Source organism: Flavobacterium sp., assembly GCF_044357305.1.
Taxonomy (GTDB): Bacteria; Bacteroidota; Bacteroidia; order Flavobacteriales; family Flavobacteriaceae; genus Flavobacterium.
In genome coordinates this window covers 1-57,671 of sequence record NZ_JBIKPS010000002.1, presented here as the reverse complement: position 1 = coordinate 57,671, position 57,671 = coordinate 1, and the positions used below count along the sequence as shown (strand labels likewise).

The 57,671-nt window shown below is 33.1% G+C and carries 51 protein-coding genes and 4 tRNA genes (1 of these 55 running past the window's edge); 18 read left to right on the top strand and 37 right to left on the bottom strand.

What is annotated here, in order from left to right; genetic code table 11:
- From rpoB to ACIQ2J_RS02090, 19 genes are all read right to left on the bottom strand, one after another.
- A protein-coding gene (rpoB, locus tag ACIQ2J_RS02180) for a DNA-directed RNA polymerase subunit beta (protein ID WP_396166142.1) crosses the window boundary here: on the bottom strand, positions 1-1,911 show its 5' portion. 1,902 nt of this gene lie to the left of the window's left edge; the window shows 1,911 of its 3,813 coding nt (coding positions 1-1,911); it begins with the start codon at positions 1,909-1,911; its stop codon lies beyond the left edge, outside the window.
- Between the two features lie 265 nt (positions 1,912-2,176).
- On the bottom strand, positions 2,177-2,545 hold the full coding sequence (gene rplL / locus ACIQ2J_RS02175; protein WP_396166140.1) for a 50S ribosomal protein L7/L12: 369 nt from the start codon (positions 2,543-2,545) through the stop codon (positions 2,177-2,179).
- A gap of 54 nt (positions 2,546-2,599) precedes the next feature.
- Positions 2,600-3,103, bottom strand: coding sequence for a 50S ribosomal protein L10 (gene rplJ, locus ACIQ2J_RS02170; RefSeq protein ID WP_396166138.1), 504 nt, complete (start codon positions 3,101-3,103; stop codon positions 2,600-2,602).
- 23 nt (positions 3,104-3,126) lie between these two features.
- Positions 3,127-3,816 carry a 50S ribosomal protein L1 gene (rplA, locus tag ACIQ2J_RS02165; RefSeq protein WP_396166136.1) on the bottom strand — a complete coding sequence of 230 codons (690 nt, stop codon included), beginning with the start codon at positions 3,814-3,816 and terminating at the stop codon, positions 3,127-3,129.
- A gap of 8 nt (positions 3,817-3,824) precedes the next feature.
- Positions 3,825-4,265, bottom strand: a complete 441-nt coding sequence (gene rplK / locus ACIQ2J_RS02160) for a 50S ribosomal protein L11 (protein WP_396166134.1) — start codon at positions 4,263-4,265, stop codon at positions 3,825-3,827.
- Between the two features lie 66 nt (positions 4,266-4,331).
- Positions 4,332-4,883: a transcription termination/antitermination protein NusG gene (gene nusG, locus ACIQ2J_RS02155; RefSeq protein ID WP_396166131.1), complete on the bottom strand. Its 552-nt coding sequence runs from the start codon at positions 4,881-4,883 to the stop codon at positions 4,332-4,334.
- Between the two features lie 10 nt (positions 4,884-4,893).
- Positions 4,894-5,091, bottom strand: coding sequence for a preprotein translocase subunit SecE (secE, locus tag ACIQ2J_RS02150; protein ID WP_396166129.1), 198 nt, complete (start codon positions 5,089-5,091; stop codon positions 4,894-4,896).
- A gap of 17 nt (positions 5,092-5,108) precedes the next feature.
- A tRNA-Trp gene (locus ACIQ2J_RS02145) sits at positions 5,109-5,179 on the bottom strand.
- A gap of 64 nt (positions 5,180-5,243) precedes the next feature.
- Entirely contained in the window at positions 5,244-6,431 is a 1,188-nt protein-coding gene (tuf, locus tag ACIQ2J_RS02140; protein ID WP_396166127.1) for an elongation factor Tu, read from the bottom strand.
- 60 nt (positions 6,432-6,491) lie between these two features.
- A tRNA-Thr gene (locus tag ACIQ2J_RS02135) sits at positions 6,492-6,563 on the bottom strand.
- Positions 6,564-6,643: 80 nt separating this feature from the next.
- Positions 6,644-6,725 (bottom strand) — tRNA-Tyr (locus ACIQ2J_RS02130).
- Positions 6,726-6,757: 32 nt separating this feature from the next.
- Positions 6,758-6,831, bottom strand: a tRNA-Thr gene (locus ACIQ2J_RS02125).
- A 95-nt stretch (positions 6,832-6,926) separates the two neighbouring features.
- Positions 6,927-7,223: a ribosome hibernation-promoting factor, HPF/YfiA family gene (hpf, locus tag ACIQ2J_RS02120; RefSeq protein WP_396166124.1), complete on the bottom strand. Its 297-nt coding sequence runs from the start codon at positions 7,221-7,223 to the stop codon at positions 6,927-6,929.
- A gap of 23 nt (positions 7,224-7,246) precedes the next feature.
- Positions 7,247-8,140 (bottom strand): tyrosine-type recombinase/integrase, encoded by an 894-nt coding sequence (locus ACIQ2J_RS02115; protein ID WP_396166120.1) that lies wholly within the window; start codon positions 8,138-8,140, stop codon positions 7,247-7,249.
- A 117-nt stretch (positions 8,141-8,257) separates the two neighbouring features.
- Positions 8,258-8,452, bottom strand: coding sequence for a 30S ribosomal protein S21 (gene rpsU, locus ACIQ2J_RS02110; RefSeq protein ID WP_396166118.1), 195 nt, complete (start codon positions 8,450-8,452; stop codon positions 8,258-8,260).
- Between the two features lie 254 nt (positions 8,453-8,706).
- A complete protein-coding gene (locus ACIQ2J_RS02105; RefSeq protein WP_396166115.1) occupies positions 8,707-9,876 on the bottom strand; it encodes an acyl-CoA dehydrogenase family protein in 1,170 nt (389 codons plus the stop codon).
- Positions 9,877-9,902: 26 nt separating this feature from the next.
- Positions 9,903-10,715 (bottom strand): ComEA family DNA-binding protein, encoded by an 813-nt coding sequence (locus ACIQ2J_RS02100; protein WP_396166113.1) that lies wholly within the window; start codon positions 10,713-10,715, stop codon positions 9,903-9,905.
- Between the two features lie 72 nt (positions 10,716-10,787).
- The gene (locus tag ACIQ2J_RS02095) at positions 10,788-11,009 is read right to left on the bottom strand and encodes a PspC domain-containing protein (RefSeq protein ID WP_396166111.1); all 222 of its coding nucleotides are present in this window, start codon (positions 11,007-11,009) and stop codon (positions 10,788-10,790) included.
- Entirely contained in the window at positions 11,009-12,280 is a 1,272-nt protein-coding gene (locus ACIQ2J_RS02090) for a DUF2851 family protein (protein WP_396166655.1), read from the bottom strand. Before ACIQ2J_RS02090 ends, ACIQ2J_RS02095 begins: the two co-directional genes overlap by 1 nt.
- Positions 12,281-12,383: 103 nt before the next feature.
- On the opposite strand from ACIQ2J_RS02090, the gene ACIQ2J_RS02085 reads away from it, so the two are divergent.
- The gene (locus ACIQ2J_RS02085; RefSeq protein ID WP_396166109.1) at positions 12,384-14,042 is read left to right on the top strand and encodes a GLPGLI family protein; all 1,659 of its coding nucleotides are present in this window, start codon (positions 12,384-12,386) and stop codon (positions 14,040-14,042) included.
- 40 nt (positions 14,043-14,082) lie between these two features.
- Here ACIQ2J_RS02085 and ACIQ2J_RS02080 read toward each other — a convergent pair whose 3' ends face one another.
- The 7 genes from ACIQ2J_RS02080 to ACIQ2J_RS02050 all read right to left on the bottom strand — a co-directional run bounded on the left by ACIQ2J_RS02080 (position 14,083) and on the right by ACIQ2J_RS02050 (position 26,448).
- Positions 14,083-14,256 (bottom strand): hypothetical protein, encoded by a 174-nt coding sequence (locus ACIQ2J_RS02080; protein ID WP_396166107.1) that lies wholly within the window; start codon positions 14,254-14,256, stop codon positions 14,083-14,085.
- Between the two features lie 9 nt (positions 14,257-14,265).
- Entirely contained in the window at positions 14,266-14,835 is a 570-nt protein-coding gene (locus ACIQ2J_RS02075; protein WP_396166104.1) for a zeta toxin, read from the bottom strand.
- A gap of 65 nt (positions 14,836-14,900) precedes the next feature.
- The gene (locus ACIQ2J_RS02070; RefSeq protein ID WP_396166102.1) at positions 14,901-16,262 is read right to left on the bottom strand and encodes a pyridoxal-phosphate dependent enzyme; all 1,362 of its coding nucleotides are present in this window, start codon (positions 16,260-16,262) and stop codon (positions 14,901-14,903) included.
- A 189-nt stretch (positions 16,263-16,451) separates the two neighbouring features.
- On the bottom strand, positions 16,452-18,398 hold the full coding sequence (locus ACIQ2J_RS02065; RefSeq protein ID WP_396166100.1) for a putative porin: 1,947 nt from the start codon (positions 18,396-18,398) through the stop codon (positions 16,452-16,454).
- A 189-nt stretch (positions 18,399-18,587) separates the two neighbouring features.
- Positions 18,588-21,527, bottom strand: coding sequence for a M4 family metallopeptidase (locus ACIQ2J_RS02060; protein WP_396166098.1), 2,940 nt, complete (start codon positions 21,525-21,527; stop codon positions 18,588-18,590).
- 305 nt (positions 21,528-21,832) lie between these two features.
- Entirely contained in the window at positions 21,833-23,314 is a 1,482-nt protein-coding gene (locus tag ACIQ2J_RS02055; protein ID WP_396166096.1) for a RagB/SusD family nutrient uptake outer membrane protein, read from the bottom strand.
- Between the two features lie 80 nt (positions 23,315-23,394).
- A complete protein-coding gene (locus ACIQ2J_RS02050; RefSeq protein ID WP_396166094.1) occupies positions 23,395-26,448 on the bottom strand; it encodes a SusC/RagA family TonB-linked outer membrane protein in 3,054 nt (1,017 codons plus the stop codon).
- Positions 26,449-26,645: 197 nt separating this feature from the next.
- Between ACIQ2J_RS02050 and ACIQ2J_RS02045 the strand changes: the two genes are divergently transcribed.
- Complete coding sequence (locus ACIQ2J_RS02045; RefSeq protein WP_396166091.1) at positions 26,646-27,230, top strand: ribonuclease HII; 585 nt, start codon at positions 26,646-26,648, stop codon at positions 27,228-27,230.
- A 46-nt stretch (positions 27,231-27,276) separates the two neighbouring features.
- Here ACIQ2J_RS02045 and lipB read toward each other — a convergent pair whose 3' ends face one another.
- The 3 genes from lipB to ACIQ2J_RS02030 form a co-directional block, all read right to left on the bottom strand.
- The gene (gene lipB, locus ACIQ2J_RS02040) at positions 27,277-27,975 is read right to left on the bottom strand and encodes a lipoyl(octanoyl) transferase LipB (protein ID WP_396166088.1); all 699 of its coding nucleotides are present in this window, start codon (positions 27,973-27,975) and stop codon (positions 27,277-27,279) included.
- A gap of 209 nt (positions 27,976-28,184) precedes the next feature.
- Positions 28,185-28,799 carry a deoxynucleoside kinase gene (locus ACIQ2J_RS02035; protein WP_396166085.1) on the bottom strand — a complete coding sequence of 205 codons (615 nt, stop codon included), beginning with the start codon at positions 28,797-28,799 and terminating at the stop codon, positions 28,185-28,187.
- The gene (locus ACIQ2J_RS02030; protein ID WP_396166083.1) at positions 28,799-29,590 is read right to left on the bottom strand and encodes a hypothetical protein; all 792 of its coding nucleotides are present in this window, start codon (positions 29,588-29,590) and stop codon (positions 28,799-28,801) included. Before ACIQ2J_RS02030 ends, ACIQ2J_RS02035 begins: the two co-directional genes overlap by 1 nt.
- A gap of 132 nt (positions 29,591-29,722) precedes the next feature.
- On the opposite strand from ACIQ2J_RS02030, the gene ACIQ2J_RS02025 reads away from it, so the two are divergent.
- Together ACIQ2J_RS02025 and ACIQ2J_RS02020 are read left to right on the top strand one after the other, a co-directional pair.
- Positions 29,723-30,655 (top strand): GLPGLI family protein, encoded by a 933-nt coding sequence (locus tag ACIQ2J_RS02025; RefSeq protein ID WP_396166081.1) that lies wholly within the window; start codon positions 29,723-29,725, stop codon positions 30,653-30,655.
- A gap of 83 nt (positions 30,656-30,738) precedes the next feature.
- A complete protein-coding gene (locus ACIQ2J_RS02020; protein ID WP_396166079.1) occupies positions 30,739-33,444 on the top strand; it encodes a carboxypeptidase-like regulatory domain-containing protein in 2,706 nt (901 codons plus the stop codon).
- 93 nt (positions 33,445-33,537) lie between these two features.
- Here ACIQ2J_RS02020 and ACIQ2J_RS02015 read toward each other — a convergent pair whose 3' ends face one another.
- The gene (locus tag ACIQ2J_RS02015) at positions 33,538-33,963 is read right to left on the bottom strand and encodes a Spy/CpxP family protein refolding chaperone (protein ID WP_396166077.1); all 426 of its coding nucleotides are present in this window, start codon (positions 33,961-33,963) and stop codon (positions 33,538-33,540) included.
- A 243-nt stretch (positions 33,964-34,206) separates the two neighbouring features.
- On the opposite strand from ACIQ2J_RS02015, the gene ACIQ2J_RS02010 reads away from it, so the two are divergent.
- The 4 genes from ACIQ2J_RS02010 (at position 34,207) to ACIQ2J_RS01995 (ending at position 37,549) form a co-directional block, all read left to right on the top strand.
- Entirely contained in the window at positions 34,207-34,584 is a 378-nt protein-coding gene (locus ACIQ2J_RS02010; protein ID WP_396166075.1) for a hypothetical protein, read from the top strand.
- A 117-nt stretch (positions 34,585-34,701) separates the two neighbouring features.
- A complete protein-coding gene (locus tag ACIQ2J_RS02005; RefSeq protein WP_396166071.1) occupies positions 34,702-35,487 on the top strand; it encodes an MbnP family protein in 786 nt (261 codons plus the stop codon).
- A gap of 57 nt (positions 35,488-35,544) precedes the next feature.
- Positions 35,545-36,585, top strand: a complete 1,041-nt coding sequence (locus ACIQ2J_RS02000) for a cytochrome-c peroxidase (protein ID WP_396166069.1) — start codon at positions 35,545-35,547, stop codon at positions 36,583-36,585.
- A gap of 1 nt (position 36,586) precedes the next feature.
- Positions 36,587-37,549 (top strand): transporter, encoded by a 963-nt coding sequence (locus ACIQ2J_RS01995; protein ID WP_396166067.1) that lies wholly within the window; start codon positions 36,587-36,589, stop codon positions 37,547-37,549.
- A 47-nt stretch (positions 37,550-37,596) separates the two neighbouring features.
- On the opposite strand, the gene ACIQ2J_RS01990 is transcribed toward ACIQ2J_RS01995, so the two are convergent.
- From ACIQ2J_RS01990 to ACIQ2J_RS01965, 6 genes are all read right to left on the bottom strand, one after another.
- Positions 37,597-37,947, bottom strand: coding sequence for a hypothetical protein (locus tag ACIQ2J_RS01990; protein ID WP_396166065.1), 351 nt, complete (start codon positions 37,945-37,947; stop codon positions 37,597-37,599).
- A gap of 74 nt (positions 37,948-38,021) precedes the next feature.
- Positions 38,022-39,716 (bottom strand): lysine--tRNA ligase, encoded by a 1,695-nt coding sequence (gene lysS / locus ACIQ2J_RS01985; RefSeq protein ID WP_396166063.1) that lies wholly within the window; start codon positions 39,714-39,716, stop codon positions 38,022-38,024.
- A 159-nt stretch (positions 39,717-39,875) separates the two neighbouring features.
- Positions 39,876-42,434 carry a sodium-translocating pyrophosphatase gene (locus ACIQ2J_RS01980; protein WP_396166061.1) on the bottom strand — a complete coding sequence of 853 codons (2,559 nt, stop codon included), beginning with the start codon at positions 42,432-42,434 and terminating at the stop codon, positions 39,876-39,878.
- 113 nt (positions 42,435-42,547) lie between these two features.
- Positions 42,548-43,078 carry an inorganic diphosphatase gene (locus tag ACIQ2J_RS01975; RefSeq protein WP_396166058.1) on the bottom strand — a complete coding sequence of 177 codons (531 nt, stop codon included), beginning with the start codon at positions 43,076-43,078 and terminating at the stop codon, positions 42,548-42,550.
- A 366-nt stretch (positions 43,079-43,444) separates the two neighbouring features.
- Complete coding sequence (locus ACIQ2J_RS01970; protein WP_396166056.1) at positions 43,445-45,931, bottom strand: DUF5686 family protein; 2,487 nt, start codon at positions 45,929-45,931, stop codon at positions 43,445-43,447.
- Positions 45,932-46,008: 77 nt separating this feature from the next.
- The gene (locus tag ACIQ2J_RS01965) at positions 46,009-47,022 is read right to left on the bottom strand and encodes a pyruvate dehydrogenase complex E1 component subunit beta (RefSeq protein WP_396166054.1); all 1,014 of its coding nucleotides are present in this window, start codon (positions 47,020-47,022) and stop codon (positions 46,009-46,011) included.
- 228 nt (positions 47,023-47,250) lie between these two features.
- Here ACIQ2J_RS01965 and ACIQ2J_RS01960 point away from each other — a divergent pair, with 228 nt between their 5' ends.
- From ACIQ2J_RS01960 to ACIQ2J_RS01920, 9 genes are all read left to right on the top strand, one after another.
- Entirely contained in the window at positions 47,251-47,997 is a 747-nt protein-coding gene (locus ACIQ2J_RS01960; RefSeq protein WP_396166052.1) for an electron transfer flavoprotein subunit beta/FixA family protein, read from the top strand.
- Positions 47,998-48,141: 144 nt separating this feature from the next.
- Positions 48,142-49,110 carry an electron transfer flavoprotein subunit alpha/FixB family protein gene (locus tag ACIQ2J_RS01955; RefSeq protein ID WP_396166050.1) on the top strand — a complete coding sequence of 323 codons (969 nt, stop codon included), beginning with the start codon at positions 48,142-48,144 and terminating at the stop codon, positions 49,108-49,110.
- A gap of 503 nt (positions 49,111-49,613) precedes the next feature.
- A complete protein-coding gene (locus ACIQ2J_RS01950; protein WP_396166048.1) occupies positions 49,614-50,237 on the top strand; it encodes a bifunctional nuclease domain-containing protein in 624 nt (207 codons plus the stop codon).
- Between the two features lie 73 nt (positions 50,238-50,310).
- Positions 50,311-51,135, top strand: coding sequence for a thymidylate synthase (locus ACIQ2J_RS01945; RefSeq protein WP_396166046.1), 825 nt, complete (start codon positions 50,311-50,313; stop codon positions 51,133-51,135).
- Between the two features lie 12 nt (positions 51,136-51,147).
- A complete protein-coding gene (locus tag ACIQ2J_RS01940; RefSeq protein WP_396166044.1) occupies positions 51,148-52,089 on the top strand; it encodes a TonB family protein in 942 nt (313 codons plus the stop codon).
- Positions 52,090-52,466: 377 nt separating this feature from the next.
- Positions 52,467-52,802 (top strand): 2TM domain-containing protein, encoded by a 336-nt coding sequence (locus tag ACIQ2J_RS01935; protein WP_396166042.1) that lies wholly within the window; start codon positions 52,467-52,469, stop codon positions 52,800-52,802.
- A complete protein-coding gene (locus ACIQ2J_RS01930) occupies positions 52,799-53,281 on the top strand; it encodes a dihydrofolate reductase (RefSeq protein ID WP_396166040.1) in 483 nt (160 codons plus the stop codon). The genes ACIQ2J_RS01935 and ACIQ2J_RS01930 overlap by 4 nt, the downstream gene beginning before the upstream one ends.
- A 222-nt stretch (positions 53,282-53,503) precedes the next feature.
- On the top strand, positions 53,504-54,235 hold the full coding sequence (gene ubiE, locus ACIQ2J_RS01925; protein ID WP_396166038.1) for a bifunctional demethylmenaquinone methyltransferase/2-methoxy-6-polyprenyl-1,4-benzoquinol methylase UbiE: 732 nt from the start codon (positions 53,504-53,506) through the stop codon (positions 54,233-54,235).
- 36 nt (positions 54,236-54,271) lie between these two features.
- Positions 54,272-54,976 (top strand): porin family protein, encoded by a 705-nt coding sequence (locus tag ACIQ2J_RS01920; protein ID WP_396166036.1) that lies wholly within the window; start codon positions 54,272-54,274, stop codon positions 54,974-54,976.
- On the opposite strand, the gene ACIQ2J_RS01915 is transcribed toward ACIQ2J_RS01920, so the two are convergent.
- A complete protein-coding gene (locus ACIQ2J_RS01915) occupies positions 54,973-55,704 on the bottom strand; it encodes a TrmH family RNA methyltransferase (RefSeq protein ID WP_396166035.1) in 732 nt (243 codons plus the stop codon). The two genes, ACIQ2J_RS01920 and ACIQ2J_RS01915, sit on opposite strands and share 4 nt — an antisense overlap.
- A 34-nt stretch (positions 55,705-55,738) precedes the next feature.
- Here ACIQ2J_RS01915 and ACIQ2J_RS01910 point away from each other — a divergent pair.
- A partial coding sequence (locus ACIQ2J_RS01910) for an outer membrane protein assembly factor (protein ID WP_396166033.1) occupies positions 55,739-57,671 on the top strand: 1,933 nt, incomplete at its 3' end.

Here is a 57,671-nt window from a genome sequence, read left to right as displayed (position 1 = left end):
ATCATCATGTTCCAAGAAAGGAATTAACGAAGCAGAGATAGAAGCAATTTGATTTGGTGCAACATCGGTATAATGAACCGCAGATGGAGCTACTACTGGGAAATCACCTTCTTCACGGGCAATAACTTTATCGGCAGTAATTTTACCATTAGCATCCATTTCAATATTTGCTTGCGCAATCATTTTACCTTCTTCTTCTTCTGCACTTAAATATACAGGAGTAGAAACTAAATCAACCACACCATTGTTTACTTTACGGTAAGGAGTTTCGATGAAACCCATTCCATTCACTTTAGCATAAACACCAAGTGAGGAAATCAATCCAATATTTGGTCCCTCAGGAGTTTCAATTGGACAAAGTCTTCCATAGTGCGTATAGTGAACGTCACGTACTTCAAACCCGGCTCTTTCACGAGAAAGTCCACCTGGTCCTAGGGCTGATAATCTTCTTTTGTGGGTAATCTCCGCTAATGGATTGGTTTGATCCATAAATTGAGACAACTGGTTAGTTCCAAAGAAAGAGTTGATAACCGATGATAATGTTTTGGCATTAATCAAATCAATTGGTGTAAACACCTCGTTATCTCTAACGTTCATTCTCTCACGAATAGTTCTAGCCATACGAGCTAAACCAACACCAAATTGTTGTGAAAGTTGTTCTCCAACAGTTCTTACACGACGGTTTGACAAGTGGTCAATATCATCAATATCTGCTTTCGCATTAATTAATTCAATTAAATATTTTATAATCGTAATGATATCTTCTTTAGTTAAAACTTGTTTTTCCATTGGAATATCCAAGTTTAACTTTTTGTTCATTCTATAACGACCTACTTCACCTAAGTTGTAACGTTGGTCAGAAAAGAATAATTTATCTATAATACCACGAGCAGTTTCTTCATCAGGCGGTTCTGCATTACGCAATTGTCTGTAGATATGCTCAACAGCTTCTTTTTCAGAGTTTGTTGGATCTTTTTGTAAAGTGTTGTGGATAATTGTATAATCTACTTGATTATTATCCTCTTTGTGTAATAAGATTACTTTTACATCAGCATTAAGAATTTCTTCTACATTATCTTTATCTAATATAGTATCTCTATCTAATATAATTTCGTTACGTTCAATAGAAACTACTTCGCCAGTATCCTCATCCACGAAATCTTCGTGCCAAGTATTCAATACTCTTGCAGCTAATTTTCTACCTACATATTTTTTAAGACCCGTTTTAGAAACTTTAATTTCTTCTGCAAGGTCAAATATTTCAAGTATGTCTTTATCTCTTTCAAAACCAATTGCACGTAAAAGTGTAGTAACTGGTAATTTTTTCTTTCTATCAATATACGCATACATTACGTTATTGATATCGGTAGCAAATTCTATCCAAGAACCTTTAAAAGGAATTACTCTTGCAGAATACAATTTAGTACCATTAGCATGGAAGGATTGACCAAAGAATACCCCTGGAGAACGGTGTAATTGCGAAACCACAACACGCTCAGCTCCATTTATAACAAATGTTCCGCTTGGAGTCATGTAAGGAATCGTACCTAAATAAACGTCTTGAACTATAGTCTCAAAATCCTCATGTTCGGGATCGGTACAATATAATTTAAGGCGTGCTTTTAGAGGAACACTATACGTTAGACCTCTTTCGATACACTCTTGAATAGTGTAACGAGGTGGATCAACAAAGTAATCTAGGAATTCTAATACAAATTGGTTTCTTGTATCGGTAATTGGAAAATTTTCCATGAAGGTATTGTAAAGCCCTTCGTTGCCTCTTTCGTCCGATTTAGTTTCCAATTGGAAAAAATCTTTAAACGATTTAACCTGAACATCTAGAAAATCTGGATATTGAGGAATGTTTTTAGTTGAGGCAAAATTCAATCTTTCAGTCTGATTTGTTATCATCAATGGACAAAATTTTGATTAAAAAAAAGTAGTTTTTTGTGTAAACACACTGTTTAATCTATACTTTTCCTTTTTTAATCAGCACATCTTTAAAAATAAACCAGGAAAATGTAGTTCATTTTTTTCATCGTATTGATTAAATTTTTTTCGTATCTTAAACTGTTATCATAATAAAACGTGTTATAATTTTATTATACGAAAAATGGTTTAGGTCATTAAGTGGTTAAACTTAAGACCTAAACCTAGTTCTAAAACTATGTTAGAATTATTTTAATTCAACAACAGCTCCAGCTTCTTCTAAAGATTTTTTCAAACCTTCAGCTTCAGCTTTAGTAACTCCTTCTTTAATATTAGTTGGAGCACCATCTACCATATCTTTAGCTTCTTTCAATCCTAAACCAGTTAATTCTTTAACCGCTTTAACAACTGCTAATTTAGAAGCACCTGCTTCTTTAAGTACTACAGTGAATTCTGTTTGCTCTTCAGCAGCAGCTTCACCACCACCAGCAGCAACTACTACAGCTGCAGCAGCTGGTTCGATACCATACTCATCTTTTAATATTGTAGCTAAATCGTTAACTTCTTTTACTGTTAAGTTAACTAATTGTTCTGCGAATTGTTTCAAATCTGCCATTTTTTCTATCGTTTAAAATGTTTTGTAATTTATTTTTGTTTACTCGTGCGCTAATTATTCTGCTGCAACTTCACCTTTTTGCTCTGCATTGTGTAACAAAGCTGCGATGATGCGTTTAGCAGGAGATTGAAGTAATCCGATGATTTCTCCAATAACTTCTTCTTTTGATTTAAGAGCCACTAAGCTATCTAAAAGATTATCACCAATATATATTTCACTATTGATATAAGCTCCTTTAAATAAAGGCTTATCGGATTTCTTACGGAAATCTTTAATTATTTTAGCAGGTGCGTTAGCAGTATCTGAAATAAATATAGAAGAGTTTCCTTTTAATACTGATGGTAAATCACCATATTCATTTGCTGAAGCTTCCATTGCTTTTTCAAGCAATGTATTTTTAACTACTTCTAATTTAATTCCAGCTTTAAAGCAAGCTCTTCTTAAATTAGATGTTGTTTCTGCATTTAATCCAGAAGTGTCTGCAATATAAAATATATTACTTTCGGCCAACTTTGCAGTTAAATCTTCTATCGCGATTGATTTTTCTTCTCTAGTCATAATAAAATTTGTTTAACTACCAATTATACTCCTTTAGGATCTAAAGGAATAGCAGGACTCATGGTGCTTGATAAGTGAATAGACTTAATATAAGTACCTTTAGCTGCAGTTGGTTTTAATTTAATTAATGTTTGAATAATTTCGTGAGCGTTATCTACAAGTTTGTCAGCATCAAAAGAGATTCTTCCAATTCCTGCATGAACGATACCAGTTTTATCAACTTTAAAGTCAATTTTACCAGCTTTTACTTCTGCAACTGCTTTACCAATTTCCATGGTTACAGTTCCAGTTTTAGGGTTTGGCATTAAACCTCTAGGGCCTAATATACGTCCTAAAGGACCTAATTTACCCATGATAGCTGGCATGGTGATGATTACATCAACATCTGTCCAACCATCTTTAATTTTTTGAAGGTAGTCATCTAAACCTACATAGTCAGCACCAGCAGCTTTCGCTTCTGCTTCTTTATCTGGAGTAACCAAAGCCAAAACTTTAGTATCTTTACCAGTACCATGAGGAAGGGTTACAACACCTCTTACCATTTGATTTGCTTTTCTTGGATCAACTCCTAGACGAACAGCAATATCTACAGACTCATCAAATTTTGCTGAAGCAACAACTTTAAGTAAAGATGAAGCATCTTTTAAGTTATAAAGTTTGTTTTTTTCAATTTTTGAAGCAGCCTCTTTTTGTTTTTTTGTCAATTTTGCCATTTCTTACCTTAATTTAGAGGAGAATCTCCTGTTACAGTTATACCCATAGATCTAGCTGTTCCAGCAATCATGCTCATCGCTTTTTCAATTGTGAAAGCATTTAAATCAACCATCTTGTCTTCAGCAATAGCCTTAATTTGATCCCAAGTTACGTTTGCAACTTTTTTTCTATTAGGCTGGCCTGAACCGGATTTCAATTTAGCAGCATCCAATAATTGAATAGCAGCAGGTGGAGTTTTTACAACAAAATCAAACGATTTGTCTTTATACACAGTAATTTGTACTGGTAAAATTTTGCCGGGTTGATCTTGAGTTCTAGCATTAAATTGCTTACAGAACTCCATGATGTTAACTCCAGCAGCTCCCAAAGCAGGTCCAACCGGTGGCGACGGGTTCGCAGCACCTCCCTTAACTTGTAGTTTAACTACTTTACTAATTTCTTTAGCCATTTCTTAAAAATTTTACATCTCTCAATTGGAAGCGATTGATGCGGTTTATTATATATGTAACAAAAATTATACTTTTTCAACTTGCATAAAGCTCAATTCTAACGGTGTTTTTCTTCCGAAAATTTTAACCATTACTTCAAGTTTACGCTTTTCTTCATTGATTTTTTCAATAGTTCCATTGAATCCATTGAAAGGTCCATCAATAACCTTAATTGTTTCGTTAAGTTTGAAAGGAATAGATTGTGTGTCTACGTTAACCGCTAACTCATCTACTTTACCTAGCATTCTATTCACTTCAGATAATCGTAACGGAACAGGATCTCCTCCTTTAACTTCTCCTAAGAAACCAATAACACCTGTTATCGATTTAATAATATGAGGGATTTCTCCAATTAGATTAGCTTCAATCATGACATATCCAGGAAAATACACTTTATCCTTAGATATTTTTTTTCCATCTTTTACTTGGACTACTTTTTCAGTAGGGACTAATACTTGCGATATATAATCACTCATTCCTAAACGGCTAATTTCAGTTTCAATATAAGCTTTCACTTTATTTTCCTGTCCACTAACAGCTCTTACAACATACCATTTCTTCACATTATTATCAGCCATATCGAAAAAATTATCCTTTAATCAATTTGAAAAAACCAGATATGGCTCTAGAACAAAGCTCATCAACTCCCCATGTAGCCAAAGCAAATATCACTGAGAAAAGAGCAACAACAATAGTTAATCTTTGAACTTCAGCCCATTCTGGCCATGTTACATTTGATTTTAATTCTTCAAATGCTTCCGAAAAATAATTAAACACTTTTGACATAATGATATATTTTTTTGCACGGGCGGAGGGATTCGAACCCCCATCAACGGTTTTGGAGACCGCTATTCTACCCTTGAACTACGCCCGTAATTTATAAAAACCAGCAGAGAAGTCTAAAAAGACTCTCTGCTGCATTTTTATTTAATTTAAATTTATTCTACAATTTCAGTTACTTGACCAGCACCTACTGTTCTACCACCTTCACGGATAGCAAAACGTAATCCTACGTTCATAGCGATTGGGCTTAATAAAGCAACATCAATAGTTAAGTTATCTCCTGGCATAACCATCTCTACCCCTGTAGGTAAAGTAATAACTCCTGTTACGTCAGTTGTACGTACGTAAAACTGTGGACGGTAGTTATTATGGAATGGCGTATGACGACCACCTTCTTCTTTTTTCAAGATATAAACCTCAGCTTTAAATTTAGCGTGTGGTTTAACAGAACCTGGCTTAACAATAACCATTCCTCTTTTAATATCTTCTTTAGCAACACCTCTTAACAAGATACCTGCATTATCTCCAGCCTCACCTCTATCCAAGATTTGACGGAACATTTCGATACCTGTAATAGTTGAAGTTAATTTTTCAGCTCCCATACCAATAATTTCTACTGGATCACCTGTATTACAAACTCCTGTTTCGATACGACCTGTAGCAACAGTTCCACGACCAGTAATTGTAAATACATCCTCAACTGGCATTAAGAATGGTTTTTCAGTATCACGAATTGGCTCTTCAATCCAACTATCAACAGCTTCCATTAATTCAATAATTTTAGGAACCCAAGCAGGATCATTATTTAATCCTCCTAAAGCTGAACCTTGAACTACAGGACCATTATCTCCATCATATTCGTAGAAAGATAATAAATCTCTAATTTCCATTTCAACTAATTCTAACAATTCCGCATCATCAACCATATCCACTTTATTCATGAATACAACCATACGAGGAATACCAACTTGACGTCCTAAAAGGATGTGCTCACGTGTTTGTGGCATTGGTCCGTCTGTTGCAGCTACTACTAAAATAGCACCGTCCATTTGAGCAGCACCTGTAACCATGTTCTTTACGTAATCCGCGTGACCTGGACAGTCTACGTGAGCGTAGTGACGATTAGCAGTTTCATACTCAACGTGCGATGTATTAATAGTAATACCTCTTTCTTTTTCTTCTGGAGCATTATCAATTTGATCAAATGATTTTGCTTGACAGTAACCAGCATCAGATAACACTTTAGTTATTGCTGCAGTTAAAGTTGTTTTTCCGTGATCGACGTGCCCAATTGTTCCAATGTTTAAGTGGGGTTTGTTACGGTTAAAGGTTTCTTTTGCCATTTTAATTAATTTTTAACTTAGTTATTATATATTTATTAGTGTTCAAATTTCAAATTCTTGAGCCAACTACGGGAATTGAACCCGTGACCTCTTCCTTACCAAGGAAGCACTCTACCCCTGAGCTAAGTCGGCAGTAAAGTTTTCTGTTTCATGTTTAAAGTTTCATGTTTTTATAAACAACCTGAAACTTGAAACTTTAAACTTTCATTTTGTGGGGAGAGCAGGATTCGAACCTGCGAAGACGTAGTCAGCAGATTTACAGTCTGCCCTCGTTGGCCGCTTGAGTATCTCCCCAACTTTTTCTATATAATACCTTACTGGCTTTGAGCCGGCGGAGGGACTCGAACCCACGACCTGCTGATTACAAATCAGCTGCTCTAGCCAACTGAGCTACGCTGGCATATACAATAAAAAAAGTCCGCTATTTCTAACGGACTGCAAATGTAGACATTTTATTTTTTAATCAAAATATTTTTTGAAAAAAATTTATTAAATTTATACTCTTACTTTGTCTTTTCTTTTTAACAATTGTCTTTCTAGAGATTCGGCAGCTAATTCTAATGCCGCTTCAAATGTTTTACATTTTTTTTTAACCAATAATTCATCTCCAGGAACATGAACTTTTACTTCAACAATCTTGTTTTCTTTATCGCTAGTATTCTCAACTTTAAAATAAACTTCTGAAGAAACTATCTTATCATAATATTTATCTAATTTATCCATTCTTAGTTGAGTAAAATCAACCAACTTTCTGTCTGCTGCAAAATTTACTGCGTTTACATTTACCTTCATGATTTTTATATTAATGGTTATACTTATTTTTTGTTTCTGGGATGCGCTTGTCCGTATATTTTTTTTAATTCCGACAAACTACTATGGGTGTAGACTTGGGTGGAAGCTAAACTGGCATGCCCTAGTAATTCTTTCACTGAATTCAAATCGGCTCCGTTGTTTAAAAGGTGCGTTGCAAAGGTGTGACGCAAAATGTGCGGACTCTTTTTTACCTTTTCGGAAACATGACTAAAGTAATGATTTATTAATCGATACACAAATGAATCGTTTAATTTAACTCCTTTTAACAATAAGAAAAAATAGTCGACATCTTTAATACTTTCTAAATGAGATCTTTCAGATAAATATAATTTAATTTGACTTGCTAAAATTGGTATAATTGGAACTATTCGTTCTTTATTTCTTTTACCTAATACTTTAAGGGTACCATTTTGCAAATCAACATTTTGCATCTTTAAATTAATTAACTCAATTCTACGGATTCCGGTGGTGTAAAATAGGTCAATTATTAATTTATCCCGAATTCCTTCATAACCTTCGGGGAATTTTAGATTATTTAAAACCATATCCAATTCATTTTCCGAAAAAGGAATCTGTAATTTCTTAGGCGTTTTTAAGGATTTATGTTTTAATAAAGGACTAGATTCTATTTGTTTTGTTTTTAGTAAGAATTTATAGAAGGCTTTAAGTGATGCAATTTTTCTATTTACAGAACTATTTGAAATTCCAGTATCCACCATAGAAACTATCCAGCTTCGTATCATGCTGTAATTTACATTCTCTAATAAATCTTGATCGAAATTGTTTTTTAAAAACTCTTGAAAAAAAAGCAAGTCATTTCCATACGCAGTAACAGTGTGCAAGGAATAGTTTTTTTCGAGCTGAAGGTACTCTTGAAACGCTTTTAGATTATCCATAAATGAGGGATGCGAATTTAATTTGCAAATTAAGGTTTTGCTAAAAATCAAAAATCGTTAGTAACAAAGTTATGAAACTTTAATTACTAACGATTATATTTTTAAGAAAATTAATTACTAACTTTCTAATCCGTCTTTCATGTTTTGAATGTAAGCTGCTTTTTGAAACTTCATTCTATTACTAACAGAAGGTTTGATGAATGCTTGACGCGCACGTAACTGACGAACAGTTCCTGTTTTATCAAATTTTCTTTTATAGCGCTTTAATGCTCTATCGATATTTTCTCCGTCTTTAATTGGTATAATTAACATAATATAGACACCCCCTCTCGTTAAGGGTGCAAAAGTAACATTTATTTTGAATTAAAAAAGAGAAAATTTAAGAAAATAGAGAAAATAATATAGAAAATAGACTTTGTACTAACAAACATTGTCTTAAAGCAGAAAAAACATATACTAAAATAGAGTCAAACAATAATTCGCTTGACTCTGTTTTCTATATTCTATTTTCTTTTCTCTATTTCTTTTCTCTATTTTCTTTTCTCTATTTTCTATAGAAAAATTTATTATTTCACCGCTGGCTTATAATTTTGCTTGTCAATTATCATTTTGGATAAAATTTCTTTCAAAATTTCAGAAGTTCCACCGCCAATTGGTCCTAGACGGCTATCTCTTAACAATCGTGCTAATGGATATTCTTCCATATAACCATAACCACCTAACATTTGAAGACAACTATAAATAGTTTCATCCGATACTTTGGTAGATTTTAATTTAGCCATAGTGGCTTCTTTCACTACATATTCTCCTTTATTTAATCGGGCAACAGCCGCGTAATTAAATATTTTGCAATGCTCAACTTCGGTAGCATGTTCAACCATAGTGTGTCTAAGTGCTTGAAACTTGTTGATTGTAGTTCCAAATGCTTCTCGTTGTGACATATAATCAATCGTATAATCTATGGCATATTCTGCTCTTGCATGCGCGTTGATTGCCATAATTAAACGCTCTAAAGCAAAATGCTGCATGATATACGGAAAGCCTTTTCCTTCTTCTCCCATTAAATTTTCTTCTGGAATTTCAACATTGTCGAATGCAATTTCTGCAGTATCGGATGCTCTCCAACCTAATTTATCTAACTTCGTAGCCGAAATTCCTTTCAAATTGGTATCCATCAAGAAAATACTGATTCCTTTATTTCCAAGTTCCGGACTTGTTTTGGCAGCCACTATGTAATAATCGGCATAAACGCCATTGGTAATAAAGGTTTTAGATCCATTTATTACATATTTATTTCCAACTTTTACCGCTGTGGTTCGCATGCCTGCAACATCGCTTCCGCCAAAAGGCTCGGTGATACACAAGGCACCAATTTTATCGCCCGAAATACTTGGCGCTAAATAATCTTGTTTAATTCGTTCATCTCCTTCGGCATTTAAATGTGTCATTGCCAAATAAGCATGTGCCCACATAGCAGCAGCAAAACCAGAGGATTTAATTTTTTGAAGTTCTTCAAGAAACACTACGGTATAAAATAAATCTAAATTCATACCTCCATAAGCTTCCGGATAAGCAATTCCGAAGAAACCCATTTCACCGAATTTCTTCCAAATAAAGCGTTCGATTGTACCTGTTTTTTCCCATTTTTCAATATGGGGAACTACTTCTTTTTGCAAAAAGTCTTTTAAACTTTTTCTAAATAATTCATGCTCTTCTGTAAAGTAAATCGAATTCATATAGGGCTCTTTTTTATTGTATTTTTTTAGAATTCCAAATATAAGGCAATTATTTTTAATTTATCAACAGGAAAACCTTTAATATTTGACAAATCCTCAATTTTAATATCACCATTCATACTTCTGTACGTTACGATATTTTTAGAAATTGGATATTTAAAATAATAAAACTGACCTAATTCTTTGATAGAAGCTGTATTAATGTTGATTTTTTTGATTTTTGTAAGAGATTCTATAATAAAATATTTATCTATTTCTGCAATAACTTCGGGAGTTAAACCCCATATATCAGTCATTTGATCCATAGAAACAAAGCCTCCAAAGATTTCTTTTTGTTTCAAAATCCTATCGGATATTGCGTCCCCAATTCCAAAAACCTTCATCAAATCTTCTTTCGAGGCTTGATTGATGTCTAAAATCTTTAAGGTTTCTTTTTTAGGAAATTCTTTCCATTTGGATTTTGGATACGAACTAGATCGAGGATTGTTCACCCAATCAGGAAATTTAAAATTCGGTGCCATTGCTTCCAACAAAGAATCGGAAATTCCAGTAACGGCTTGAAATTCTTCTGGAGAATTAGCAAATTTGTTTAGTTCCCTAAATGCACGTAAGCGGTTTATTTGCGGAAGCGTCATTCCTAATTTATAGGCTTTAAAATCGGAAATGAAGTTCGGATTATAAGAATATTCTTTATATTCCTGTTTCGGATTAACTGCTTTAGTACTGTCTAATTTATTTTGTAAGGAAATCCAATGCTGTTCTTGGGAAGACGTTTGGTGTATCGGATTAAAATCCATCAAACAATAAACCAACTGTAATGTTATTATAATAAAGAACAAAACGAGAATTCCTTTTCGCTGGTCTTTCGAAAAATTAAAGAGGGTTTTTATGTTGAAAGAAGATTCCAAAATTTACAAGTCAAAAACAGAGGTTCGTTTTGCTCGAATCAAATCTTTTAGCTTTATCCAAAAAGCTAAAGTTAAATAAAATCCGAACCCCAAACCCACAGTTATAAAAGATATATAGATAAAGAACAAGCGGACACTAGTTGCCCGCATCCCTAACTTGTCGGCCAAGCGCGAGGACACGTGAAATCCATGTTTTTCAAAAAAGTAACGAATATTAGTAATCATTATTTATTTTTTAGAAGTTCTAAGCCAATGGCACATTGCAAACATTTTTGAGCATTGCAATATTCGTTCTTGAGTTGCAACAACGACTGCGATTCGAAGGCATTATTAGATTTAATACCAAATGTACTAAACTTTTCTATAATGCTGTTTTTCTCGGCGGAAATATTAGAAAGTAATTCGATTATAGTCTCTACATTTTCCTTTCCTTGGCTTTGAGCAAAGGCAAATTGAATGGGAATAATAGTATTAATGATTACTAAGTCTATAAAGGATTTGGATAAAATCTTGTCTTTTTTTGGGCTGGGTTTATCAAAATTATAATGTGTTTTCCAATAATCACTTACAGCTAATTCGAAAATAGCATAAATTTCTTCAGGATTTTTGGTGGCAATTATTTTAGAAAATAAATTCCGTTGCAAATGGTACAACATTGCTAATTGCGCCAGTCGGATGGTTGGGAAATTATCTGGCCGGTGTTGAAAAAACTGAACGGGCTCGAGAATTGGTTTCTTCAATTTGTATTTCAATGCTATGTAATCGTACCATGATTTTAGTTCCTTCGGGTAGGTGTCTTCCACCGCCTCCGGAATCATATCGGCTTGACCGAAAAGTAAGGCTTCGAGATACATCACTTCTAAGGCTTCTTTTCGAATCAAAGAAAAAGTGATGGATTTGGCGATTTTTAAAAAGGTTTCTCCGTTGGTATTCAACCCGAAGTTTTTGGCCAACATACAAAACAAAACTGCTTCCCAATCGTTATCGGTTTCTTGTAGCAATTGTTGGATTGGAGTTGCTTTTCGTTCGAGTCGTTCTAAAAACAAACGTTCTTGCCAATTTAGAAATACGAAAGAGTCTACTTCTTGGATTTGATTTTCACAAAATAGCCACGATTTTTTAGTAGCCAATTCTTGGTACCGATGAAGTTCTTCTTTGGAAACATATTTTTTTATTTCTAAAACTGGAATTTCGGAATTGTCTTTTCTGAAAATTGGCGCATCGTGTTCCCAAACCACATGAAGAATTACGTTGTTGTAATTAGCATCTTTTTCGTGCTGGTGCAAATACCAATCCGAAGATTTGAGATGGATTTCAATATTTCCAGCCCATTTTTGGTTATCCAAAACTAGTTGTGCATTAAAAAAATCAGGGCCTTCTTTTTGTAAATAATTCCCAGAATGCACAATGGTTAAATCTTCCCCATGTGTGGTTTTTAGATTGGAGAAATCGTACTTCTTGTATTGCCAAACGTAATGGATAAAATCTTCCTTCATAGAGATAAAAACATTCAACACTAAGTTACTTTTTTGAATTGAATTGCGCAAATTTTCATTACTAAATTTTCAACGCTTATATTTGTATTTCAAAATCATTAAAATGAAAAACTTAATTGTAATATTAATTTGCTTTCTATCCCTTGCAACTTTTGGTCAAGCCAATTATAAAATTACTTACGTAAAAAGTTCCAATGGGAAATTAGTTGAAAATCAAGACCCTATTATTGTTTTTTCAAATGCTACGCAAAGTACTCTAACTACACAATCAATTTTAGATAATAAAGCCGTTTATCCTTTTGAATTTTCTACTATTAATAGAAAAAACAATGCCGTGATTCAAATGGCGAAACTAAACGAGCACAAATCTATCGCTACTATTGACAGTGCTTCTTTAGAAAAACAAACTTTTGAATTACTGCCAGAAAGCAAGAAAATTTTGGGTTACAACTGTAAAAAAGCCAAAACAATTATCAACTCCAACACCATCGAAATATGGTACACCACGGAAGTACTTATAAAAGGAGCGCCATCTATTTTAGGACAAAACTTGGGGTTAGTTCTTGAGACGAACCGTAATGGAAACTTTGTGATTACAGCAACTAAAATAGAGAAACTAAAACAATTTCCGGTAGCAGAAGTAAAAACTGAAAAAACTTTGGATTTATTGACTTATAGAGATGAACTTTGGAAAAGTCGATTTACTACTATCTCAATATTTAAAGAGGAAATAATTAATTTTTCGGATACCTCCAAATCCAACGATAGTATTATTCGGTTTGCTAATGGAACAATTATTCTTAGGAAAGTTTCTATTCCGAATATCGTTAAAGGAAGTCAGGTTTTTATGGAAGTTACCGAACAATCGAATGGCGATGCTTATGACAGAACGGGGTCGGTATTTCTTATTCCTATACAAAAGAAAAATTCCTTTTTGGAGGGATTGCAAAATGGAGTAAAAGCATTACCCGTATATGACAATGGAAACGGGAAGTACTACCAAGGAATTGCTGCTACAGAAAATTATTCTCCTCTTTTAGAATTGATGCGTTTTTTCACACCTTTCGGAATTAAACAATACAATACCATCACCTTAAAAGATAAAATTTGGGAAGAACGAGTTAACTACCGTCAGGATATTTCCGAATTAACGGCTGCCTTGAGTGGGCAAGAAGTTTATATTGGAACTTTTATTGGGAATTATGACAAAGGTGGACATAAAGTGAACGTGAGTTTGACTATTCATCCAGAAGAAGAAGTTGTGGTAACAAAACCGACAGAAGTTATTCCGTTGTTTAATACTACTAATGTGATGGAAATGGCCGGTCAGGAATATGGCACTTTGTTTAATTCGGATAAAGGTTTGGTGGTGACATTCACTTTAAATAAAGACATGAAGAACGCAAGACTTCGTTATATTACCACGGGGCATGGTGGTTGGGAAAATGGCGATGAATTTGTACCAAAAAGAAATTCGATTTATTTAGATGAAAAGGAAGTATTTCATTTTACCCCTTGGCGGGAAGATTGTGGTTCGTATCGATTGTACAACCCGGCATCGGGAAATTTTCCTAACGGATTATCTTCCTCTGATTACAGCCGTTCTAATTGGTGTCCTGGGACTTCTACTAATCCAATTTATATAGAATTAGGAGATTTGAAAGCCGGAACACATAGCCTTCAAGTGAAAATTCCGCAAGGAGCTAATGAAGGGCCAAGTTTTAGTTCTTGGAATGTTTCGGGGGTTTTGCTTGGAGAGTAGAATTCAACACGAATTGCACTAACAAAAAACCTACTACAAATTATAGATTATAAAAATCAGATGCTTTTATGGTAATTATTTTACCTTCTCGCATAATAACTACGGATTGATTTTTTTCAATTTTGGATTGAATCATACGTTCGAATGATAATTTTAAGCCTTTAGTGACTTTATCATGAAAATCATCTATTTTGACTACTACTTTTTTGCTCATATTTTAAAGTTAAAAATTAGTAATTGAATTCCATTTTGTTTTTTCAAGAATTTCAACTTCTTGATTTATTATGCCTTTCGCGATTATTTTTGGATATTCTTCATTATCAAAAACTATCCAACTATCACACAAAGGTATATAAATTTTAAATAAATTCTCAATTCCTCGAGAATATCTTCTTGCAATTGTGCTTGTTGGAATATCGTGTCCTCCTTCAGAGACTCTCATTGAAACTCTATTAATTGCCATTTCTATTGTTGGTAGCCAAAAAAATAATAATTTTATTGTATACCCATTTTGTTTTGCCCTTAAAAGTTTATGCTTATACGATTTTGTTGCTAATGTTGTTTCAAAAGCAAAGTTTTCATTCAAATTTAGCAAAGTATCAATTCGTTCTAGCATTATCCTTCCAGCTTCAAAAGCTACTTTTTCTGGTTGAAAAGGAGATAATCCAAAAGCAATATTATCAGCATTGACAAATTCTTTGCAATTTAGAATTTCTGGCAGAATAGTAAATGACGCAGTAGTTTTTCCTGCGCCATTACAACCTGAGATTATATAAATTGTTTTCTCTTTCATTTGATACAAATTCAAATTATTTGAATTAGTTCCTATATCAGGTAAATAAAGAAATAGGGAAAAAATTATTTTATAGAACCGATGATATCGTATTTGGTAATGATGTGGTGTTTTCCATTTCCTAAATCCACTAAAACCGCTTGGTTGTCTTTGGTGAATAGTTTAGAAACTTCTTCGATGGCAGTTCCTAATTTTACTATAGGATAGGATTTGCCCATTATTTCACGGATTGGTTTGTCGGCTACATTTTTATCAGAAACATAACTTTGAAAAAGATCCGATTCGTCTACCGAACCAACAAATCCAGTAATATCAATTACTGGGATTTGGGATATTTTGTATTTCCGCATACGATCAATTGCGTGCGAAACCAATTCTTCGGTTCTTACAATAACTAATGGTTTGTCTAGATGGTCTTTAATTACGTCTTCGGCTTTAGTGATTTCTTCGTCTAAAAACCCTCTTTCACGCATCCAATCGTCATTGAACATTTTCCCTACATAACGACTTCCAGAATCGTGGAATAAAACAACTACCACATCGTCTTTAGTGAAATGTTTTTTTAGTTGGTGTAATCCTTTTACACAAGAACCTGCTGAGTTTCCTACAAAAATTCCTTCTTCTAAAGCAATTTTACGAGTATACACCGCCGCATCTTTATCGGTTACTTTGGTAAAGCCATCGATTAATGAAAAGTCAACGTTTTTAGGAAGGATGTCTTCACCAATTCCTTCAGTGATGTAGGAATAGATTTCGTTTTCATCAAAAATTCCAGTTTCATGGTATTTTTTAAAAACTGAACCATAGGTGTCAATTCCCCAAATTTTAATATTTGGATTTTTTTCTTTTAAATATTTACCTATTCCGGAGATGGTGCCTCCAGTTCCAACACCAACCACAAAGTGGGTAATTTTGCCATCAGTTTGTTCCCAAATTTCAGGACCTGTTTGTTCGTAATGGGCTATGGCATTACTTGGATTATCGTATTGATTAACGTACCAAGAATTTGGTATTTCAGTTCCTAATCTTTTGGAAACCGAATAATACGATCGTGGATCCGTTGGCTCTACATCGGTTGGGCAAACTATAACTTTGGCTCCAACTGCGCGAAGAATATCCATCTTTTCTTTAGACTGCTTATCCGTTATTACAAAGATACATTTGTATCCTTTGACAATAGCAGCAAGAGCCAAGCCCATTCCGGTGTTTCCAGAAGTTCCTTCGATGATGGTTCCGCCAGGTTGTAAACGACCATCTGCTTCGGCATCTTCTACCATTTTTAGCGCCATACGGTCTTTGGTAGAGTTTCCTGGATTGAAGGTTTCTACTTTAGCAAGTACTAAAGCATCAATTCCTTCTACCACTTTGTTTAGTTTTACTAATGGTGTGTTACCAATAGTTCCTAAAATATTTTCAGAATAATTCATTTTTGTTTGTTTGTGATTGCAAAGATATTGATAAATAAATGGTCTTGCAAACTAGTGATTTAATACTATTAGCCTGCCGTTTAACCCTGATGGAAGTGGCATCCTTTTTCTTGTCAAAGAAAAAGATAGAACGGACAGCAGGAATTGCATGTACTAAAATGCCTAAAGTTTATGTTTCTAATAAAAAAATTATTGGAAGAAATTCCATACCAATCCGAAACGAACCATAAAATCGTGGTAGGGTAAATTGGGCGCGGAGTAGTATTTATTGCCTGAAAAAGCGGAGTTGAAATGCTCGGCTTTGAGGAAAATTCGGGTTTGCTTTACACGGGCATTCACGAAGAAATCTAGCATTGGGAATTCGCCAATTTGCTTGTTTTTTTGGACAAAAAACTCGGATAGAATTGGGTTGTAATCGTCGGCGTAGTATTTAGTGAAATAGTTAATGGTGATTCCGGTTTGCAAAAACATGGCGCGTTTAAATACATAATCGGAAAAATAAAGTGTATTGCGCAAGGTTAGTTCTGGCACGTTTAGAATTGCATCTGTTTGTGAAACTTTTTGGTATAAAAAGGTGTTATCAAGGCCCCATTTTCGGTATTTGAATTCACGAGCTAATTTTAGCGAAATGTAATTGATGGTGCCAGAATATTGGTGGGGCGTTACTAACTGTAAATTAGTTTGTTGAATGGTATCTTGAAAATAAAGATGGTCATTGAGAGTGGTCAACTGCACGGAGGCATTTACCCATTGGGTTGTTGCATTTACAATCAAATTATTGATTTTTTCGTTTTTGAAACTTTTAAACCAATTGTAACTATCGTAGGTGCTTTGGTTTAATATATAGTTATGATTGGGCAACTTACTAATATTTTGATACTGAAAAGAGATGTTATTTTTTGGATTTATGGTATAGGTTAAACGTGCGTCTAAATTGCGAAGGGGTTGCGTTGAAATAGAATTAGAAAGAACAACTGTTCCGTTTATTTTATTTTTTCTATAATCATATTGCCCGCCAATGGTGTTTATTACTGCTTGTATTTGGCTTGGGATGCTTGTGGTTCCCATAGTTTTTTCATACCCATTAAAATATTTATAGATGAAATTTTCTGCGAAAAATTGAAACTTTCCTAGTGATTTATTTTCATATATAGCACCTACTTTATTATAAAATCTATCGTACATAGTTTGATCTAGGATGTTTGCTTTTAATGAAGCTGTGCCAAATCGATTGAATGTAGAACCGGTTGTACCGATGGAGGAACTAAGAGTTACTTGGTTGTATTCGAAAAATTTATGTTCGTAGTTTAATTGGTGCGCGATGTATAGATTGTTTTCATGATCTTTAGCATTAATGCGAAGGATTTGATCTATAAAGAAACGCTTTCCTTTAAAGAATGATTTTGCATCATTTAAATAGACTTGTAAACGAGGTCTATTTTTATAAAGTGGATCTTCGTTTTCAAAAAATTCAGGTTGGGTCAGACCACCATTTTCGCCATTCAATAAATCTTGACCGGTGTAATGAAAATTCATGGCATATCGTTTATCCAAGGTAAAATAACTTGCTGTAAAACGAAAATTACCATTGCTAGATAATTGGTTGATATATTTTCCTAGGGAGCGTAATCCTTTGAAAGCAATTGAAAAATTGAAATTTTTAGCAGTATTTAAGGTTACTAATGCATCCACACTTTGCCCTTGTTCCATAACGGTTTTAAAATAGAGTTCGGTTAATGGGGTTGCTACAGAATAATATTTAATATCCTCTACCTCTAAGTAATTCATATGTTTGGCTTTAAAACCAAATTCTGGGAAAGGGGAAAATTTATTTAAACCAAAGTTAAGAGTTGAATAGGTTTGTCCTTCATTAGGAAAAGGCATTAAACCAAACATATCTTTACGAAGGTAATTGTATTCATATTCCTTTTTAATGGATAGAGTAGTATCTAAAATGATAGTATCTCTTTCTATAGAAATAATCTTATAAGAAGTTATAGGTGCCTTTTGGGCTTTTTCTTTAGCTCTTTGTTCTGGGGTTTTAACTAGACTTTTACGTTCCTCAGTTTCCCCTTTTTCTTGAGAAAAAGAAAAAACAGTGGTAAAAAGAAAAAGGAAAATATATAATTGTCGCATATAAAATGGAAAGCAACAAAAATAAGGAAATGTTTATAAAGTATAATATAAAAAAAAACTAAATAAATCAATATCTTTTATCAATAGTTAACCGAAGAAATCAATAAATAAAATTGAACCTAATTAAATTGAAAAGACTATGAGTTATTGTTACTCATAGTCTTTTTTATCATTTAAATTTTAAAATGTCTATTTAGAATTAAAAATGTTTTTAATTATTTTAGTGCTATAATTATAATTACCCTGAGAAATTTTTAACAAATAAAATCCAGATGGAATATTTGTTACGTCCAAGGCATACTCAAAATTACCTATAACAGATTCCATATCCGATTTTTTAAATATTAACCTACCTTGCATGTCATTTAATTCAAAATTAACTTTTTCATTTGACTTAGAATTAAATGAAATATTTATTACTTCATTTACTGGATTAGGAAAAACAACAAAATTATTAACCTCATTAAAACTATTAGACAAAGTACTTTCCACAACAAAATTATCAATTATAACTCCATCCAATTCATTCATTGAATCAGACTGAAAAACATATCTAAAAATTATATTAGAATTAGAACTTAATGATGCTAAATCATAAGAATACGATCTTCGTGTTCCGTTAGTTAAACCACTACTATTAGTAATATCAGCTTCGCCTGTCCATTCCCCACCTATACAATTAGGGCATCCAGAATTACTAGTGTACCAATTTGGATTATCCTGACTTCCAAGAAGGCTCCATGAATTACCTCCATTTGTTGAATACTGCATATATAAAATATCTGCATTTGCTTCTGTATCAAAGGCCATATCAAACTTTAAAATTGGCGCAGATGTTTGTGACAAATCATAACATTGCGAAACTAAATAGGATTTTGTATTAGGCGGATAAATCTGTGACAATTTAGTAGAATATACTTTGGAATTTGCAGCAACCAAATCTGTCAAAGTGGACTTACTTGAAGTTCCTCTCTCCCAAACATTATTAGATCCATTTTCATCATACGATACTAAAACATCATTATTAGATTCAAATGTATTAACTTGATTAACACTAGCAGGAGTATTAACGAAGATCACTCCCGTAGTTGTGTTATTAGTAGAAACTATATCGCCATTAATAGATAAAGTAACATTAAGTATGTGAGTTCCTTTGGATAATAAACTTCTATCAATAGCAATATCATAACTTCCTGTAGAACAAGTAGAAATATTACCGTTCCATGTTGGAGTTGAATTTGCCCCCCCATCAATATTATAAGAAATATTAACCGAAGTAATAGGATTAGTTCCTAGATTATCAAAATATATAGTTTGTGTAAAAATATTTGAAGCATTACAAGATATAGGAGAAATAATTGGAATTTTTTTTATTGAAATATCTTTGGCTATATATAAAAAACTAGGTCCGACATTGACTGCAAACCATGAATCAGTTACGGCAACAACTTCAGTACCAGAAGTACAATACAAACTTTTAGCAACAGTTATTGTAGCCTCTCTCAAGTCATAAAAAGTAGAATTAGGTGTTAGATAATCTCGTTCTGCTAAATATGCTATTTGACTAGCTTTTTGAATACCAATACCTGTCACGTTATAGGTGTCTCTCTCAGCTAATGGAGCATTATTTATTCCTGAAGCACCCATAGACAATATATAAAACCAATGATTAACAACACCGCTATTTGTATGCACTCCGCAACGATCATTTGCTGAAGTTGGAGTACAAGCCCCATCATCACCAGTAACAACCCAATTAGTACCTCTAAAAGTATCTGGATCACCAAAGGTTAAAGGGTTACTCATTGATCTCAAACCTGAAGCGGAGATATCCTCTCCAATCTTCCAAACATTTGCAGCTGGTGTACCTGACATTGAACCTGTCCTTCCGTAATGTTCAATACAAGACCCCCAAATATCTGAAAAAGCCTCATTCATAGCGCCAGATTGATTTTGATAGGCCAAACCAGCGGTGTATTGACATATTCCATGACCAATTTCATGTCCGCAAATATCTATTGAAGTAAAAGGTTTAGTTACTCCATCACCATAAGTCATGAATGATCCATTCCAAAATGCATTGCTATAACTTGCAGCAGTTGGTTTATAATGAACATAACTAATTATATCACTATTGTTATCATCATAACTATTTCTATTAAAATTAATTTTCCAAAAATCATATGTCATTTCAGAACCCCAATGGGCATCAAGTGCAGCATTATCGAAGTTAGCACTATGTTCAGAAGTAGTCCAATTATTATCATTATCCGAAAAATTAATATTTTGATAAGTGTTAATAACATTTTTACAATTGTAAGTTTTTATTGGGGCACCTCTAGTAATATCATTAAGGATATAAAAATTAGTAGAGGAATCAAAAGTTGTTTCGATACTCCTTAGTCCACTATATTTAGTATTTGCATTACCTGTAATTAACAAATCAAAGTTTTCAACAGATAAATCTTTATTAACAATTGGTTTACTTGAAGAAAAATCATTTAAATGTTTAATTATTGGATTTTTATATAAAATAGCACCTGAGTGTGCATCAACATAAACTTCTTGTCTAGCTAAAGGTTCTAAGGAATAAATATCATATTTATATGCGAGCCTAATCTCTCCTGTTACCACTATAGGGAAAATAACTAATTCACCAGATGGTTTTTCATAATTCAAAATTGCAGCTTGTTCTTTATTATCCCATAGATATTTTTGCGCATTAATTTCATTGGTAACAATTAAAAAACATTGTTGAGCACTGAGTGATGGCATAATGTCTAAAGATTGAGCATTATACAATTCAGCATTAATTGATTCTACATTATTTTCATGTGCATGCGTAATCAAAGTTCCAAACTCTACTTTAATACCTTTATAATATTGTTGATGTCTTTGGTGATTTAAACCTAAAGAATTCGTTTCGCTTTTACTAGAAACAAAAGTATTATCATTATTCAAATCAAACTTTAACAAAAAAGCTTTAATTGCACTTTCTTTAGAAACATTTTCAGAAAAATACATACTTTTTTGAAAAGTACTATTCTCTTCAATTTTTTTATTCTGACCACTCATAATAAAAGAAAACACAAAAACTAAAGAAAAGGCTTTATTAAAAATCTTTAACATAATATAAATTTTAAAATTATTGCAATTTAATAAAAAATAATTGATAAAATTAAAAAAAATAGACCAATTAAAACAATAATGAAATTTAATTAATTACAACCTATGTACTACCTTAAAAAAAAACAAAAATTTCAAAACATCTATCATTTATAACAATAAAAAATATTTTGAAAACTAAATAAAAATAACTCGTAAGAGATTACAAAATATTTTATTTTAAATCAATTAGGGATTATTTAGGTGAATAAAAAAAAGCCATCTCAAAATGAGACAGCTTTTTTTTTAAATATTAAACTATTATTTTATTAATAGTTTGGATTTTGTTGAATACTACCATTAGCATTTGTTTCACTTAATGGTATTGGTAAAGCCCATTTGTAGCTATTTAATGGCATATTTGTAGGATTTCCAGCAGGAAAATTAGAAGAACTAGAAAGATAATCAGCAGGATCTCTATCAATACCAGACCCAGCTAAAACCCCTAATCTCTTAATATCTATAAATCTATATCCTTCATAAGCAAACTCAAGTCTTCTTTGATTTAAAATATCAGCCCATGCTTGAGTAGCATTCGCGTATACAGGTTGAATTTGAGCAGTAGGAAAACGTTTGTCTAATATTGATTTAATTGTTGCAGCAGCACCTGTTAAATCACCAGAAGCAACTCTTGCTTCAGCTTTTATTAAATACATCTCAGAAATACGACAAATTTTAAAATCATTATTGTTACCGTTAGCACCTGTATTAGCCCAACTAGCTGTTCCAGTTGCAACTCCACCATGTTTTTGTACTATTAATTTATCTGAATTTCTAAAATCAGATGAAGTACTATAATTTGCATCAACAACAGAAGAAGGAGCAACAATGGTTTTCTTTCTAATATCTGTAGGTTTTGAATCCAAAATATTATACAAAGCTCTACTTACTTCATAAAAAGGAGAACCTGTCAAATTTGGTTTAACAGAACACCAAACATTATGAAGATTAGAAGTTTGAGAGTTTTGTTGAGCAGTTCTTCTTAATCTAAATATAACTTCAGTGTTAGATGTTTCACTATCACTCCAAAACAACTTTGTATATTCTGTTGTATTAGCTAAAGATGGACCATCCGCAATTGTTTGATCTGCCCAAATTTCAGCATTAACATAATCACCTTTTAATGCGTATGCTCTAGCTTTCATTGCTGTAGCTAAACTTTTACTTGCATAATAAGTAGCATTAGCATAAGGTGTTGCAGTATTAACATTAAAAATAGCAATAGCCTGAGTTAAATCAGATTGAATTAAACTATAGAATTCTCCATTAGTGCTTCTTGTCAAAGTTTCTCCTCCTACAATAATTCTATCTGCAAGAACACCTGCTAATGCAGAATCATTCTTTAAGTCAGTAGAAAAATAAGACATAATTCTAATATGACAAATTGCTCTAACAGTCAAAGCTTCCGCTTTTAATCTAGAAAGCAATTCAGCATCTGCAGCATCAATAGGTGTAATTTTATCAGCAAAATTAATTACACGATTTGCTCTAGCCAAAGTCCAATAACATATGTTCCAAATAGCGTCTGGAGATGATGAAGATGAATTTAAAAAGAAAATGTAATTATCATTTGTTCCTTGTCCACCATTGGCATAACCAATACCAACCTCATCAGTAAATACTGAGCTAAATTCAATATCACTTCTATCAGTTAATAGTCCATAAGTGGAATTCATTAACTTTTGTAAATCTTCAGATGTAGTTATTGCAACATCTTCTGTTAAAGAACCAGGAGTGAAAGGTTCTAACAAATTTTCATCACAAGACACAAAAAAAGCACCTGCGAAAATGATTAATAAAAATATTTTTTTCATTTTATAATTTTTTATAATTAAAATTTAAGATCTAATCCTAAAGTAAACATTCTAGGTGTTGGATATTGATACACGTCAAAATTTCTATCACTTTCTGGATCAAGACCTTGCCACTTAGTGATATTAAATAAATTTTCTCCTTGTAAATTTAAAGAAATATCAGTGAAAAAAGATTTTTCTAAAAATCTTTTTGGAAATTTATAACCAATTTGCGCATTACGTAATCTAATGTAAGAAGCATCTCTTAAAAATCTATCCGAATTGTCTGCAGCAGCAAGATTAGCAGCATTTAGAGAAGGTACGTTAGTGATATCTCCTGGGGTTGTCCAAGCGTTTAACATGTCACTTGACACAGTAAATTGTCCAATATTTCCTGGATCATACAAATTATTCAAATCATAATCATATCTCCATACTTTTTGAGCATAGGTAAATGAAGTAGATACAAAGAAACCAGAATATTCAAAATCAAATCCAAATCCACCTTGATAAACCGGCATATTAGTTTTTCCTGAAGCTCTTCTATCTGCAGCTGTTGGATTTTCAGTAACATTACCATTAATATCTTCAAATAATAAGTTACCATTATCCGGATTTACACCCACGTAAGGATATACATAAGGCTCTTGTAAAGAACCACCATTTTGAGTAATATAAGTTGGATTAGATCCTTCAAGAATTACTCCATTATTAGTTTTAATTCCTCCGATTCTATTTTTATTATAAGAACCATTAGCTCTAAGTGTCAAAGTAACTTTGCTATTTTTAATGATATCATAAGCTAAATTTACCTCATAACCATTATTTGTTATATATGTGTCTGAGTTTTTTGTGATAGTATTCCCAATTTGTCCAACTGCTGGAGTAACTGGATCACTAATAAATAAGTCGATTGTCTTTCTGTTATAACGTTCAATTGTTCCTCTTAATCTGCTTTTGAACAATTCAAAATCTATACCAATATTATCTTGTCGAGTAGTTTCCCATCTTAAATCAGGATAACCAAAAACAATATTATATCCTTGTCCATTATTATAAGCATTATTAGAAGCTGAATAAATATCAGAAAATGCAGGAGGATTAATACCCGCAAAAATAGTACCATCAATAATTCTTTGATTTCCTACAGTCCCAATTGATCCTCTCAATTTTAAAACATTAACAAATTCTAAAGAATCCATAAAACTTTCTTCATCAATATTCCACCTAGCCCCTACAGACCAAAACTTCTTAGTATTATAATTTTTACTAGTAAATCTGCTTGAACCATCTCTTCTAATAGAAGCTACAACACCATACTTTTTATTATAATCATAATCAAACGAACCAAAATATGAAATTAAATCATTTCTTAATTGACTAGCAGAAATTTGCGGAACGTGAAAATCATTAGTTGAAGTATCTCCAATATATCCAGAACCTGTATTAGGAACAAAAGTTAAAGGATTTAAACCTCTTTGTCTGAAATTATTAATGTTTAATCTTGAATGGTTGTATTCACTACTTCCAGTAATATTAATCGTATGTTTTCCAAACGATTTAGTATAATCTAATTGCCATAAGTTAGTAAAATAGAACTCTCTTCTTTGATTAATATCTTCAAAACCTGCATAAGAACCATCTGCATTAGGAAATAATAAAGCATTAAAAGAAATTGGATATTCTGCTTGATTAAATCTGTTTGAAAGTAATTGTCCTGAAGTACGAACTCTTGCAGTCAAATCTTTAGTTATTGCATACGAAAATTCTGTTGCAATATCCAATCTCGTTTCTTCAGTTATATTGTCATAGGTTTTTAATTTATCAATTAAAAACAAAGGAGTATATAATAATGTTCCATCTGTTTGATATAAATCAAAAACTTGTTGAGGACTTTGATACAAATCTGGAGAAAAATAAGGAGCACCTGCATAAGCACCCAAAACATAATTTCTGTTTACTGCACCACCACCTAAATTAGTAGCCTCATTGTTTTTCGAGTGACCTAAACCAATATTTACAGTATATTTGAATTTATCATTAGTTGATTTTCCACTGATATTATTTCTGAAGGTAAATCTTTTTAAACCTGTAGTTAGCAAAACCCCTTGTTGATCAAAAAAACTAGCAGAAGTATATGAATTAACATTTTTAGAACTATTTTCAACACTGAAGTTGTGACTTACACTTGTACCTTCTCTGAAGAAATAATTTACCCAATCCGTATTAATATTATAAGCATTAATTTGAGCATCAGTTAAAGTCGCTCCTAAACCTGCACCATAATTTTGCTCGATTTTAAGCAATTGTTGTGAATTAGAATATTGATATTTAGGAGTCTGCAATTTACTTATTCCATATTGTGTAGAATATCTAAATTTAGTTTTCCCTTCACCAAAGGTTCCTTTTTTTGTTTTAACAACAATAACACCATTACTTCCTCTAGAACCATATTCAGATATAGCAGCAGCATCTTTTAACACGTCCACAGATGCTATATCATTTGGATTAATAGATCTGAAGTTATCACTGTTTGAAGGAAAACCATCAACAACATAAAGAGGATCTGAATTTCCGTTGAATGTCCCAACACCTCTAATAACAACAGAAGATTTTGCTCCAGGCTGACCTGTACTTGCAGTAATATTAACACCCGCTAACTGACCTTGTAGTGTATTCATTACACTTGCATTGGGTCTGTTTTCAATAGTTTTACTTGTAACCCTTGCAGCAGAAGTTACTGCAGTCTTTTTAGTTACTGTACGATAACCTTGAACAACAACATCTTCAAGCACTTTTGAAACTTCTTTTAAAGCTACATTGTAACTATTAGCAGAACCAACTTTAATTGTTTTGTTTTCATATCCTGAAAAGGACACTACTAAAACATCGCCTGCTTTTGCTTTGATGGAATATTTACCATCCATATCTGCCGCAACACCTTTTGCTGTACCTTTAATTACAACATTTGCGCCAGGCAAAGGTAGCTTACCATCAGTAACCATACCTGTTACAGTTTTGTCTTGGGCAAACGAAAACTGCATTGATAACGCTACTAGTAGCGTAAAAATCCATTTGAACTTCGATCTCATATTAATTTTTATTTGAGTTAGTTATTCCGCAAACTTCTTAATAATTTCTTAAATAACCAAATAATATGCAGAAATATTACATTTTTATTATGTTAAAATTTAAATGGATTACTAAATTTGCGGTCACAACGCATTTTATAGATGCCTATTGTTTTATATGGCTGCGTAATAATTTGATTTTTTTACAAAATAATATTATGTTAAAATTAAGATTTACCAATTACAAACTTGAATGCGGAACCGATGAAGCTGGACGAGGTTGTTTGGCAGGACCAGTTACAGCTGCTGCAGTGCTACTTCCAGATAATTTTAATTTGGATTTACTCAATGATTCCAAACAATTATCTGAAAAAACTAGAGATAAATTAAAACCAATTATTGAAGACCTTGCAATATCTTTTTCGATTACTCATTTAGATCCAATAATCATTGATGAAATTAACATCTTGAATGCCTCTATTCAGGCCATGCAAGAAAGTATTATGAAGTTAAACCCAACTCCTTTATATATTATAGTGGACGGAAATCGATTTAAACCTTTAAACGACATTCCTTATAGTACAATTATTAAGGGAGATTCTAAATACATGAGTATTGCCGCAGCATCGGTTTTGGCTAAAACGTATCGGGATGCCTATATGGACAAAATTCACGAAGAATTTCCAATGTACAATTGGAAACAAAATAAAGGCTACCCTACAAAAGAGCATCGGGAGGCGATTAAGAAATATGGAACTACTAAATATCATAGAATGACGTTTAGGTTACTTAAGGAGGAATAAGGTTTGGGGTTTTGGGTTCTAGGTTTTGGGTTCTGAATACTAATTACTAAACAATGTTACATTCAAAAATTTGGGAGAAGTGTTTTAGTATTTTTTCTTTTACCTCTTGTTCGTTTACTTTTTCTACTCCGAGTTCTACATTTAAGGAAGTGACTGCTTTGCCTTTTATTCCACAAGGGATGATGTTGTCAAAATAACCAAGGTCGGAATTAACGTTTAGTGCAAAGCCATGCATGGTCACCCAGCGGGAAGCCCGAACGCCCATGGCGCAAATTTTTCTTGCAAATGGTGTACCAACGCCTAACCAAACTCCGGTTTCGCCTTCGCTTCGTACTCCTATTATATTATATTCGGCTAGGGTTAAAATAATGACTTCTTCAAGAAAGCGTAAATATTTATGGATGTCGGTAAAGAAGTTTTCAAGATCTAGTATGGGATAACCAACAATTTGTCCTGGTCCATGGTACGTAATATCACCTCCCCGATTTATCTTATAGAAAGTAGCACCTTTGGCTTCGAGTTGTTTTTCGGATAGTAGCAAATTGGAAATAGAACCACTTTTCCCTAAGGTGTACACATGTGGATGCTCTACAAAAAGAAAATAGTTAGGAGTGGTAAGTTGGGTTTCTTCTCTCCTATTTTGAATTTTAATATCTACAATTTCTTTAAACAAGGTTTCTTGGTATTCCCAAGTGGCTTTGTAGTCTTTGTTGCCTAAATCTTGAAGTTGTATTTGTTTGTTCATTTTTTCTGTTGTGGTAGGCGGAACTATATATCTAGTTTTAAAACCAGATAATTTTAGGAATTTTAAACAAAAAAGCTAAATTTTTCTATTTAGCCCCGAATGAAGTGGAAATCCTGGCGTTGTGAGATTGCTTCGCAAGCTCGCAAGGACAGATTGGAACGGAATGCGGGAATGCAAATTATAGATAAAACCCTAACGATTCGCTCCTACTAAAACAATCCGTTTATTTCTGCATCAATTCGGTTGATGATGTTTCCTAGATCTTCGGGATTGTTTAAGAAATCGATATTATCTACATCAATAATTAATATTTTTCCTTTGTCATAAGTGGTCACCCAAGCTTCGTATCGCTCGTTCAATCGGCTTAAATAATCAATAGATATAGTGTTTTCATAATCGCGTCCGCGTTTGTGAATTTGCCCAACAAGATTTGGGATGGAGCTTCTTAGGTAGATTAACAAATCGGGAGCTTTAACTAGGCTCTCCATTAATTCGAAAAGCGATTTGTAGTTTTCAAAGTCGCGGTTGGTCATTAAGCCCATTGCGTGCAAGTTGGGTGCAAAAATGTGAGCATCCTCATAAATGGTTCTGTCTTGAATGATTTTTTTTCCGCTTTCGCGAATTTGTAGCACTTGACGGAAACGACTGTTTAAGAAATAAATTTGCAAATTGAAGGACCAACGCTCCATTTGATGGTAAAAATCATCCAAGTAAGGATTGTCTACTACGTCTTCAAAATGTGGCTCCCATTTAAAATGTTTGGCTAAAAGTCGTGTTAAGGTTGTTTTTCCGGCACCTATATTTCCTGCTACAGCTATATGCATTATGGTATAGTTAATTTATAATTTGTGATTCCTTCGTTGGTAAAAATAGATAAAATTTGGTCTTTGCAATAAAAATTTCGCAATGATTTCTCAACAATTTCAATTTGATATAGCTTATCATTCACGTAATCTCTTACTAGCAAAGCGTTGTCTTTTAAAAAAAGTATTTTCTTTTCTTCTATAATTTGATATTCTCCTGAAGGAACTTCTTTAGCAATGGTAGAAATAGTACCATAAAGATTGCAAGTATACCATTGGTAATTTTTAGATATCCACTGAAAATAATTATAATCGGTTTGGTAGTAATTAAACATGTCTCCTATTGGGTTACCAATTTCTTGGTATTGAAAAGTAACTAAATCAAACAAACCAAGCTGTTGTTTTAGCGAATTGAAAATCCATAATTTATTTTGACCTGCAATTCCTAAAGCGGAGACTACAATTGAATTATCTAATTTAGAAAAATCTATTCGTTGCACTTCATTAAGCTGGTTGTCTAGGATAACCGCAGTATTGAAAGTTTCGTAAAAAACAATTATTTTAAGTGGATTTAAAATATCGGCCTTGGTTATAGCTCCTAATGAGAGTGCTTGGTATTGAAAAATAGTGTTGGTGTTTTTCTTGAAAAAAACATCGTTTTTGATATAGTAATAATTTTTAAATCCGTCAACACCTATAAATTGATCTGCCTTAATTGCAATAGAATCTATGCGAATAGGAAGCAGCTTAAGACTTTGCCCAAAGCCTAAAATAGATGCTGAAAAAAGAAAAATAAAAAGTAATTTTTTCATTATGATGCTAAATTACATCAAACTTTTGGAATTATTCAAAAGGGGTACTAAAATATTTAACAATTTATTAGTAACAAAACCTTAAATCATTCGTCATATTTGTTCCTGCAAAAAATTAACAAAACCTACATTATGAAAAAATTGCTTTTATCTATTGCACTTTTGCTTACTTTAATAAGTTCTTATGCCCAGAAAAATTTTCAAGGTATGGCTGTTTACGAGTCTAAAACTAGCACAGCCGACTTTAAAAAACGATTTGAAGGAAATAAAGAAATGACTCCCGAAATGCAAAAAGGCATTGAGGAACGAATGAAAAAAATGTTTGAAAAAACTTTTATTTTAAACTTTGACAAACAAACGTCTATTTATAAAGAAGAAGAAAAACTAGACGCTCCAGGTCAAAATGGTGGTGGAATGCGAATGATGTCCTCCTTTATGGGCGGTGGTGGAACTTATTACAAAAATGTAAAAGATAAAAACTACATTGTAGATAAAGAATTTATGGGGAAAGAATTTTTAATAAAAGATTCTTTAAAAATTTATAATTGGGTAATGGAAAGTGAAACCCGTCAAATAGGTGGTTACACCTGCTACAAAGCAACTACAGTAATGCCTGCTAGTAAAACCGATTTTAGAAACTTCAGACCGAAAAGAGAAGAAGATAAAAAAGTGGAAAACAAAAAAGAAGAAATCAAATCGGATTCTACTAAAACAGATACTAAAGAAAAGAAAACCAATTTCATGGATGAAATTGAATTACCAAAAGAAATTACTATTACCGCTTGGTACACTCCAGAAATTCCTGTAAACCAAGGTCCAGAAGGATATTGGGGATTGCCAGGGCTTATCTTAGAAGTAAATGATGGTAAAACTATTATTTTATGTTCCAAAGTGGTTTTAAATGCAAAAGATAAAGTAGAAATCAAAGCTCCTACAAATGGGAAAGTTATTTCTCAAAAGGAGTACGATGATACTATTACTAAAAAAATGGAAGAGTTTAGACAAATGAATCAAGGTCCGGGTGGTCAAGGTGGCCCTGGAAGAGGAATGCGATTTGGAGGTTAATTTAAACAAAACAAAAGGAAGAATCTCTAAAAATTGGAGATTCTTCCTTTTTTTATACAATCCTAGAATTTCAATTACACAACATGAAAAAAATTACTTTACTTATACTTCTTATTACCTCTATTTCTTTTGCTCAAAATATTCGTTTTGAAGGAGTTATTTCCGAAGCTGGAAAAACTCCATTAGAGATGGCCAACATCATGGCGGTAAATACTGCCACCAAAGGCATGGACGCTTATGCTATAACCAACGACAAAGGGAAATTTGTATTGAACTTAAAACCCAACACTACCTATGCAATAAAATTAACTTACATAGGAATGCAAAACAAAGAAATTACGGTAGTTACCAAAGAGGTAAATATTAATCAAAACATTTCTATGGAAGCGGGTGGAATTGAATTAAACGATGTAGAAATTGTAAGAGAGATGCCGGTTTCAATAAAAGGAGATACCATAGTTTATAATGCCGATTCTTTTAAAACTGGAACCGAAAGAAAACTGGAAGATGTACTTAAAAATCTTCCTGGGGTTCAAGTAAATGCGGATGGCGAGGTGGAAGTAGAAGGTAAAAAAGTAACCAAATTAATGGTAGAAGGCAAAGATTTTTTTGATGGCGATACCAAACTTGGTGTAAAAAATATTCCTGCAGATGCAATTGATAAAATTCAAGTGCTACGAAATTACAATGAAAATTCAATTCTAAAAGGGGTTGAAAACAACCAAGATAATGTAGCAATGAATATTAAATTGAAAGCTGGTAAAAAGAATTTTTGGTTTGGCGACATGACTGCTGGCGGTGGCTTTGACGACAATGAGAAATTGAATCGCTATTTGGTCAATCCGAAAGCATTTTACTATAGTCCAAAATACAGCATCAATTTAATTAGCAACTTTAACAATATTGGCGAACTACCCCTAACCGTTCAAGATTATTTTAAATTTACTGGCGGATTTAGAAGTATGATGGGAAAAGGTGGTTCTAGTTTTAATGTGTCTTCTAACGATTTGGGGATTTCACTTCTAAGAAACAACCGTGCTAAAGAAATTGAAACTAAATTTGGAGCAACTAATTTCTCCTATAATCCTACAAAAGAATGGAGTTTAAGTGGATTCGGAATTGTTTCCGCATCTACAACCGACTTAGAAACAAAATCACAAACGAACATTTTACAACCCAATTCTTCTCAAATTGCATCTACGGAAAACCGAAATGAAGTGGCGCATCAAAAAAGCAATTTGGGATTGTTTAAATTAAGTTCTAGTTATAAACCAAGTACTAAATTCCAAATGGATTACGACATCTTAACCAAACTATCTAAACAAGACGAAGACAATTCATTAATAAGAGAATCCATTGTAGCAAACACCTCCTTGACAGAATCTATTTTTACCAACAAAAAGCAAAACCCAACTTCTGTAAATCAGAATTTAAGTTTTTACTACACACACAATGATAAAAATATTTTTGCTTTTGAAATGCAACATTTGTTTCAAGAAGAAGATCCGTTTTACAATGCCAATTTACAATCGCAACCTTTTAATTTAAGCGGATATACAACAGGTCAGAACCGAAATAATACCAATCAGAACCGTTTTGTAAAAACCAATAAAATCGATGCCAAATTGGATTATTATTATATGATAACACCAAAAAGCAATATCAATGTAACTTTTGGAACTACCTATTCCCGCCAAAATTTTGATTCTTCAATTTATCAAATTTTAGATAACGGAAACACAAATACTCTTACAGCTATTCAAAATACAAATGATGTAAATTATAATTTTAACGATGTTTTTATGGGATTGCATTACAAAATCCTTACCGGAAAATTTACGTTTACACCAGGAGTAAGTTTTCATACGTATAACATGACCAATGACCAGCTTGGAACCAACTTTAATAGAAATTTCTTCCGTGTTTTGCCTGATTTCTTAGGAGTTTATCAAATTAAAAAAGCCGAATCATTGACGTATAATTATGCTATAACCAATAATTTCACGGATATTAATAAATTAGCTGAAGGATATGTATTAAACGGATACAATAGTCTTTCGAAAGGATATAGAGGATTGGAAAATGCAACGCAAGCAACACATTCTTTGCGTTATTTTAAATACAACATGTTTAATTTTGAAAACATTGCTGCATTTGCAAGCTATACTAAAACGGTGGATGCGGTAAAAACTAGTTCTGTTTTTAATGGCGTAAACCAAACCTCGTTGCCGTATAATTCTAATTTTGCAGACGAAACCCTTACAGTATTTGGAAATTATGGTCGTTCGTTTCTTAAGAACTATAAAGCATCCGCTAATACTAGTTTGAATTGGTCAAAATTTAATAATATTCAAAATGGCGTTCTCTCTACAAACGAAAGTTTCACTCAAAATTACACTCTAAAAGCTTCCACAAATTATAAGAACTTACCTAATTTAGAAGTTGGATATACCTATACAATAAACGATTATAGCGATTCAAAATTCTACACCGATAAACCTTTTGCACGATTGGATTATTATTTTCTAAAGAGTTTTTCTTTTGTTTCAGAATATGAATTTTACCACTATTATAATAAAGGAAAAACGGTGGAAAACGAATATGATTTTCTTTCTGCAAGTTTAATTTATCAGAAAAAAGAGAGCAAATGGGAATATAAAATTTCTACCACTAATTTGCTAAATACTAAATCGTTAAATGACGATAGCTTTTCGCAATTTTCTACTAGAACGTCTCAATATTCAGTCCAACCAAGATATGTGATTTTTAGTTTGAAGTATAACTTATAACTGCACCTTTGGTCCATAAAAAAAACAGTTGCAAAATAATTTGCAACTGTTTTTTTGTGTAAAAAATAATTCTTAAAATTATTTTTTATCTTCTTAATTACCTTTCATTTTTTCGGCTTTTTTAGCTTCCATTTTTTCTTTTCTCTCTTGGATTTTTTGATTCCATTTAGCGTATTGCTCTGGAGTAAGAATTTTTTTCATGTTGGCATCCATAGCAACCTCATCTTCTTGAAATTTAGCTTTACGAGCTTTCATTTCCTCTTTGGAAGGCTTAGTTCCAGCAGCTTTTCTAGCTTCCATTTCAGCTTTATTTTCCTCTCTTTTAGAGACTTCTTTAGCAACTATTGCTCTAACGTCTTGCACTTGCTTTTCATTTAAAGTTAAATCTTTAGTCATTCTCTTAACTTGAGATTCTACTCTTTGTTCAGGAGTCAATTGTGCTTTTTGTTCCTTAACTTGTTCTTGTGCAAAAGTTGTCATTCCAACAACTAATAATGCAGCTACTAATAATTTTTTCATTTTTATATATTTATAATAAGTTTGCTAATTTGACTTAAAAAATTAAATATGGTTTAATCATTAACAAAAAATTAATAATTTAAAGTTTAACATTACTAATACAAAAAGAAGCAATAAAGATAATTATCATAAAACTAGTAAAATTATGACTCAATTCTTGTAAAAACGGCTAAATTGGATTAAATTTGCAGTAAGACAGTAAACAAACGCAAGTTTTTTCACTAATAGACGTCTTAATAATTAATGAATAAAATACTAATATTAGTTGCTTTAACTTTGTTTCTAAAACCAATATTTCCGGTGGTAGATTACGTGGTTAATTATGATTATATTAGAACCGTTCTTTGTGAAAACAAAGCTAAACCAGAACTAAAATGTAATGGTAAATGCCAATTAATGAAAAGTTTGGCTAAAGAATCGGAAGAGGAAAAACCAATCAATTCAGACAAAAAAAGCAATATAAAACAAGAAGTTGAAGTTTTGTTTTTTCAAATAATAAAATCATTAATTGTTAAAAAAATATACTTTCAAAAAACAACTACAATAAGCGACAATTATTCTAATTTATACTCTCATTTGAGTAGTTGTTTGGTATTTCATCCGCCCACATTTATTTCTTAATTTTTATCGGAAGTTAATTCAGCAAAATTGAATTGACAGGATTCTTATATCCAAAATTGTTTGAAGAAAAATATTTTCAAGCACTAAATTCTATAAATTTATTTAAAAAAAACACAAATGAAATTTAAATTAAAAAATATTGTAGCCGTTATGGCTTTGGCTTTGGCATTCACTTCATGTTCAAAAGACGATGAAAGTATTGATGAAATTACTGGTTCGGGAAGTTTAAAAATCGAGTTTGATAACGTATATGGTTCTGCAGATTTTGCTATGAACACGCCTTATACCAACTCAAATGGTGAAGTTGTTAAAGCAAATAAAATAAAATATATTGTTAGCAATATTGTATTAACTAGAGTTGATGGTTCTACTTATATAGTACCAAAAAGCGAAAGTTATTTCATCATTGATGAATCAACTCCTGCTTCTACTTTATTGACAATTCCTTCTATTCCTGCAGGAAATTATAAAAGCATCTCTTATGGAATTGGTGTTGATAAAGCACAATTTGATTTAGGAGCTACAGGACAAGGAAATTTTTTAACAACTGCTCAAACTGCTGGAATGATGTGGTCTTGGAGTGCTGGTTATAAATTTATTGCTTTTGAAGGAACTTTTACTTCAACTAGTGTAACTACAGAAACTAATTATAAATTACATACTGGTCAAACAGGAACCGACTATAATTATGCTACAATCTCAATGAATTTTCCTGAAAATGCTTTGGTAAGAACAACTATTACTCCTCAAGTGCACATAATGGCTAATTTGAAACATTTATTAGATGGTACTAATAAAATCAATTTATCTGAAGGTGCTACAATAATGGGTGGCTCTAAATTAGCGTTAGCTACTGCTAACTTGGCTAATATGTTTGAAGTTCATCACGTTCACAACGACTAAATAACTATAAAAAGCTGTTAGTTGTTATGGCTAACAGCTTTTTTAAACTACTTTAAGATGAAAACAAAAATTTTATTGTTACTCATTTTTCCTATTCTTTTGAGTTGTTCTTCTGACGATTCTGACGAATATCAAAATATTCCTATAGATTTTAAAATACCAAGTAATTTCCCTTTAGCCAACTATGACTTTGCAAATAATCCGTTGACGGAAAAAGGGTTTGAACTGGGTAAAAAATTATTCTATGATGGACGATTATCTTCTGATGGTATCATTTCTTGTGGCTTTTGTCATATTCAAGAAGATGCTTTCACCCACCACGGACATACTTTTAGCCACGGAGTTGGAGATGCCATCGGAACTAGAAATGCACCACCTATTCAAAATATGGTATTTCAAACTACTTTTATGTGGGACGGAGCAACCAATCATTTGGATTTGCAACCTATTATTCCTTTTACAAGTGAAATTGAAATGCACGGAAATTTTGAAAATGCAATAAACATGATGAAAAATGATGCCAATTATGTAAAGCTCTACAAACAAGTTTTTTCTAACGGTGTTATTAATTCAGAAAATATGCTGAAAGCTTTAGCTCAATTTCAAATTATGTTAGTTTCCTCTAATTCTAAATTTGATAAATATAGAAGAAATGAAGTAGGAGGTACTTTAACTACTGAGGAATTGGCAGGATACGCACTTTTTAATCAAAAATGTGCTTCCTGTCATGCTACAGATATATTTACCGACAATTCTTTTAGAAATAATGGTTTGCCAGTAAATCCTGCTATCAATGATGTTGGAAGGTTTCGTGTAACCGAATTACCTCAAGATTTGCATAAATTTAAAGTGCCTAGTTTGAGAAATATTGAAAAAACGGCTCCATACATGCACGATGGAAGATTTTTCACACTAGAAGCAGTGATGAATCATTATTCTTCTGGAATGGTAACTTCTGCAACGTTGGATGCTAGTTTAAATAATTCAGGTGTTTTAGGAATTCCTTTATCTGAAAGTGAAAAGAGTAAAATGATTGCTTTTTTAAAGACTTTAACTGATAATGAATTTTTAACAAATCAAAAATTCGCAGAATACTAATATGAAAAAATATATTTTACTACTAGTGGTATCCTTTCAAATAGGCTACGCAACACCAAAAGACACTATTCCAAATTTTACTAATTATCATAAATACTTTAATCATTTTGAAGAAAAAGAAGAGGATTGCGATGCTTGTGGATGTTCTGCAAGTGGCGGAAGTATGGGTTTTTCGTCCATGTTAAATTCTAATTTTATTGGAGTTCGATATTTTCATCAAAGCTATAAAAGCACTAATGGATTGTATAGTAATTCACCTTGGTATGATGAGAATTTTAATACGTTACAGATTTGGGCTAGAATTCCAATAGTTAAAAGAGTCCAGGTATCGGCTTTGGTTCCGTATCATTTTCATAGTCGAGAGACCGCTTTGGGAAATCAAAAGATTAATGGTTTAGGAGATGCAACCATTTTAGGGATGTATCAATTATATCAAACTCATAAAGACAGCACGATTTTTGTTCATACACTTCAAGTAGGAGGAGGATTAAAAATTCCGATTGGAAAATTTGATGCAGCTAACAATGGTAGTGTGAATCCGAGTTATCAAGTAGGGACAGGAGCTTGGGATTACCTTTTAGCAAGCGAGTATGTTATTAAAAAGAAGCAATTTGGAATAAATACAATGCTTAATTATGTCATAAAAACTGAAAACGAAAAAAATTACAGATTCGGAAATCAGTTTAATTATGCTTCAACATTATTTTGGGTATATCAAACCTCAAAATTTTCGGTAGTGCCTCTGTTGGGTATTGCCGGAGAAGTATTTGAAGATAATTTCCAACACAAACAAAAGGTTAGAAACACATCGGGCGACATTTTTATGGGGAAGATTGGTTTTGAAATCGGTAAAGACAAGTTTTCTTTAGGCGCAAATGCAATGCTTCCAATAAATCAAAATCTTACGGGTGGCAACGTGGTTGCCAATTATAGATGGAGTATTAATCTAAATTATAGTTTATAAAAAAGAGGTCGTAAAAACGACCTCTTTTTTATTTATTGAATCAACAACTAATATTGTGTTAATTTCAATAATAATTCTTTATTTGCTTTTAATTGGCTCATTTGATTAGGATTTAATCCTCCTAATATTTTTTTACCATACATTTCAAAAATTACTTTTTTCTCATCTTCTTCTTTAGCGTCTTTTAAAGCATCCATACGCATATACAATAATGTATTCATATCTTTCTTTAAACTTTCTTCCATAGTAACTGTTTTGGTCAAATTGGCAAAATCTTTAGAAATGCTTTCAGGAGTTATCGCTTGAGTTTTTACACTTTGAGCTTTAGCAGCTTCTTGTGCACTTGCATTAAAACTAAATGCTAAAAATAAAGATGCTATTACAATAATTTTTTTCATGATATTTTTTTAAGTGGGTTAATTAAGATGCTAATTTAATATTTTTTTTTACAAAATGGTTATAATTCTAAAAATTATGCTTTTAACTCCACAGTTTTGTTTTCGCCATTTACTAAAACTTTGATTAAAGCATGTTTGGCAAGTCCTTTCATAGCAGCATCCCATTTTTTTCCACTTAAAGCGGCACGCTCTTTTAATTGTGCAAGTGGTTGGTTATTTTCTGCTTTTAATAGACTTACTATTGCTTTTTCGTCCTCGGTTAATTCAACTTGTTTTTTCTCTGGTCGCATTTGCGGGAAGAAAAGTACTTCCTGAATAGAAGCGTTATTGGTTAAAAACATTATCAATCGATCCATTCCAATTCCTAAACCAGAAGTTGGCGGCATTCCATACTCTAAGGCTCTTAAGAAATCGTTATCAATAAATTGCGTTGCTTCATCATCACCACGTTCGGCTAATTTTAATTGCGATTCAAAACGTTCTCTTTGATCTATTGGGTCGTTCAATTCCGAATAGGCATTGGCAACTTCTTTACCACAAACCATTAATTCAAAACGCTCCGTCAATTCTGGATTGTCACGGTGTTCTTTACACAAAGGCGACATCTCTTTTGGATAATCGGTAATAAAAGTAGGTTGAATAAAATTCCCTTCGCATTTGGCACCAAAAATTTCATCAATTAATTTTCCTTTACCCATAGTAGCATCTACTTCAATTCCCATAGATCTTGCAGCTTCAAACAATTCCGCTTCCGTTTTTCCAGAAATATCAAAACCCGTAAAGTTTTTAATAGCATCGGTCATGGTTACTCTAGCATAAGGCGCTTTGAAACTTACTTTATGTTCGCCAAAAGTGGCATCAGTAGTCCCATTAACTTCCGTAGCGCAATAATCTAACAAGTTTTCGGTAAATTCCATCATCCAATTGTAGTCTTTGTAGGCTACATAAATTTCCATAGCGGTAAATTCTGGATTATGGGTACGGTCCATCCCTTCGTTTCTAAAGTTTTTAGAAAACTCAAAAACACCGTCAAATCCACCTACAATTAGTCGTTTTAGATACAATTCGTTGGCAATTCTCATGTACAACGGAATGTCCAAACTATTATGATGGGTAATAAATGGTCGTGCTGCTGCCCCACCCGCAATAGATTGTAATACGGGAGTTTCTACTTCCATATAACCTGCCGCGTTGAAATAATTTCGCATGGCCGTGAAAAGTTTCGTTCTTTTAATAAAAACTTCTTTCACTTGCGGATTCACAACTAAATCTACATATCGCATTCGGTAACGCAATTCGGCATCATTAAATGCGTCGTGCACATTTCCTTCTTCGTCTGTTTTTGGTAATGGCAATGGTCGTAATGTTTTACTTAAAAAAGTAAATCCATCCACACGAACACATTGCGCACCTACTTTGGTAGTGAACAGTTCCCCTTCAATACCTATAAAATCCCCTAAATCGGTTAGTTTTTTAAATACTTGGTTGTAGGTAGTCTTGTCGTCTTCTGGGCACATTACATCCCGATTAAGATACAACTGCATTCTACCTTCACTATCTTGCAATTCGGCAAAGCAAGCCTTACCTTGATCGCGAACACTCATTAATCTTCCAGCAAGAATAACCTTCTTTCCTTCTTCAAAGTTCTCCTTAACTTGCTTGGAAGTATGGTTTACTGGAAATAAATTGGCAGGGTAAGGGTTGATTCCTAGAGCACGTAAAGCCTCTAGTTTATCTCTTCTAATGATTTCTTGTTCTGAAAGTTGCATATAATAGTTTTTAAGCCTGCAAAGATAATAAAAGATTGGCGATTGCGTAATTTAGAATTCACATTTTTGTGGGAAACAATTCTGGGTAGGTTTTAAAATTTATTACAAAAAAAATGCCCCACTTACGAGAGGCATTTCAGTATAAAAAGTTTTGGAAAACTATTCCATTGCTTCCACTTTTGCTTTTACATCTTTTAAAGATCCTTCAAAAACTTGTGTAGTTGCTTTCCCTTTTTCAGTAGTGATTACAGTAGCTTTTGCTTTACCATTATCATTAGTAATAGTTACATTTACATTTTTGTCGCCTTTTTCAACACAACAAGATTTATCTGTACCTTCTTTTTGAGCAACAAATTTTCCGTTGGCATCATAATGTGACAAACACATTTCTTTTTGCTCTGGAGAACATTTAAGACTATCGCACATTGCTGCACATTGGTCTTTAGTCATTGTAGCACATTTGCTCATATCGCATTTACCCATATCTTCTTTACATTCAGAAGACATTTCGATAGTGCATTTCATTTCTTTTTTTACTGGAGCAGTACCGTTTCCTAATATTGGAGCGATTACTAAACCTATCAAACAAGTTAATTTGATTAAGATGTTCATCGATGGACCTGAAGTATCTTTAAATGGATCTCCAACAGTATCACCAGTTACAGCAGCTTTGTGAGCATCCGAACCTTTAAAAGTCATTTCTCCATTAATTTCAACACCTGCTTCGAAAGATTTTTTAGCATTATCCCAAGCTCCACCAGCGTTGTTTTGGAACACAGCCCAAAGTACTCCAGATACTGTAACTCCTGCCATATATCCACCTAACATTTCAGCGATTAACATGTTATTATCTCCGTAAACTAATTTACCTAAAAGTACAATTGCAATTGGAAAACCAATTGTCATTACTCCCGGCAACATCATTTCGCGTAAAGCAGCTTTAGTAGAAATATCAACACATTTAGCATATTCTGGTTTTCCAGTTCCTTCCATAATTCCTGGAATTTCTTTAAACTGACGACGTACTTCGTATACCATATCCATGGCAGCTTTTCCAACAGAATTCATTGCTAATGCAGAGAAAACTACAGGAATCATACCTCCAACAAATAACATTGCTAATACGGGAGCTTTGAAGATATTGATACCATCAATTCCTGTAAAAGTTACGTAAGCAGCAAATAATGCTAATGAAGTTAATGCAGCCGAAGCAATTGCAAAACCTTTACCTGTTGCAGCAGTTGTGTTACCAACGGAATCCAAAATGTCGGTACGGGTACGAACCTCTTTAGGTAATTCACTCATTTCAGCAATTCCACCTGCGTTATCTGAAATTGGTCCGAAAGCGTCGATTGCTAATTGCATTGCTGTGGTAGCCATCATTGCAGAAGCAGCTAAAGCCACACCATAGAAACCAGCAAAAGCATACGATGCCCAAATAGCACCTGCAAATAATAAAACAGTTGGGAAAGTTGAAATCATTCCAGTAGCTAAACCAGCGATTACGTTAGTTCCTGCACCTGTAGACGATTTTTGTACAATTGCCAAAACTGGTTTTGTACCTAAACCGGTATAATATTCAGTTACTGATGAAATAGTTGCTCCAACTACTAATCCTACGATTGTAGCATAGAAAACTCGCATTGAAGAAATATCTTTCAAACCTTCACCGAAGAAACTCATTTTCATTGTTTCTGGCAACATCAATTTCACTAAAACATAACAAGCAATTGCTGTTAATGCAATAGAAATCCAGTTTCCAATATTTAATGCTTTTTGCACTTGAGCTTCTTTAGCATTATCGTCTGAAATTTTCACAACCATTGTTCCTATAATAGAAAACAAGATTCCGAAACCAGCAATAGCCATAGGCAATAAAATTGGTCCAATTCCGCCAAAAGCATCTTTAATCATTCCGCCCATATCTTTAATCACATAGTTTCCAAGAACCATTGCAGCAAGAACGGTAGCAACATAAGAACCAAATAAATCGGCACCCATACCTGCAACATCCCCTACGTTATCTCCAACGTTATCTGCAATAGTAGCAGGGTTACGTGGATCATCTTCTGGAATTCCAGCTTCTACTTTACCTACTAAATCAGCACCTACATCGGCAGCTTTAGTATAAATACCTCCACCAACACGAGCAAACAATGCAATAGATTCTGCTCCAAGAGAGAATCCAGCAAGAGTTTCTAATACTTTAGTCATGTCTTCAGTAGAAGTCCAAACTCCACCCATAAAGAAATGGAAGAAGAAAATAAAGAAACCTGTAAGACCTAAAACTGCTAAACCAGCAACTCCAAGACCCATTACAGTACCACCACCAAAAGATACTTTTAATGCTTGCGGCAAACTAGTACGAGCCGCTTGTGTAGTACGTACGTTAGTTTTTGTAGCGATTTTCATCCCCATGTTTCCAGCTAAAGCCGAAAAGAAAGCTCCGAAAACAAATGCTATTACGATTAATATGTGTGTGGTAGGAACCAAAAAAGAAATTCCTGCTAAAACAATACTTGCTAAAACTACAAATATTGCCAATAATCGGTATTCTGCTTTAAGAAAAGCCAAGGCACCTTCGTAGATATAATCTGAAATTTCTTTCATTTTACCGTCACCGGCATCTTGTTTTAACACCCAAGATCTTTTGATAGCCATAAAAGCTAATCCAATTAAAGCCATTACTATTGGCACATAAATCATTAATGATTCCATATAATATTTATTAATTATTAAATAAATTGTGTGCAAATATAACAAAACATTAATAAATAAAAAAAGCAATATTCTTTTCAAAATATTGCTTTCTCATTTTTTGGTCTAAAATTTTATTTAATACTAAATAAACCCTCTGGTTTGTTTGGAATTTGTTCAAAACGTTCGGTGCATTCTATAATAATATCTTGTGCTTCTTTTAAGTCTCCCCAACCACCAACATCAACGATTTTATTTTCAAGATCTTTATAAACTTGGAAGAAATGTTCGATTTCTTTTAACAAATGGGGATTAATATCGGATAGATTTTCTAAGGAATTCCAAATTGGATCGGAAACTGGTACACAGATTATTTTTTCGTCTGGACCTTTATCATCTGCCATATGAAAAACTCCAATAGGTTTTACTTCCATTACACATCCTGGAAATGTTGGCTCGTTAATTAAAACCAAAACATCTAAAGGGTCACCATCAAGAGCTAATGTTTCTGGTATAAATCCGTAATCGGCTGGATACATCATCGAGGAGAATAACATTCTATCAAAACGCATTCGTTTTATTTCGAAATCGTATTCGTATTTATTTCTACTTCCTCTAGGAATTTCGATTAATACATCGAAAGATTTTAATTTTGCTGCGGTCATTGTGTTTTTCTTTGTTTGTACCTGCAAAATTAAGCTATCTGTAAGTTATTTTGCTGAAAAAACCACTTAGGAATTCCTAATAATTCGCACTAAAAAAAACCAATCTTGTTTTTTTATTGCTCTTTTTTTTAACAGATAATAATGAGGAAGAAAAAAGCGGCAAAAGTTAGGTTAGGTTATTACTTGTTGCATCGTTTTTTAGCCCAGATAGGAATGAAAAGCCCGGAACTATGAAAAGTAGTTTTTCTTGGCATAAAAAAGCGACCAAAGGAAGCTCTTTTTAGGCTATAGAAAAACACTTTTCATAGTGAGGACTTGTAATGGATAGCTGGAATAGCTTCCGATTACTTCGAAAGCTAGCAAGGACTAAAAATAAAATCCGAACTCTCCTTTGATAGTGAAGTTATTGGTTCCTGGCATATCTCTGTAATTTCCTCTAAAACTAGCGTCAATGCGGAATACTTTAAAAATATTCCCAATTCCAACACTGTATTCCCAATAAGGAGTTGTTGGTGCATTATAGTTTAAACCGGAAGCATTAAGTAGCTTGTTTTCGTTAGAAATAGCACCATAAACGGTTCTTGCACCTATGATTTCTCTCCAATTTAGTTTTTTCATAATTGGAATTCTAGAGAACAATCGGCCTTGAAAGTTGTGCTCCCATTGTAAAGTGGCGTATCTATCGGATACAAATTCGTAGAAATTTAAGTTACTGAAGGTATTTCCGATAACAAAATAGGTTTGATTTCCTGGAATTACGCTCATCAATCCTAATGGTACTTGCCCAAAAGTTTTTCCTAGTTCCATAGTTAAATTTGTTCTTCCCAAAGGACCAATTAAAATTGGCTGTTTGTAATACAATTGAAGTCGGCTGTAATCAAAATCACTTTTCAACAATCCTTTAAATCCTTGGCTGTAATTTACAAAAAATCTACTGTAGGGATTATCTACTACAGATCGTTCTACTCCATAACCTGATGTCTTTTTATTGGGCGTATATTCTACTTGAAGATTTACTTCGGATTGTTTTACCAAACTTTTAGTATTGGTATACGTGTCATCGGCATAATAATCTAAGCTAAAGGTTGGCGACGCCGATTCTAGGGTTCTATATGAAAAACCTGTTTGAAAAATTAAATTTTTGACTGGTTCAATTTCTATGGAAGCTGAAGTTAAATTAATATTAGTTAATTTGCCATTACTTCCAGAACTAAATACACTAGAGGACGCAAAACTTCTACCTAAAACATCGTTAGTAGTGGTTAAACTAGCTCCAATTTGTTCCACATCTCTTCGGTTTCCGCCGGAAATGATAATTCGATTTTTAGTATCGATCATCCATTTTCCAGACAATCCATATTTGAATTTATTATCTTGAAATCCGTAAGCGGTATATCCTTGTAAACGCCATTTATCGTTATGACCAAAATAGGTTCTTCCTCCTACCCGTAAACGCCAACCTTCCACGACATTATATCCGAATGTAGAAAAAATTGGGCCATAATCAAAGTTGTGGTAATTGATATATCCGCTACCTAAAACTGTAACAAAATTATACATTTGTTTGAACTTCTTAATCGTTTTAAGTGTGTCCAACATTTTATAAACTCCTACCTCATCTTTATTTAGTTTTTCAAAACGGTGTTTTTCCCAATAGTCATTGTCTTTTGTAAAAACTGCATTATCAATAAAGTTTACTTCTTCTTTATAAAATTTGTCGGGTTTGGCTTCGTTAAATTTATGATTTCTAAACAAAGTAGTTCGTTTTCCATAAACTCCTTTGGATTCTTCTTTTTTATTAAAAGCAAAATCGGACATCATATAATCACGTGTCAACAGAAAAACCGAATCGTTTTGCACATCAAATTCTTGTTCAATATAAATGTCTTTTACCCAGTTAATATTAGCGCTTTTGGAAACTGCCATGTTGATAGTTTTGATTGCAAAAGTGGAATCGTTTACCCAAAAATCGCCTTTAAAAGTAAGTTCGTTTTTTCTTCTCGGATAAAAATCAATATTATAACACCATTTATTATCTACAAATGCGCTATCGCGAAGCACATAATTATAGACATCAATTCCGGTTGTAGATAATGGACTCGTAAAACTTTTATCAAAAAAAGTTAAGTGATTATTATAAATATTGTAGTCGTTATATAAATCTTTCATGAACGTATTGACGCCTTCCCCATTACTCAATCCCGAATTTTTATTGGCTTTAAGAATTTCTTTTTCTTTATTAATTTTATTATCCCCATATACGTCATACAAGGATTCATTAATAAAAATAGGCAAATAGGTTTTTCCAGTAACCTTAGAAGTATCCATTTTATTGAAAACAAATTCCATTCCTTTAAAGATTTTGCTTTTCATAAAAGCACTGTCAATGGTATTTAAATCAAATTCTATTTTTTCGTATTTTTCGTATTGGTATTGGTTAAAAATACGCAAACCATTTTTTCTTTTTCTCTCCCAAATTTTTCTAAGAATTGCTAATGCTGGATTATTTTTTTTAGATGTTTTACCTTTAAATATAACCACTTCCTGCAGCTCTATTTCGCCTTCTAAAACAATTTTCATATTGTAGTTTACGGCTTTTGCTAGAGAAACGTCTTTGGTCGTGTAGCCAACAAATGCAATTGCAATTGCAGTATAGGTTTTAGAAGATTCCAAATAAAATTTTCCGTTTTCATCACTAACGGTTCCTTCATTAGATCCTTTAAAAACAATATTGGCATACGAAATGGGTTGGTTTTTTTTATCCACCACCACTCCGCCTACTTTGGTTTGCGCAGAAATGATAGATGTACAACTTAAAACAAATAAAAAAGGGAAAACTAATTTTTTCAACATGCTTAATAAATCTTAAATTTAAAAAAAAAGCTTCATCGAGGTTTCTCCGATGAAGCTTCAAATATAATAGATAATTATTATTTGTACATAACTTTTTTGACAGCTTTAACAACATCGGATGCATTTGGCAACCATTCCTTCAATAAAGTTGGAGAATAAGGCGCTGGTGTATCGGCAGTGGTGATTCTTTGCACCGGCGCATCTAGAAAGTCGAATGCTTTGTCTTGGACCATGTATGCAATTTCAGAAGCTACACTTGCAAAAGGCCAAGCTTCTTCAAGGACTACTAAGCGATTTGTTTTTTTAACCGAATTGATAATTGCATCATAATCTAATGGACGAACGGTTCTTAAATCGATAATTTCACAAGAAATTCCTTCTTTAGCTAATTCGTCAGCAGCAATATGCGCTTCTTTAATAATTTTACCAAAAGAAACAATCGTTACATCGGTACCTGCTCTTTTAATATCGGCAACTCCAAGCGGAATAATATAATCTCCTTCTGGAACTTCTCCTTTATCGCCATACATTTGTTCGGATTCCATGAAAATAACTGGATCGTTATCACGAATAGCCGCTTTCAACAAACCTTTAGCATCATAAACTGTTGATGGAACAACTACTTTAAGACCAGGTGTGTTAGCAAACCAGTTTTCAAATGCTTGCGAGTGGGTAGCTCCCAATTGTCCTGCAGAAGCAGTTGGCCCACGAAAAACCATTGGCATTGGAAATTGTCCGGCCGACATTTGACGCATTTTAGCAGCATTGTTTATAATTTGATCAATACCCACTAACGAGAAATTGAATGTCATGTATTCTACTATAGGACGACAACCATTCATTGCAGATCCTACTGCAATTCCGGCAAAACCTAATTCTGCAATTGGAGTATCAATAACACGTTTTGGCCCGAATTCGTCCAGCATACCTTTAGATGCTTTGTAGGCACCATTGTATTCGGCAACTTCCTCGCCCATTAAATATACTGATTCATCGCGACGCATTTCTTCACTCATTGCCTCACAAATTGCTTCTCTAAATTGTATCGTTCTCATATATAAATTTTTCTTTAAATCAAATTTGGATAGCAAAAGTAAAAATTAAAAATGATAAAAAAACATATTAAACTTAAATAATATCATTGTTCTACAGTACTTCTAAATTTTATAAAATTCATTTCTATTCGTTTGGCCTAAACCGACATCAGCGAAATCGATGTAATACAGAACTTTTTTTAAAGTATATTATGCACGCATATAAAAATTAGAAATATATTTTATACTTTTACAGTCAGAAAAAACTTTTTAAAAAAATATAGAATGAAAATATTAGTTTGCATCAGCCACGTGCCCGATACTACTTCCAAAATCAACTTTGTAAATGGCGATTCCGAGTTTGATACTAATGGGGTTCAGTATGTAATTAATCCAAATGACGAATTTGGTTTAACTAGAGCAATTTGGTTTCAAGAACAACAAGGCGCAACCGTTACCGTGGTAAATGTTGGTGGTGCCGATACCGAACCTACTTTAAGAAAAGCTTTAGCCATTGGTGCTAATGAAGCAATCCGAGTAAACGCAGTTCCAACCGATGGTTTTTTTGTTGCCAAACAACTAGCCGAAGTTATCAAAACAGGTGCTTACGATTTAGTTATTTGCGGTAAAGAATCCCTAGATTACAATGGCGGAATGGTTCCCGGAATGTTAGCCGGTTTATTGAACTACAACTTTGTAAATTCCTGCACAGAAATTACTGTTGAAGGAACTTCTGCAAAAGCAGCACGTGAAATTGATGGTGGAAAAGAAATTATTTCTGCTAGTTTGCCATTAATTATTGGTGGACAAAAAGGTTTAGTAGAAGAAAAAGATCTTCGTATTCCTAACATGCGTGGTATCATGACTGCCCGAACCAAAGTACTAACAGTTTTAGAACCCGTTGCTGCCAACAACCAAACTAAAATTGTAAAATTTGAAAAACCCGCTGCTAAATCGGCAGTGAAATTGGTTGCCGCAGACAATCTAGACGAATTAATCCAATTATTACATAACGAAGCGAAGGTTATTTAAATTTAGTATTCAGTGCTCAGTTTTTAGTGTTCAGTTGTAAAACTCAAAACAAAAACAGTGTTCAGTATTCAGTTTTTAGTGTTCCGTTTCTACTAAACCTATAAACTTATAAACTTATAAACTCAACTTATAAACTCAACAAATATGTCATTATTAATATACGCAGAATCTGCAGACGGAAAATTCAAAAAAGTTGCTTTTGAATTGGCTTCTTACGCAAAAAAAGTTGCCGAATCTCTTGGCACTACAGTTACAGCAGTAACCGTGAACATTGCAAACATTTCCGAATTATCCAATTACGGAGTAGATAAAGTTTTGAAAGTGTCTAACGATAAATTAGCGAATTTCAATGCCAAAGCCTACGCCGACATCCTAAAACAAGCCGCTCAAAAAGAAGGATCGAAAGTTATTGTACTTTCTTCCACTACAGACAGTTTATACCTTGCACCCCTTGTGGCTGTAGGTTTAGACGCTGGTTTCGCACCCAATGTGGTAGGATTGCCTATCACAACTGCACCATTTCAAGTAAAAAGAACCGCTTTCTCAAACAAAGCATTCAACGTTACCGAAATTGCTACCGACGTTAAAGTACTTTCTATCGGGAAAAATTCTTTCGGATTAGTTGAAAACGCTTCTTCAGCAACCGAAGAAGATTTTGCTCCAACACTTAACGATGCTGATTTTTCTGTAAAAGTAGAATCCGTTGAAAAATCTTCTGGAAAAGTTACCATTGCCGATGCCGACACCGTAGTTTCTGGCGGACGCGGATTGAAAGGCCCAGAAAATTGGGGAATGCTAGAAGAATTAGCTTCCGTTCTTGGTGCAGCAACCGCTTGTTCCAAACCCGTTTCCGATCTAGGATGGCGTCCTCACAGTGAGCACGTTGGCCAAACCGGAAAACCAGTAGCAACCAATTTATACATTGCCGTTGGGATCTCGGGAGCCATCCAGCACATAGCAGGAATCAACTCTTCTAAAATTAAATTAGTCATCAATACCGATCCCGAAGCGCCTTTCTTTAAAGTTGCCGATTACGGAATTGTAGGCGATGCCTTCGATATTGTGCCTCGTTTGACGCAAAAACTAAAAGAATTTAAAGCACAGAATTCTTAAAACAAACCACTTTTAATTAACAGACTAAAACCGCCACAGATTCACAGATTCACAATGATTAAAATCTGTGAATCTGTGGCAAAAAAACAGTTTTTAAAGACTTAAGCGAGATGCACTGAAAGTGCATGGTTTTAACTCTTTTTTGAGACTAATAAAATAAATTCTATTTCAAAAAGCCGTCAAAATTATTTTTAGACGGCTTTTTTTTTGTATATTAGAGTTATTAAAAGCGAAACTTTTTGTTTATTTGCAATGGCCATTCCCGCTTTACGCAGTATCTTTATTGTTTTAAAGAAAAACAATAAAGGATACCTGCTGCAATCGGGGCTAAGCGGTAAACTGTGTTCTATACAGTTTCGATTTTCAGAAAAACTATTTTGCAAACAGATAATAACAAATTAACGATTAAAGAATAACTATTTTTGACCCGAGGCTTTGCTCAAAACGACAAAGCATTTTAGAATCAAAAATCTAATATCTAAAATCAGCAATCTAAAATCTAAATGAGTTTAGTAAAACTAACAATTAAAGGAATATCCTACAGTCAAACCCAAAATGGAGCTTATGCACTAATTTTGAACGAGGTAGATGGCGACCGAAAATTACCCATAGTAATTGGTGCTTTTGAAGCGCAATCAATTGCTATCGCTTTAGAAAAAGAAATAAAACCACCACGTCCGTTAACCCACGATTTATTCAAAAGTTTTGCCGACCGATTTGACATCGTTATCAAACAAGTCATTATCCACAAACTAGTTGATGGTGTTTTCTATTCGAGTATCATTTGCGAAAGAGACAAAATCGAAGAGATTATTGATGCCCGGACCTCCGATGCTATCGCATTAGCACTCCGATTTCACGCTCCAATATTCACTTACAAAAACATACTAGACAAAGCAGGAATCTTCTTGAATGCAGCTCCAACCGAATTGGAAGGACACAATCCAGAGGATGACGGAGTTCTTTCTCCACCAGAAACTTTCGGAATGGAAAGTGAAGAAAAAAAATCAGGCTATGCTAAGTTCAGTCTTATCGAATTGCACGAACTTTTAGAAACTGCCGTTCAAGACGAAGATTACGAAAAAGCAGTCCGCATTAGAGACGAAATATCCAAACGGGAATCGTAGGATAGTGGTCAGTAATCAGTTTTTTTAGTATGCAGTAAAAACCCACAACCTACAACCTTCTAAACTTACAACTTTGAAACAATACCACGACTTAGTAAAACACGTTTTAGAAAACGGAACCCAAAAAGGCGACCGAACAGGAACCGGAACCAAAAGTGTATTTGGATACCAAATGCGTTTTGATTTAAGCGAAGGTTTCCCAATGGTGACTACCAAAAAGTTGCATCTAAAATCGATAATATACGAATTGCTTTGGTTTTTAAAAGGCGATACCAACATAACCTATTTAAAAGAAAATGGCGTAAACATTTGGAATGAATGGGCCAATGAAAATGGCGATTTAGGACCCGTTTATGGGCACCAATGGCGCAATTGGAATAGCGAAGAAATAGACCAAATCACCGAGTTGATTGACACCCTAAAAACCAATCCCAACAGCCGACGCATGTTGGTTTCTGCTTGGAATCCATCGGTTTTACCAGATACTACTAAATCCTTTGCCGAAAATATTGCCAATGGCAAAGTAGCCTTACCGCCTTGTCATGCCTTTTTTCAATTTTATGTTTCCGAAGCAAAATTATCGTGCCAATTGTACCAACGAAGCGCCGATATTTTCTTGGGAGTGCCTTTTAACATTGCTTCCTATGCCCTACTGACCATGATGATTGCACAAGTTTGCAATTTGGAAGCAGGAGAATTTATTCACACCTTTGGCGATGCACACATTTACAACAACCATTTCGAACAACTAGAATTGCAACTCTCCCGCGATATAAAAACCCTTCCTAAAATGATTTTAAATCCGAATGTAAAAAACATTTTAGATTTTACTTTTGAAGATTTCACTTTAGAAGGTTACGACCCACATCCGCATATTAAAGGTGCGGTTGCAGTTTAATATTCTTAGTTTATGAAGCAACTTCTACTATTCGCATTACTTTTTTCAAAATTACTTTTTGCTCAAGAAAGTAACGATAAAATCATTTACTTAGATTCGGTTTGGAAAGAAACCACAAAAGATAATTACAACTATTATCGTGTAATTAAAGAATATAATCTAGAAAAAGAAGAATATGATTTTGAAGATTATTACAAATCTGGCAAAATTCAGATGAAAGGAAAATCAGAAACTAAAGATTATTTAAAAGAAACAGGAACGGTTACTTATTATTTTGAAAACGGGACAACCAAAAAAACGGTTTCTTACGAGAAAGGAAAAGCAACCGGAAAGTATTCTGAATGGTATGAAAATGGTCAAAAATATATAGAAGGCGAATTTATTCTTAATGAAAAAAAACCAACCTCAGAACCTACCATTCAAAACTATTGGGATAAAAATAACAATCAAAAAGTAATTGATGGCAATGGTGACTTTGAAGAAATTATCACCCAAGGCACTGCTTCTGGTAAAATCAAAAACGGTTTTAAAGACGGAATTTGGATTGGGCAAAATAAAATATCCGCAACTACTTTCATAGAAAATTATGAGAATGGAAAATTAAAAAATGGCACAAGCAAAGATAAATTAAATATGGAATACCCATATAACGAAGTCTTTTCGCAACCAAAACCAAGAAAAGGGTTGGACCATTTTTACAAATACATTGCGAAAAATTTCAACATCCCAAAGAATGCTAGCAATATAAACGGAAGAATATTGCTGGGATTTGTTATTAATAAAGATGGCTCTATTACCGATTTAAAAATAATAAAAAGCATCAATACCGAATTTGACGAAGAAGCCAAACGATTAATAAGTGCCTACCCCGACTGGAGTCCTGGTGAATTTAGAGGATTAAAAGTGCGGACTTCTTATAATATTCCATTAAAATTTGAAATTCCTTCGGAATAAAAAATCCGCTTGACAACAAATTGCCAAACGGATTTTTAACAAACAAACTAAAACCTTATACTTCTAAAACACTTTTTTAGCAATTTCTTTTTTACAATACTACCAAAAGCACTTTGTTAATTACTTTTTATCAGACTTAACTATTTCATTTATAGATTACTGAAGCAAAGAAAAGCAAATAAACATTAGGTTTTACAAGGGCTGTACAGTTTTGCCAAATTATTAAAATGGCACCCTTTAAAAAATTGTATTCCCAAATTATTGAAATAATTTTATCAAATAAAATTAAGAAAACGTTTTCTTAATACATTTTGCCTATAATTTTATTTGGATATTAATCCGTAAATTCGTATCTTTAAATTCAAATTTTTCTAATTATGGACACCGACCAACACGAAATCTATGAATATGCCCGAAAAAGAATTAAACAAAAAAAAGGTCTTTACTTTCATTTTGTCTTATTTATCTTGGGCAGCATCTTTTTATTTATTGCCAATAAATGGATTGGCATAAGCGAACCAAATAATTGGTATATTTGGGCCATCACTTCCTGGCTGTTTGTGTTTATTTTGCATTTTATTAAAGTTTTCATCACGGATAGCTTCATGAATAAAAATTGGGAACGCGAACAAATCAACAGATTAATGATGACCCAAGAAAAAAAAATCGAGCAGCTTAAAAACGAAGTGGAAAACCAAAAACCTACAGAATGATAACTCTTATTGCTGCTGCAGCCGAAAATAATGCCCTTGGAAAAGACAACCAATTGCTTTGGCATCTACCCGACGATTTTAAACGATTCAAGCAAATTACTTCTGGACATTATATCATCATGGGTAGAAAAACTTTTGAAAGTTTTCCGAAACCATTACCCAACCGCACCCACGTTATTATTACGCGTCAAAAAGACTACTTAGCAGAAGGTTGTATTGTAGTGAATTCTCTAGAAGAAGCAATTGCCATTTCTCCAAAAAACGAAGAGGTATTTGTTATTGGTGGTGCCGAAATTTACACGCAATCTATTTCTATTGCAGATAAAATAGAACTCACTCGCGTGCATACTAGCCTAGAAGCGGATGCTTATTTTCCTACATTCGATGTAAACCATTGGGAATTAGTTTTTGAAGAACACCATTACAAAGACGAAAGACATAATTATGATTATACTTTTGAAACGTATTTAAAAAAATAGTAATCGGTTTTTTCTGCAAGGTTTTTTGGAACCTTGTAGGTATTAAATTCTTAAACTTCCCAATCTACTAGGTTTTTGAAATCTTATAATTAATATCCAAGATCTACAAGGTTTTTGAAACCTTGCAGGTCTTAAAAACCACCAAACTTAATTTAGGATTTGTTTATTGGGATTTCAATTTTTATTATTTGTACTTTTACGCGATAAAAATTATTAGCAAAAATGTCTAAAAACGTCACTCCCTATAAAGATTCTACTTTAGGAAAAAAAGAACAAGTAACCCAAATGTTTGATGCCATTTCTGGAAATTACGATGGTTTAAACCGTGTAATCTCTTTTGGAATAGACGTAAAATGGCGCAAGAAAGTGCTGCAATTAGTTGCAGACAAAAACCCAGAAACTATTTTAGACATTGCTACCGGAACTGGTGATTTGGCAATTTTAATGGCAAAAACCAATGCGAAAAACATTATTGGTTTGGACATTTCGGCTGGGATGCTAGAGGTTGGAATAAAGAAAATTGCCGACAAAAAATTAGACCATATTATTGACATGGTGATTGGCGACAGCGAAAACATGCCTTTTCCAGACAATCATTTTGATGCCATTACGGTTTCTTTTGGGATTCGAAATTTTGAAACGTTAGATAAAGGACTTGCTGAAATACTACGAGTATTGAAACCTAACGGGATTTTCGTGATTTTAGAAACTTCGGTTCCTGAGAAAACACCATTTAAACAAGGCTATCGTTTTTATACTAAAAATATTTTACCTATCATTGGAAAACTTTTCTCAAAAGACAATGTAGCCTATGGTTATTTATCCGAATCGGCATCTGTTTTTCCATATGGAGAAAAGTTAAACAATATTTTACGAAAAATTGGGTTTATAGAGGTAGTAGCAATGCCGCAAACTTTTGGAGTGGCAACTATCTATTCGGCAACCAAAAAATAATACCCACTAATCGTTACGATTAGAAATGCAGCATTTATGAAGAAACTATTTTATTTATTAATACTCCTTTTAAGCCTGTCTAATCAGGCGCAAACCACAGGTTTATTTTCAAAAAATCCAATAATAAATTTGGAAAACTTTGATAAACAACGCGTTTATTTTGGTTATTTCCTTGGATTTAATACCTACGATTTTAAGGTTGATTACCTAAATACACCAAGTAAAGACATTGCGGTAACTAGTACTACGGGTTTTAATGTGGGTGTTGTAGCCGATCTTCGATTACAAGAATATATCAATTTGCGATTTGAACCAGGCTTGTATTATGCCCAACGGAACTTAACTTATAGTGGGTTCACTAGACAAATTGATGCAGAGAGAGAAATTAGATCTACTTTCATAGATTTTCCGTTATTATTGAAATTTTCTTCTAAACGCGTTGGAAACGTGCGCCCTTATTTGGTAGGTGGAATATCCGCAACCTTAAATTTAGCAAGCAATTCTAAATCTGTTGATGATAATTACCAACAAAAATTCCGTTTAAAACCATGGACACAAAATTACGAACTTGGTTTTGGAGTAGATTTATATTTAGAATATTTCAAATTTTCACCATCCATAAGAGGTGTTTTTGGATTAAATGACGAATTAATTCGCGATAATAATCCAGATAGCCCTTGGACAGGGAATATTGCAGCCATGAAATCTAGAGGGGTTTTTGTAAACTTTACCTTCCACTAAGAAGAAGCCCTTTTAAACTCACTCAAAAATATTGCAGTTGCAGTAGCCACATTCAAACTTTCGGTTTGTTGTAAAGCACCAAAACGAGGAATTGCCAATCTATTGGAAACTAGTTTTTCTATAGTTTCAGAAATTCCGTTGGCTTCATTTCCTAAAACTAAAATCCCTTCTTGTGGAAGTTTTTCTTGATACAGATTCTTACCATCCATAAAAGTTCCAAAAACAGGAATAGTTGTATTTTCAAGTTGTTTTTCTAAATCCAAATACGAAACAGCGACACGAGCAATGGAGCCCATAGTTGCCTGCACCACTTTCGGATTATAACTATCTACCGTTTGCTCGTTACACCATAGTTGCTCTACGCCAAACCAATCGCACAACCGAATAATAGTACCCAAATTTCCAGGATCGCGAATGCTATCCAAAGCAACAATCAATCCTTTTGGAATTGGGGCTTTGGTTTCGGGAATTTTAAACAATGCCAAGCAATTATTTGGAGTTGCCAAACAAGACATTTTCTTTAATTCTGCCTCAGTAATTAGTGTTTTCTGAGAACTAGTTACGGCATCCAAAATGGGCTCAGAAACAAATAAATGTTCCAAAACAAAGTTGGAATCGAGTAGTTCTTGAATAACTTTCACACCTTCGGCAAGGAATAATTTATGAATCACTCTAAATTTTTTTTGCTGTAAACTAGTAATTAGCTTAATTTGGTTTTTACTAACCATAAAAAAATGTACTTTTGAATTAAATTTGCAACTCTTGAAAAATCACCTTACAAAAATATCATTATTTATTTTAACGGCACTTATAATTGTTGCATGTAATACAACAAGTAGAGTTCCAGATGGGAAACGCTTGTTAATGAAAAATGAAATTTCTATTGATGCAAAAGCCATTAAAGATGAAGATGTGTTTTTTCAATTGTATCAAAAGCCCAATAGCGCTATACTTGGCTACCGTTTACGATTGAATTTATTTAATTTAGCAAAACGAAATGCAGATACTTCTTATACAAAATGGCTGAAAAGAAAACCTAATCGAGAAGCAAATCTGGTAAAATTACTTTCGAAAAAACAAGTAGATCGCCTTGGAAAATCGTTTATAGTTTCGGGATGGAGTAATTTTTTGATTAAAACTGGGGAAGCTCCGGTGTTGTTTGACTCCATTAGTACACAAAAATCCTTGAGAAGGTTAGAGTCTTATTATTACAACAAAGGCTATTTTGACGTAAAAGCAAATTTCACAAAAGATACTTCGGCAATTAAAAAAACCAATGTTAAATATAACATTGCACTTAATAAAGCATATATTATTGATAGCATCCGAACTTCCATTGCAACTCCAGCATTAGATTCTTTATATAAAATTAAAATTGCAAATTCTTTTGTCAAAAAAAATAATCAATATACTACGGCGAATCTAGACGAAGAGCGCAATCGAATCACTAGCGAATTCCGTAATAATGGCGCCTATCTTTTTCAGCAAAATTATATTTCCTATTCGCTAGACACAATTAATACCAAGAAAAAAGTAAATGTAAAACTGATTGTAAAAGATTATTCTTACAGAGAAAATGACTCTTCTAAAACAGCCCCTTTTAATTTATACAAAATTAGTAAAGTTTCCATTTTTACCGATCGTGCAGCCAATAAAGCGGCAGCACCAATTAAAGATAGCTTACAATACAAAGATTTTATTTTGTACAGTGAAAACAAATTAAAATACCGCCCGAAAGCAATAACTGATGCTGTTTTCATTACTAAAGGAAGTCTTTTTTCAGATAACAACACTGTTCTAACCACCAAATATTTAAGTAATCTTAAGGTTTTTAATTATCCAACTATTGAATATAAAATTGACCCTAAAGACAACAAATCCTTATTGGCAAATATTTATTTAAAACCTCGGGATAAATTCAGTTTTGGATATTCTGCAGACTTCATTCATTCTAATATTCAAGATTTCGGGATTTCAGGAAACACTTCTTTAGGAATTCGAAATGTGTTTAATGGAGCCGAGACTTTTCAAATTGGATTTAGAGGAAACGTTGGCGCATCAAAGGATTTAGCCAATCCTAACAACAACTTCTTTAATATTTCAGAAATTGGTGTAGATGCTAAATTAAGTTTTCCTAGGATATTTTTCCCTTTCAATACGAATAAAATCATCCCAAAAAGTATGATCCCATCTACTACATATAGTGTAGGTTATGCAAAACAACGAAATATTGGTTTGGACAAACAAAATTTTACTAGCTCTTTTTCTTACAATTGGACACCTAGAAAAAACACTTCGTTTCGTTTGGATCTTTTTAATGTACAATACGTGAAAAATGTAAATGTGGGAAACTATTTTAATATTTACCAATCGTCTTATAACGCTCTTGATGCTATTGCAAATAACTACAGTAGCACGGTTAGCCCTAATTACTTTTCTACCGACACCCATCAATTAGTAATTGAAAGCGGCACCATTGGTTTTACAAATGATGCCCTTGCAAGTCCGTCTTCCCTTCCTATAACCGAAAACGACTTAAAAACAATTCGAAGTATTGAAGAACGAAGAAAAAGATTAACCGAAAACAATTTAATTTTTGCAACAAGCATCAGTTTTTCTAAAACTACCAAAAAAGATTTATATGATAATTCTTTTCATGCTTACAAAACAAAGTTTGAATCAGCAGGCAATTTTC

Bases quoted from the DNA above. Each gene is read 5' to 3' on its own strand.
- rplL (WP_396166140.1), bottom strand. From the start codon at position 2,545: ATGGCAGATTTGAAACAATTCGCAGAACAATTAGTTAACTTAACAGTA.
- rplJ (WP_396166138.1), bottom strand. From the start codon at position 3,103: ATGACTAGAGAAGAAAAATCAATCGCGATAGAAGATTTAACTGCAAAG.
- rplA (WP_396166136.1), bottom strand. From the start codon at position 3,816: ATGGCAAAATTGACAAAAAAACAAAAAGAGGCTGCTTCAAAAATTGAA.
- rplK (WP_396166134.1), bottom strand. From the start codon at position 4,265: ATGGCTAAAGAAATTAGTAAAGTAGTTAAACTACAAGTTAAGGGAGGT.
- nusG (WP_396166131.1), bottom strand. From the start codon at position 4,883: ATGGCTGATAATAATGTGAAGAAATGGTATGTTGTAAGAGCTGTTAGT.
- secE (WP_396166129.1), bottom strand. From the start codon at position 5,091: ATGTCAAAAGTGTTTAATTATTTTTCGGAAGCATTTGAAGAATTAAAA.
- tuf (WP_396166127.1), bottom strand. From the start codon at position 6,431: ATGGCAAAAGAAACCTTTAACCGTAACAAACCCCACTTAAACATTGGA.
- hpf (WP_396166124.1), bottom strand. From the start codon at position 7,223: ATGAAGGTAAATGTAAACGCAGTAAATTTTGCAGCAGACAGAAAGTTG.
- ACIQ2J_RS02115 (WP_396166120.1), bottom strand. From the start codon at position 8,140: ATGGATAATCTAAAAGCGTTTCAAGAGTACCTTCAGCTCGAAAAAAAC.
- rpsU (WP_396166118.1), bottom strand. From the start codon at position 8,452: ATGTTAATTATACCAATTAAAGACGGAGAAAATATCGATAGAGCATTA.
- ACIQ2J_RS02105 (WP_396166115.1), bottom strand. From the start codon at position 9,876: ATGAATTCGATTTACTTTACAGAAGAGCATGAATTATTTAGAAAAAGT.
- ACIQ2J_RS02095 (WP_396166111.1), bottom strand. From the start codon at position 11,009: ATGATTACTAATATTCGTTACTTTTTTGAAAAACATGGATTTCACGTG.
- ACIQ2J_RS02090 (WP_396166655.1), bottom strand. From the start codon at position 12,280: ATGAAGGAAGATTTTATCCATTACGTTTGGCAATACAAGAAGTACGAT.
- ACIQ2J_RS02085 (WP_396166109.1), top strand. From the start codon at position 12,384: ATGAAAAACTTAATTGTAATATTAATTTGCTTTCTATCCCTTGCAACT.
- ACIQ2J_RS02080 (WP_396166107.1), bottom strand. From the start codon at position 14,256: ATGAGCAAAAAAGTAGTAGTCAAAATAGATGATTTTCATGATAAAGTC.
- ACIQ2J_RS02075 (WP_396166104.1), bottom strand. From the start codon at position 14,835: ATGAAAGAGAAAACAATTTATATAATCTCAGGTTGTAATGGCGCAGGA.
- ACIQ2J_RS02070 (WP_396166102.1), bottom strand. From the start codon at position 16,262: ATGAATTATTCTGAAAATATTTTAGGAACTATTGGTAACACACCATTA.
- ACIQ2J_RS02065 (WP_396166100.1), bottom strand. From the start codon at position 18,398: ATGCGACAATTATATATTTTCCTTTTTCTTTTTACCACTGTTTTTTCT.
- ACIQ2J_RS02060 (WP_396166098.1), bottom strand. From the start codon at position 21,527: ATGTTAAAGATTTTTAATAAAGCCTTTTCTTTAGTTTTTGTGTTTTCT.
- ACIQ2J_RS02050 (WP_396166094.1), bottom strand. From the start codon at position 26,448: ATGAGATCGAAGTTCAAATGGATTTTTACGCTACTAGTAGCGTTATCA.
- ACIQ2J_RS02045 (WP_396166091.1), top strand. From the start codon at position 26,646: ATGTTAAAATTAAGATTTACCAATTACAAACTTGAATGCGGAACCGAT.
- lipB (WP_396166088.1), bottom strand. From the start codon at position 27,975: ATGAACAAACAAATACAACTTCAAGATTTAGGCAACAAAGACTACAAA.
- ACIQ2J_RS02035 (WP_396166085.1), bottom strand. From the start codon at position 28,799: ATGCATATAGCTGTAGCAGGAAATATAGGTGCCGGAAAAACAACCTTA.
- ACIQ2J_RS02030 (WP_396166083.1), bottom strand. From the start codon at position 29,590: ATGAAAAAATTACTTTTTATTTTTCTTTTTTCAGCATCTATTTTAGGC.
- ACIQ2J_RS02025 (WP_396166081.1), top strand. From the start codon at position 29,723: ATGAAAAAATTGCTTTTATCTATTGCACTTTTGCTTACTTTAATAAGT.
- ACIQ2J_RS02020 (WP_396166079.1), top strand. From the start codon at position 30,739: ATGAAAAAAATTACTTTACTTATACTTCTTATTACCTCTATTTCTTTT.
- ACIQ2J_RS02015 (WP_396166077.1), bottom strand. From the start codon at position 33,963: ATGAAAAAATTATTAGTAGCTGCATTATTAGTTGTTGGAATGACAACT.
- ACIQ2J_RS02010 (WP_396166075.1), top strand. From the start codon at position 34,207: ATGAATAAAATACTAATATTAGTTGCTTTAACTTTGTTTCTAAAACCA.
- ACIQ2J_RS02005 (WP_396166071.1), top strand. From the start codon at position 34,702: ATGAAATTTAAATTAAAAAATATTGTAGCCGTTATGGCTTTGGCTTTG.
- ACIQ2J_RS02000 (WP_396166069.1), top strand. From the start codon at position 35,545: ATGAAAACAAAAATTTTATTGTTACTCATTTTTCCTATTCTTTTGAGT.
- ACIQ2J_RS01995 (WP_396166067.1), top strand. From the start codon at position 36,587: ATGAAAAAATATATTTTACTACTAGTGGTATCCTTTCAAATAGGCTAC.
- ACIQ2J_RS01990 (WP_396166065.1), bottom strand. From the start codon at position 37,947: ATGAAAAAAATTATTGTAATAGCATCTTTATTTTTAGCATTTAGTTTT.
- lysS (WP_396166063.1), bottom strand. From the start codon at position 39,716: ATGCAACTTTCAGAACAAGAAATCATTAGAAGAGATAAACTAGAGGCT.
- ACIQ2J_RS01980 (WP_396166061.1), bottom strand. From the start codon at position 42,434: ATGGAATCATTAATGATTTATGTGCCAATAGTAATGGCTTTAATTGGA.
- ACIQ2J_RS01975 (WP_396166058.1), bottom strand. From the start codon at position 43,078: ATGACCGCAGCAAAATTAAAATCTTTCGATGTATTAATCGAAATTCCT.
- ACIQ2J_RS01970 (WP_396166056.1), bottom strand. From the start codon at position 45,931: ATGTTGAAAAAATTAGTTTTCCCTTTTTTATTTGTTTTAAGTTGTACA.
- ACIQ2J_RS01960 (WP_396166052.1), top strand. From the start codon at position 47,251: ATGAAAATATTAGTTTGCATCAGCCACGTGCCCGATACTACTTCCAAA.
- ACIQ2J_RS01955 (WP_396166050.1), top strand. From the start codon at position 48,142: ATGTCATTATTAATATACGCAGAATCTGCAGACGGAAAATTCAAAAAA.
- ACIQ2J_RS01950 (WP_396166048.1), top strand. From the start codon at position 49,614: ATGAGTTTAGTAAAACTAACAATTAAAGGAATATCCTACAGTCAAACC.
- ACIQ2J_RS01940 (WP_396166044.1), top strand. From the start codon at position 51,148: ATGAAGCAACTTCTACTATTCGCATTACTTTTTTCAAAATTACTTTTT.
- ACIQ2J_RS01935 (WP_396166042.1), top strand. From the start codon at position 52,467: ATGGACACCGACCAACACGAAATCTATGAATATGCCCGAAAAAGAATT.
- ACIQ2J_RS01930 (WP_396166040.1), top strand. From the start codon at position 52,799: ATGATAACTCTTATTGCTGCTGCAGCCGAAAATAATGCCCTTGGAAAA.
- ubiE (WP_396166038.1), top strand. From the start codon at position 53,504: ATGTCTAAAAACGTCACTCCCTATAAAGATTCTACTTTAGGAAAAAAA.
- ACIQ2J_RS01920 (WP_396166036.1), top strand. From the start codon at position 54,272: ATGAAGAAACTATTTTATTTATTAATACTCCTTTTAAGCCTGTCTAAT.
- ACIQ2J_RS01915 (WP_396166035.1), bottom strand. From the start codon at position 55,704: ATGGTTAGTAAAAACCAAATTAAGCTAATTACTAGTTTACAGCAAAAA.